Consider the following 55488-nt stretch of genomic DNA (forward strand, 5'->3'; position numbering starts at 1 on the left):
GTCGCTGAGGCGACGCTCGCCAAGGGCGATCACCCATCTGGGTGGTCGCCCTTCGGCGTTCTCCGGCGCACCCCTACGGCTGCCTTGCGTAGTCCGCCCCGACGAGTATGGTGATCTTCGTTGTGCCTCGGAACGGCCGTGACGGTGACGCTCTGAGAGCCATGTCGGGGCAGGGGGGCCTTGACGAACCGCACGCAGCGCGCAATTCTCAGGACGCGTCGTCACAACGATCCGCATCCGAGGCATGGATCGGCGGCGAAGAGGGCAGTATCGATGTGCATTGAGGGCGTGGCTTGCAGCAGGGGTTGAGAACAACGAGGGTCTCCCAAAACCCGCACTGGACATCAGTGGGCCTACTGGCTACACTGACCCTTTGCGCTGCCTGTTAGCTGCCTCCTGCCCGTCACCAGGGGCATGCCCATGCTTGAGCACTGTGGACCGAATCTTCCCTGACCTGGGAATTCTGTCCCCCTGTCCAGCCTGGGACCGGTACGCGCGTAGTGAGTCCGAGCCCTCGGAAGGACCCCCTCTTGGCCGCCTCGCGCACTGCCTCGACCGCGAATACGAACAACGGCGCCAGCACCGCCCCGCTGCGCATCTCCTTTGCAAAGATCAGGGAGCCCCTCGAGGTTCCGAACCTTCTTGCGCTGCAGACCGAGAGCTTTGACTGGCTGCTCGGGAATGAAGCCTGGAAGGGTCGTGTCGAGGCGGCTCTCGACAGCGGACAGGACGTCCCCACCAAGTCAGGTCTGGAGGAGATCTTCGAGGAGATCTCTCCGATCGAGGACTTCTCTGGGTCGATGTCCTTGACGTTCCGCGACCACCGTTTTGAGCCCCCGAAGAACTCCATCGACGAGTGCAAGGAGCGCGACTTCACGTTCGCCGCCCCGCTCTTCGTCACCGCTGAGTTCACCAACAACGAGACCGGCGAGATCAAGTCCCAGACGGTCTTCATGGGCGATTTCCCGCTCATGACGAACAAGGGCACCTTCGTCATCAACGGCACCGAGCGTGTCGTCGTGTCGCAGCTGGTCCGTTCGCCGGGCGTCTACTTCGATTCCTCGATCGACAAGACGTCCGACAAGGACATCTTCTCCGCCAAGATCATCCCGTCCCGGGGTGCCTGGCTGGAGATGGAGATCGACAAGCGCGACATGGTCGGTGTGCGCATCGACCGCAAGCGCAAGCAGTCGGTCACCGTTCTGCTCAAGGCTCTCGGTTGGACGACCGAGCAGATCCTCGAGGAGTTCGGCGAGTACGAGTCCATGCGCGCCACCCTGGAGAAGGACCACACCCAGGGACAGGACGACGCGCTGCTCGACATCTACCGCAAGCTGCGTCCTGGCGAGCCGCCGACCCGTGAGGCCGCTCAGACGCTGCTTGAGAACCTCTACTTCAACCCGAAGCGCTACGACCTCGCGAAGGTCGGCCGCTACAAGGTGAACAAGAAGCTGGGTGCGGACGCTCCGCTCGACGCGGGCATCCTCACGGTCGAGGACATCATCGCCTCGATCAAGTACCTGGTGAAGCTGCACGCCGGTGAGGTCGAGACCGTTGGTGACAGCGGCACGTCGATCGTCGTCGAGACCGACGACATCGACCACTTCGGCAACCGTCGTCTGCGCAACGTCGGCGAGCTCATCCAGAACCAGGTCCGCACGGGTCTGGCTCGTATGGAGCGCGTCGTCCGCGAGCGCATGACGACTCAGGACGTCGAGGCGATCACGCCGCAGACCCTGATCAACATCCGGCCGGTCGTCGCCTCCATCAAGGAGTTCTTCGGCACCAGCCAGCTGTCGCAGTTCATGGACCAGAACAACCCGCTGTCGGGTCTCACCCACAAGCGCCGTCTGTCGGCGCTTGGCCCGGGTGGTCTCTCCCGTGAGCGGGCCGGCTTCGAGGTCCGTGACGTTCACCCGTCCCACTACGGCCGCATGTGCCCGATCGAGACGCCTGAAGGCCCCAACATTGGTCTGATCGGCTCGCTCGCCTCGTACGGCCGCGTCAACGCGTTCGGCTTCGTCGAGACGCCGTACCGCAAGGTCGTCGAGGGCGTCGTCACCGACGACGTCGACTACCTGACGGCCGACGAAGAAGACCGCTTCGTGATCGCGCAGGCCAACGCCGTGCTCGGTGAGGACATGCGCTTCACGGAGTCGCGCGTCCTCGTCCGCCGTCGTGGCGGCGAGATCGACTACATCCCCGGCGACGACGTCGACTACATGGACGTCTCGCCGCGCCAGATGGTGTCGGTCGCGACCGCGATGATCCCGTTCCTCGAGCACGACGACGCCAACCGTGCCCTCATGGGCGCGAACATGATGCGTCAGGCCGTGCCGCTGATCACCGCCGAGGCTCCCCTCGTCGGCACCGGCATGGAGTACCGCTGTGCGGTCGACGCCGGTGACGTGATCAAGGCCGAGAAGGCGGGTGTGGTCCAGGAGGTCTCCGCGGACTACGTCACGGTCACGAACGACGACGGCACGTACACCACGTACCGCATCGCCAAGTTCTCCCGGTCGAACCAGGGCACCTCCGTCAACCAGAAGGTTGTCGTCGACGAGGGCGCCCGCGTGATCGAGGGCCAGGTTCTGGCCGACGGTCCCGCGACCGAAGAGGGCGAGATGGCCCTCGGCAAGAACCTGCTCGTGGCGTTCATGCCTTGGGAAGGTCACAACTACGAGGACGCGATCATCCTGTCGCAGCGCCTCGTACAGGACGACGTCCTCTCCTCGATTCACATCGAGGAGCACGAGGTCGACGCCCGTGACACCAAGCTGGGCCCGGAGGAGATCACCCGGGACATCCCGAACGTCTCCGAAGAGGTCCTCGCCGACCTCGACGAGCGCGGCATCATCCGTATCGGTGCCGAGGTCGTCGCCGGCGACATCCTCGTCGGCAAGGTCACGCCCAAGGGTGAGACCGAGCTGACGCCGGAGGAGCGTCTGCTCCGCGCGATCTTCGGTGAGAAGGCGCGCGAGGTGCGCGACACCTCGCTGAAGGTGCCGCACGGTGAGATCGGCAAGGTCATCGGCGTACGCGTCTTCGACCGTGAAGAGGGCGACGAGCTGCCGCCGGGCGTGAACCAGCTGGTTCGTGTCTACGTGGCGCAGAAGCGCAAGATCACGGACGGCGACAAGCTCGCAGGCCGGCACGGCAACAAGGGTGTCATCTCCAAGATCCTTCCGATCGAGGACATGCCCTTCCTTGAGGACGGCACGCCGGTCGACATCATCCTCAACCCGCTGGGTGTCCCGTCCCGAATGAACCCGGGTCAGGTCCTGGAGATCCACCTCGGCTGGCTCGCCAGCCAGGGCTGGGACGTCTCCGGTCTCAGCGAGGACTGGGCGCAGAGCCTGCAGCGCATCGGCGCCGACCAGGTCGCCCCGCGGACGAACGTCGCGACTCCGGTCTTCGACGGCGCCCGCGAGGACGAGCTGACCGGCCTCCTCGAGCACACCGTCCCGAACCGCGACGGCGACCGCATGGTCATGCCGTCCGGCAAGGCGCGGATGTTCGACGGACGCTCCGGCGAGCCGTTCCCGGACCCGATCTCGGTCGGGTACATGTACATCCTCAAGCTGCACCACCTGGTCGACGACAAGCTCCACGCTCGTTCGACCGGTCCGTACTCCATGATCACCCAGCAGCCGCTGGGTGGTAAGGCTCAGTTCGGTGGTCAGCGCTTCGGTGAGATGGAGGTGTGGGCGCTTGAGGCTTATGGCGCCGCGTACGCCCTCCAGGAGCTGCTGACGATCAAGTCCGACGACGTGACCGGCCGCGTGAAGGTCTACGAGGCCATCGTCAAGGGCGAGAACATCCCCGAGCCCGGCATTCCCGAGTCCTTCAAGGTGCTCATCAAGGAAATGCAGTCGCTCTGCCTCAACGTGGAGGTGCTGTCCTCGGACGGCATGTCCATCGAGATGCGCGACACCGACGAGGACGTCTTCCGCGCGGCGGAGGAGCTCGGTATCGACCTGTCCCGGCGCGAGCCGAGCAGCGTCGAAGAGGTCTGACGGGTTGGCCGGCCGGACCTCGTGTCCGGCCGGCTCTCCCCGGACCCGTTCAGACCATGATTGAGACTCGACCCCGAAAGAGGGATTGACGACAAAGTGCTCGACGTCAACTTCTTCGACGAGCTGCGGATCGGCCTTGCCACCGCGGACGACATCCGACAGTGGTCCCACGGCGAGGTCAAGAAGCCGGAGACCATCAACTACCGCACGCTCAAGCCCGAGAAGGACGGACTCTTCTGCGAGAAGATCTTCGGTCCGACCCGGGACTGGGAGTGCTACTGCGGTAAGTACAAGCGTGTCCGCTTCAAGGGCATCATCTGCGAGCGCTGCGGCGTCGAGGTCACTCGCGCCAAGGTGCGTCGTGAGCGGATGGGCCACATTGAGCTGGCCGCCCCTGTCACGCACATCTGGTACTTCAAGGGCGTCCCGTCGCGCCTCGGCTACCTGCTTGATCTCGCCCCGAAGGACCTCGAAAAGGTCATCTACTTCGCGGCGTACATGATCACGTTCGTGGACGAGGAGCGCCGTACGCGTGACCTGCCCTCCCTGGAGGCGCACGTCTCCGTGGAGCGTCAGCAGGTCGAGAACCGTCGCGACTCCGACCTGGAGGCCCGCGCCAAGAAGCTCGAGACCGACCTGGCCGAGCTTGAGGCCGAGGGCGCCAAGGCCGACGTGCGCCGCAAGGTGCGCGAAGGTGCCGAGCGGGAGATGAAGCAGCTGCGCGACCGTGCGCAGCGCGAGATCGACCGTCTCGACGAGGTCTGGAACCGCTTCAAGAACCTCAAGGTCCAGGACCTGGAGGGTGACGAGCTGCTCTACCGCGAGCTGCGTGACCGCTTCGGCACGTACTTCGACGGTTCGATGGGTGCCGCTGCACTGCAGAAGCGCCTTGAGTCGTTCGACCTGGATGAGGAAGCCGAGCGGCTTCGCGAGATCATCCGTACCGGCAAGGGCCAGAAGAAGACCCGTGCGCTCAAGCGCCTCAAGGTCGTCTCCGCGTTCCTGCAGACCAGCAACAGCCCCAAGGGCATGGTGCTCGACTGCGTGCCGGTCATCCCGCCGGACCTGCGTCCGATGGTGCAGCTGGACGGTGGCCGCTTCGCGACCTCCGACCTGAACGACCTGTACCGCCGCGTGATCAACCGCAACAACCGCCTGAAGCGACTCCTTGACCTCGGCGCCCCCGAGATCATCGTGAACAACGAGAAGCGCATGCTTCAGGAGGCCGTCGACGCGCTCTTCGACAACGGCCGTCGTGGTCGCCCGGTCACGGGCCCCGGCAACCGTCCGCTGAAGTCGCTGTCCGACATGCTCAAGGGCAAGCAGGGTCGTTTCCGTCAGAACCTTCTCGGTAAGCGTGTGGACTACTCCGCGCGTTCCGTGATCGTCGTCGGCCCGCAGCTGAAGCTGCACCAGTGTGGTCTGCCGAAGGCCATGGCACTGGAGCTCTTCAAGCCGTTCGTGATGAAGCGCCTGGTCGACCTGAACCACGCGCAGAACATCAAGTCGGCGAAGCGCATGGTCGAGCGCGGCCGCACGGTCGTGTACGACGTCCTGGAAGAGGTCATCGCCGAGCACCCGGTTCTCCTGAACCGTGCGCCGACGCTGCACCGCCTCGGCATCCAGGCCTTCGAGCCGCAGCTGGTCGAGGGCAAGGCCATTCAGATCCACCCGCTCGTCTGCACCGCGTTCAACGCGGACTTCGACGGTGACCAGATGGCCGTGCACCTGCCGCTCTCCGCGGAGGCGCAGGCCGAGGCCCGCATCCTGATGCTGTCCTCGAACAACATCCTGAAGCCGGCAGACGGCCGTCCCGTCACCATGCCGACCCAGGACATGGTTCTCGGTCTCTTCTTCCTCACGACGGACGAGGAAGAGCGCAAGGTCATCGGTGAGGGCCGTTCGTTCGGTTCCTCCGCCGAGGCGACCATGGCGTTCGACGCCAAGGAGCTCTCGCTCCAGGCGAAGGTCGACATCCGCTTCCCGGTGGGCACCATCCCGCCGCGCGGCTGGACCCCGCCGGCCGTCGAAGAGGGCGAGCAGGAGTACCAGCAGGGCGACAGCTTCCGGCTGCGTACGACCCTGGGCCGCGCGCTCTTCAACGAGCTGCTGCCCGAGGACTACCCGTTCGTCGACTACTCGGTGGGCAAGAAGCAGCTCTCCGAGATCGTCAACGACCTGGCCGAGCGCTACCCCAAGGTCATCGTGGCGGCGACGCTCGACAACCTGAAGGCGGCGGGCTTCTTCTGGGCGACCCGTTCCGGTGTCACCGTGGCCATCTCCGACGTCGTGGTCCCCGAGGCCAAGAAGGCGATCGTCGCTGGCTACGAGGCGCAGGACGAGAAGGTCCAGAAGCAGTACGAGCGCGGTCTGATCACCAAGGACGAGCGCACGCAGGAGCTCATCGCGATCTGGACCAAGGCGACCAACGAGGTTGCCGAGGCGATGAACGCGAACTTCCCCAAGACGAACCCCATCTTCATGATGGTTGACTCGGGTGCCCGAGGAAACATGATGCAGATGCGTCAGATCGCCGGTATGCGTGGTCTGGTGTCGAACGCCAAGAACGAGACGATCCCGCGTCCGATTAAGGCCTCCTTCCGTGAGGGTCTCTCGGTCCTGGAGTACTTCATCTCGACTCACGGTGCTCGTAAGGGTCTTGCGGACACGGCTCTCCGTACCGCTGACTCCGGTTACCTCACCCGTCGTCTGGTCGACGTCTCTCAGGACGTCATCATTCGCGAGGAGGACTGTGGCACCGAGCGCGGTCTGAAGCTGAAGATCGCGGTCAAGGGCGAGGACGGTGTGCTCCGCAAGACGGAGAACGTCGAGACCTCGGTGTACGCCCGCATGCTGGCCGAAGACGTCGTCATCGACGGCAAGGTCATCGCGCCGGCGAACGTCGACCTCGGTGACGTCCTCATCGACGCCCTGGTCGCCAACGGCGTCGAGGAGGTCAAGACCCGTTCGGTCCTGACCTGCGAGTCCGCGGTCGGCACCTGTGCCTTCTGCTACGGCCGTTCGCTCGCCACCGGCAAGCTGGTCGACATCGGTGAGGCGGTCGGCATCATCGCCGCCCAGTCCATCGGTGAGCCCGGCACGCAGCTGACGATGCGTACGTTCCACACCGGTGGTGTGGCCGGTGACGACATCACCCAGGGTCTGCCCCGTGTCGTCGAGCTCTTCGAGGCTCGTACGCCCAAGGGTGTCGCCCCGATCTCGGAGGCGGCAGGCCGCATCCGTATCGAGGAGACCGAGAAGACCAAGAAGATCGTCGTCACTCCGGACGACGGCAGCGACGAGACGCCGTTCCCGATCTCGAAGCGTGCCAAGGTCCTCGTGCGTGAGGGTGACCACGTCGAGGTGGGCCAGAAGCTCACCTTCGGTGCCACCAACCCGCACGACGTGCTGCGGATCCTCGGTCAGCGCGCGGTCCAGGTCCACCTGGTCGGCGAAGTCCAGAAGGTCTACAACAGCCAGGGCGTGTCGATCCACGACAAGCACATCGAGATCATCATCCGGCAGATGCTGCGCCGCGTGACGATCATCGAGTCCGGCGACGCGGAGCTGCTGCCGGGCGAGCTCGTCGAGCGCTCGAAGTTCGAGACCGAGAACCGTCGCACGGTCACGGAAGGCGGCCACCCGGCCTCCGGCCGTCCGCAGCTGATGGGTATCACCAAGGCCTCGCTGGCAACGGAGTCCTGGCTGTCGGCCGCCTCCTTCCAGGAGACGACCAGGGTCCTGACGGACGCGGCGATCAACGCCAAGTCCGACTCCCTGATCGGCCTCAAGGAGAACGTCATCATCGGTAAGCTCATCCCGGCCGGTACGGGTCTCTCCCGCTACCGCAACATCCGGGTGGAGCCGACCGAAGAGGCCAAGGCAGCGATGTACTCGGCCGTCGGCTACGACGACATCGACTACTCGCCCTTCGGCACGGGCTCCGGCCAGGCTGTTCCGCTGGAGGACTACGACTACGGGCCTTACAACCAGTAGGCGTTGCTTGAGTTGAACTGAAGGGCGCTCGCTCCGTTTCTTACGGGGTGGGCGCCCTTTGGCGTTCTTCAGTGGCCGGGCTGTTGGAGCTGTCGGCGGAGCCGCTGCAGCCGGGTGTGGTGATCCGGCTTCGAGGAGAGCAGGGAAGGCGCCGGGAAGAGACGGCCGTAGCGATGAACCGGGGCGGGCGCCTTCGAGGCTTCCTCGTCGGTGATGAAGCGCTGCAGCACCGCGACCAGCTGGGGACCGAAGCCGCGCAGGGCTGCGGCCTGGTCGGCGCGTAGCTCGGCACGCCTGCTCACTGCGGCGAGCAGCCATGGAGTGAGCGCCAGCAGGAACAGCCAGGGGAACAGATAGAGCAGTACCAGCCCGGCCAGGCTCGCCAGCAGGATGAGTCGGCGGTTGGCTTCCTTGGCCTGGTGGTGCCGATGGGGGAGCGTGAGCTGGTGCAGTGCCCGCAGGGCGCGCCAGAGGAGGCGCCAGGGCAGGGCGTACCAGTTGCTCAGGAGTGCGGACCAGGAGTGCCCCGCGACATGGTGGCTGAGTTCATGGGCGAGCACTGCCGCGAGTTGGCCCGGCGGGAGACGTAGCGCCGCCGAGGTGACGGTCACGATGTGTCCCGCTGCGGCCTCCGCGTTGAGTTCCTCGCTCTCGGCGATCCAGAGCTGGTACGTGGCCGCGTCCGCTCCAAAGCGGGTGGTGACGTCGTGCCAGACCGTTTCCAGCTGATCAGTCTCGACGAGGGACGGTGGCCTGTGGCCGAAGACGTGGTGGGCCAGGAACGTCTCCGTCGGGCGGTGGAAGATCAGCACACCGCTGAGCAGCCACCCGGTGACCGTGGCCCAGAGGGGAATGCCGGTCGCGCTCTCCAGTACGTACGCCAGACAGGCCACGACAAAGAGGCTGGCCGCGGCGTGCGGCAGGTGGAGCGCCAGCGAGCCGACGGCGAGGACGTCAGCGCCCCTGCGGCGGGCCGCTATGTGGACGCGACCTGCGTGGGGCACGTGGACCTCGGGGTGCTGGACGTGCTCGGCCGCGGACGCCTCCATCCCTGAGGCGCCGGATATTCGTAGCGCCTCAGGTTCCGCGTCCGTTAATGGCTTCAGTAAGGCATCGGGCGAGCGCGGCGTTGGTGCGGAGACCGGCCCGGGGTAGCGGGGGGACGCCACCGAATCCTGTTCGGGGTACTCCGGTTCGTACGGCTGGGACATAGTGCTCCTTCTTTTCGGTACGGGCTTTCTCAGCCGAGCAGTAAGGCCGCGGGCAGCAGCAGGGCCGCCGCCGTGAGAGCCAAAAGGCCGACGCGTATCCACAGGTGCTTGTGTGCGGCGATCCGACTTGTGGCCGCAAGCGCGGTCACAAGAAGGAAAGTTGGATCGCGGTCGGCCGCCGCCAGCGCTTGTGCCAGGGAGCCTGAGTCGGCGGCGCGTCGGATGTCGCCGAAATAGCCGAGTGGTAGCCCGGGCTCCCAGTCGCTCTTGCGGTAGCGAGGCACGACAGCGAGGAGCATCGAGAGCAAGGAGGCCGCGAGTGCGCAGATTCCGGCCCACCAGACGACTGCCCAGGCCAAGGCGAGCTGGGACGGGTCCCAGCCGCGGCCCGCGACGAGGCCGCCGAGCAGCCCCACCGCCATCGCGATGGCACCGACCACTACAGCCGCCTTGCTGTCGGCGCGGCTGATCTCGGCCCGCACCTCGGTGAGCAGCCTTGCGCCGGACTGCGATTCCTCGGGGGTCATACGCACCCGGCCCGGCCGTTTGGGTGCTGGGCGGCCAGATCGGATGGCTTGCGCAGCGGGTCTTCCGGCTGCGCTTCGGCCGATTCGCTCACGGCCTGAGTGAATACGGACCTGAACAGCGCGAGTACCAGCTGCTGAGGCTCCTCCAGCTGGTACTTCTCCAGGGTTTCGTCCGGCAGGACCCGGTCGATGAGCCCGAGCTGGTTCTCGATCATCCTCTTCTCGTCGGCGCGCAGGTTCTCCACGACCAGGTGCGTGTCCTGTGCGTGCTCGGCCAGGTGGAGGAGGAGGGCGTCGAGTCCACCCTTGGCCAGGTGGTGGCGGTAGAACTCGATCTTCCGTGCCTTGAGCTGTTGCTGCTGTTCCAGTCGCAGCAGCTCCACCTCGTGTTCGGACAGCGCTGCTGCCGCGTTGTACCGGGCCGCGCGCAGGCGCCCTTGCTGGGCGCGCTCGTCGGGGTCACGGCGCAGCCGTGCTGTGCCGCCGAGTCGGAGCCCTTGCTGTGCCGCGTGGTCGCCGGAAGCGTCGAGGATCTGTTGCACGGAAACCTCGGCGCGCGCACTCGAGGAGATGGGGAACTCTCGGGTCACAGGCCGCAGCAGGCGGTGGAGCACGCGGTTCAGCAGGGCTGGGATGTCGCGTTCCTGGCTGACGACGAAGCGCTCCGGATCGGTCACCTGCCAGGTGAGATCGAAGGTGGTATCGAACTCGAAGCTGTCGATGTCGCTGGGCAGAAGAGTGCACAGGCGCAGGGGATGAACGCCCAGATCGACCTCGTACACGGCGGTTCGGCCACGGAGGTTTGTGGGGCGCCGTGGAGGCAGATATGTCTCGTACGAGTCACCGGCCCCGGCGACCACGAGGGCGCAGTCGGCGCGCCCCAGATAACGGCGGCCGGGGATCTCGTAGCGCGACAGCTGGCGCACTGCGAGGACGGGATCGATCAGCCGATTGGGCCGACCGCTCTGCACTGGACGAGCGTCCAGGTAGTCCAGCTCGTTGGGGCCGCTGGGTTCGTGGTGCTTGTTCAGGCTGATCTGATCGGTCAGCTCGGCCAGGCCGTGCCAGGCGTGGTTTTTGACTGCCTCAGGTGTAGTCGGCCCCTCTTGGGATGACCTTGGTGTCTGGCTTTCAGGGTGATCCTGACCCGTCGCCACGGAGGGCTCCTCTCCGGCTCATGACTTCGCTGCGACAACTGCTCGCAGGCGGTGTGTGACGTGCAGCGGGCTGCCATCGGCGTCGTGCGCCGTGCGCAGGAGGTGGTCGATCCGTCGCCGGTCCGCGTCGGTATCGGCGAGCGCGGCCAGCAGCGACGTCAAGGACTGCTCGGTGTAGGGGTCGCGCTCCGCCACGCGGACCCACCGCTGCAAGGTCTCCCGGGCCCTGTCGGTGTGGGCGCGGTCGCGCAGCCCGGCGCGCCAGAGGCCCGCGACGAGTTCGTCCTCGTCGCTTTCGGCGGAGGAACGGGCATCGGTGAACCACTTCAGGACGAGAGGGCGGTCCGTGCCCTCTTCGGACTCACGGCAGGCGAGGCCGAAGGCACGCAGCGCGTGGTCGTGCAGTGCGTCGTCGTGCGGTGCCAGGTCGTCCTGGGCCAGCGGGGCGAGCAGCGGGAGTACCGGCCCATGGGCCGCGAGCAGCAACAGCTGGGTGGCTTCGGCGAGTTGGCTCACCTCCTCTTCCTCGTCGTTCTCCAGGCGCACGGTGTCGAGCAGAGCGTCCAGCGCCTCCACCGGCTGCATCGGGCCGAGGAGTCCGTAGACGCGGATCGCTGTCCACCGGCGACTGGGGTGTTCGCCGGTGCACCAGGCATGCAGGATGCGGGACACGCCCCGCACCTGGAGAAGGCTGGCCAGGCTGAGCGTGTTGGCGGCGTTCAGCCAGCCGTTGTAGGACCTGCCGCCGGCCCAGGGCTCGATCAGGTGCGCCATGGCGGATGGCAGGTCCGCCTGGGCGAGGAGTGCCGTGGCCGCGGCGGCCCGGGTGCGGACCAGCGGGCGTCCGTCCCTCGCGAGCTGCTGGATCCAGCGCACCAGGGCGGTGCGCGCGGAGGGGTGCACGGCCCAGACCTCGTGGAGCAGCACGCGTGCGGTCTGCGTGTCCTGGAACTCGGCCCTGTACTGGGAGACCGGGCCCCACTCGGTGACCTCGTCCTGCGTGCTACCGACGGCGTGGGCGAGTTTGAGACGCGATGCCGTGGAGCTGCCGAAGATCGGGATCAGGGGTGGCTTATGAGGGTTGGCCGTCGTCTGGAGTTCGACGAAGAGGCTGTCGCCGAGTTCCGCTGCGATCGCGTACGGGGCCTTGTCGAAGACGGCGAGCGCGATGAGGAACGCCTTGTCGCGCAGTTCGTCGCCGCCCTCCTTTTCCGGCGACGTGAGCCACCCGGAAACCCGGTCCGCCAGGGCCGACTGTGCGAAGTCGACCAGTTCTTCCTCGTCGAGTTCGCCTCGGTGGTGGGCGGCGAGTTGATCCGCGAACTTCTTGGTCTCGCCCGGCTGGTGAGTCCGGCCGAGGAATTCCTGGACTGATGGGAGCAGCCGCAGCCGCTCCCATGCCTCTCTGCCGACCAGCGCCGTGACATGAGCGGAGAGGACGGCCTCGACCGGTGGCGGTTCCCACGGGACGCAGGGGACGTCGCGAAGGACCGCCGACGTATCGACGGTGATCACGAACCGGCCGCCGTGCCGCCGCAACTTGTCCCGCATGCCCAGGACGTGTGCCTCCAGGAGCGGACGGCTGCGGCTGGTCGACAGGTCGTGCAGGAGGAAGCCGGGCGAGTTCTCGAGGGCGTCCGGCAAGGCTGTCGGGGCGGTGCCCGGGTCGAACGACTGGATGGGGCGGGCGCCGAGCCGATGCAGCAGCATGAGCGCCGCGGACCGGCGTCCTGTGCCTCGGCTCCCTCTGAGGACGACGACATGGTTGTCGCGGAGTTGCTCCAGCGCCGCGTGGAAGCTCGGGCAGGTCTGGAAGACGGCCGTCACCTCCTCGACGTCCTTGCCGGGGACCTGGCCGGACACCGAACGGGAGCCCGCGCCGAAGCCTTGGGGGCTGAGGTTGAAGTTGACGTCGCCGGCGACATGACCGCCGGTGAGCCCGAGCTGGTCGCCGAAAACCAGGCTGCCGATGAAGTCAGGCGCATGGTCGATCAGGTCGCGGCGAGCGGCCCATGCGGGCTGCCGTTCCTCCGGGTCCTGGTCCGGCTCCTGGCTTTGGCCGCCCTCGGAGGCACCGTCGTCCGGCTTGGTGTCCGGATCAGGCTTCTCACTCTTCTCGGGGCGCTCGCCCTTCGGCGGCTTCTCCGGCTTGGCCTCTTCCTGGCTCACTTCCGGTCACCCCGCTCTCCGCTCCGCAAGTCGAAGTTGACGTCGCCGGCGACATGACCGCCGGTGACTCCGTACTGCGAGCCCATGATCTGAGTGCTGGCAGGGGAGGCGTCGGTGGAGGTCGCGACGGCAGGGGAGGGGGCAGCGGGCCGGGAGTCCCCGCGGTCGGCCTGCTCGGGCGTCGACACCTGGTGCAGCCAGGCGCTGCTTGGCCCTTCCTTGGTCTGCACGGCGACCTTGTGGAACTTCTCAGGGCGTATGCCGTGGTGGCCGTGGCGCACCACGCCTTGGTAGACGGTGTCGGAGACGCAGAGGACGCTGCTGTCGGCGCCGGTCCGCAGGGCCTCGCGCAGTGGCTCGGCATCCAACAGGCGGAAGGCGTGGTTCAGGTCCCCGCCGATCCAGCCCTTCTCGTCCACAGCGACGTATCCGGCCGCCAGCACGATACGCAGCCGCATCCGGGTACTGCCCGCCATCAGCCGGTTCTTGGCGTGCAGCAGCATCGGAGTCTCGTTGAGCAGTGCTTTCAGCAGCCCGGACACCGGAACGTTCGCGTCGATCAGTTCGACGACGGAGTCGCCTCGATCGGCGCGGAGCCGAGCGGTTTCGCTGACGTCGGCCGCGACGAGGGTGCCGTCGGCGACGTCGTAGAGCATGCGTCGGAGAAAGGCCTGCTCGACATCGTCTCTGGTGCCGAACTGCTCGATGTCGAAGAGCAGGATCGTGCGGTTCAGGGGGTCGCTCATGTCTGCCTCTCGCCGGTTCGATTCCGTTGACCAGCACGATGGCGGGGCGGGGCGAGACGGCAGAGGCCCGATGACGCGGAAGAAGTGTGACCACGTGCACAGAGTTACGTTTAGTTATGCATCGCTCACTCGTCGATTCCCGCCCCGCTGCCGATTCCGGCTATGCGGCGCAGGATGTCGGGCCGGACGACGATGATGCGGCGGCGGCTCGTGACGACGACTTTCCTGTCGCGCAACTCCTTCAGGAGCCGGGCCACCGCCTCCCGGGACGCCCCGACCGAACCGGCGAACTCTTGCTGGCTGAGCGGGACGGTGAGCTCGATGCCCTCATCGGTCCGGATGCCATGGGTGCGTACGAGGTCGAGCAGCAGGACGGCGAGCCGTTCGCGCACCGCGAGTGCCGCCCACTCGAGACGGCGGCGGTCGGTGGAGCGCTGCCGGTCGGTGGCCAGGCCAAGCAGCTTGAGCGCCACCTGGGGGCTGCCGGTGAGGAATCTCGTGAAGCGGCTCTCCTCTATGGCCACCGCCTCGACCTGCTCAAGGGCGGTCACGGTCGCCGAGCGGCCACGTCCGCTGAGGGAGGCGCCCTCGCCGATGATGTCGCCGGGGCCGCGTAGAGCGAGGAGGGCCTCGTAGCCGTTGGCTGCGGTCGCCGTGACCTTGGTCCAGCCTTGGAGGAGCAGCAGTACATGGGCGGAGGGCTCGTCCTGGCGCATGATGACGCCGCGTCCGGGATAGCTCAGGGGCCGGCCGATCGCGAGCAGCGCGGTGCGGTCGTCCCTCTCGAGGCGTGCGAGAAAGGGCACCCGGTCGTCCAGGCCATCACCGTCGCGCGCGTACGCTTGCCCCCCGGCCATCCCGCTGCCCCCGTGTTCACGTGCGCCGATGCCATTGATCCAGCAACCAGTCAACGTACTTGAGGCAGCCGCTCGGGGAACGAGCGACAACCGGCCGTGCTGGCCGAGACCGAACACATCGGAGCCGAAAAGCCCGGCGTGTCGCCCCCCACCGCATTTGTTTTGACCGAAGCCGATGAGGTAGGTACGCTCAGACCTTGTGCCTGGGGTGTGCCTGGGCTCGCGCGCGTGTCTTCAGCCGCATCGTGAGTCCGAGAACGGCCACCGTAATCTGCGCCTCTTTCCGCCTTGCGGCGGGAGTCTGCAGTATTCGACACACCCGACCGCGTGGGTCGGCGACGTTCCAGGTTAGCTTTACTATTCGGCACACAGAAACCGGAGAAGTAGTGCCTACGATCCAGCAGCTGGTCCGAAAGGGCCGGCAGGACAAGGTCGAGAAGAACAAGACGCCCGCACTCGAGGGTTCGCCCCAGCGCCGCGGCGTCTGCACGCGTGTGTTCACGACCACCCCGAAGAAGCCGAACTCGGCCCTCCGTAAGGTCGCGCGTGTGCGTCTGACCTCCGGGATCGAGGTCACGGCCTACATTCCGGGTGAGGGACACAACCTGCAGGAGCACTCCATCGTGCTCGTGCGTGGTGGCCGTGTGAAGGACCTGCCGGGTGTTCGTTACAAGATCATCCGCGGCTCCCTTGACACCCAGGGCGTCAAGAACCGCAAGCAGGCCCGCAGCCGCTACGGCGCCAAGAAGGAGAAGTAGAAATGCCTCGTAAGGGCCCCGCCCCGAAGCGCCCGGTCATCATCGACCCGGTCTACGGTTCTCCTCTGGTGACTTCCCTCATCAACAAGGTGCTGCTGAACGGCAAGCGCTCCACCGCTGAGCGCATCGTGTACGGCGCCATGGAGGGCCTGCGCGAGAAGACCGGCAACGACCCGGTCATCACGCTCAAGCGCGCGCTGGAAAACATCAAGCCGACTCTCGAGGTCAAGTCCCGCCGTGTCGGTGGCGCGACCTACCAGGTCCCGATCGAGGTCAAGCCGGGCCGTGCGAACACGCTCGCCCTGCGCTGGCTGGTCGGTTACTCCCGCGCCCGTCGCGAGAAGACCATGACCGAGCGTCTGCTCAACGAGCTCCTCGACGCCTCCAACGGCCTTGGTGCCGCTGTGAAGAAGCGTGAGGACACCCACAAGATGGCCGAGTCCAACAAGGCCTTCGCGCACTACCGCTGGTAGTCGCTACCCACATCGAGACCGAGAGAAGACTGAGCCGATATGGCTACCACTTCACTTGACCTGGCCAAGGTGCGCAACATCGGCATCATGGCTCACATCGACGCGGGCAAGACGACGACCACCGAGCGGATCCTGTTCTACACCGGTGTGTCGTACAAGATCGGTGAAGTCCACGATGGCGCCGCCACCATGGACTGGATGGAGCAGGAGCAGGAGCGTGGCATCACGATCACCTCTGCTGCCACCACCTGTCACTGGCCGATGAACGACGTCGACCACACCATCAACATCATCGACACCCCGGGCCACGTCGACTTCACCGTCGAGGTGGAGCGTTCGCTCCGCGTGCTCGACGGTGCCGTGACGGTGTTCGACGGCGTCGCCGGTGTTGAGCCCCAGTCCGAGACTGTGTGGCGTCAGGCTGACCGCTACGGCGTCCCGCGTATTTGCTTCGTCAACAAGCTCGACCGTACGGGTGCCGAGTTCCACCGCTGCGTCGACATGATCATCGACCGCCTCGGTGCGACCCCCATCGTCATGCAGCTGCCCATCGGCGCAGAGGCTGACTTCAAGGGTGTCGTCGACCTCGTCACGATGAAGGCCTTCGTCTGGTCCGCAGAGACCAAGATGGGCGAGGCGTACGACATCGTCGACATCCCCGCGACGCACACCGAGGCCGCTGATGAGTGGCGCGGGAAGCTTCTCGAGGCTGTCGCCGAGAACGACGAGCAGATGATGGAGCTGTACCTCGAGGGCCAGGAGCCCACCGAGGACCAGCTGTACGACGCGATCCGTCGCATCACCATCGCCTCCGGCAAGGGCGGCGACACCACCGTCACCCCCGTGTTCTGCGGCACCGCGTTCAAGAACAAGGGCGTTCAGCCCCTGCTCGACGCGGTCGTGCGTTACCTGCCTTCGCCCCTGGACGTCGAGGCCATCGAAGGCCACGACGTCAAGGACCCCGAGGTCGTCGTCAAGCGCAAGCCTTCTGACGAGGAGCCCCTTTCGGCCCTCGCGTTCAAGATCGCGAGCGACCCGCACCTCGGCAAGCTCACCTTCGTCCGGATCTACTCCGGTCGCCTGGAGGCCGGCACCGCGGTGCTGAACTCCGTCAAGGGCAAGAAGGAGCGCATCGGCAAGATCTACCGCATGCACGCGAACAAGCGTGAGGAGATCGCGTCGGTGGGCGCCGGTGACATCGTCGCCGTCATGGGCCTGAAGCAGACCACCACCGGTGAGACGCTGTGTGACGACAAGAAGCCGGTCATCCTGGAGTCCATGGACTTCCCGGCGCCGGTCATTCAGGTCGCCATCGAGCCCAAGTCCAAGGGTGACCAGGAGAAGCTGGGTGTAGCCATCCAGCGTCTCTCGGAGGAGGACCCCTCCTTCCAGGTCCACTCGGACGAGGAGACCGGCCAGACCATCATCGGTGGTATGGGCGAGCTTCACCTCGAGGTGCTCGTCGACCGCATGAAGCGCGAATTCCGCGTCGAGGCGAACGTCGGCAAGCCCCAGGTCGCGTACCGCGAGACGATCCGCAAGGCCGTCGAGCGCGTGGACTACACCCACAAGAAGCAGACCGGTGGTACCGGTCAGTTCGCCAAGGTGCAGATCGCGATCGAGCCCATCGAGGGCGGCGAGGCGTCGTACGAGTTCGTGAACAAGGTCACCGGTGGCCGTATCCCGCGGGAGTACATCCCGTCGGTCGACGCCGGTGCGCAGGAGGCCATGCAGTTCGGCATCCTGGCGGGCTACGAGATGACTGGTGTTCGCATCACGCTTCTCGACGGCGCCTACCACGAGGTCGACTCCTCCGAGCTCGCCTTCAAGATCGCCGGATCGCAGGCCTTCAAGGAGGCCGCGCGCAAGGCCAGCCCTGTGCTGCTCGAGCCGATGATGGCCGTTGAGGTCACCACGCCCGAGGACTACATGGGCGATGTCATTGGTGACATCAACTCCCGCCGTGGCCAGATCCAGGCCATGGAGGAGCGCAGCGGCGCTCGCGTCGTGAAGGGCCTTGTGCCCCTCTCGGAGATGTTCGGCTACGTCGGAGACCTCCGCAGCAAGACGTCGGGTCGCGCAAGCTACTCAATGCAGTTCGACTCCTACGCCGAGGTTCCGCGGAACGTCGCCGAGGAGATCATCGCGAAGGCCAAGGGCGAGTAACTCAACCGAGTTGACGCTTTAGGCTTGACTCCGGAGTCTCCGGGGCATTCCGACCCTCTTCCGGGCCGGGTGCCCCGGGCCCCGGGCATCCCAGCAAAGATCACCTGGCGCCGATGAAGCAAGGCGTACAGAACCACTCCGCAGGAGGATTCAGTGGCGAAGGCAAAGTTCGAGCGGACTAAGCCGCACGTCAACATCGGCACCATCGGTCACATCGACCACGGTAAGACGACCCTCACGGCCGCCATTACCAAGGTGCTGCACGACGCGTACCCGAACCTGAACGAGGCCTCGGCCTTCGATCAGATCGACAAGGCTCCTGAGGAGCGCCAGCGCGGTATCACGATCTCGATCGCGCACGTCGAGTACCAGACGGAGACGCGTCACTACGCGCACGTCGACTGCCCCGGGCACGCGGACTACATCAAGAACATGATCACGGGTGCCGCGCAGATGGACGGCGCCATCCTCGTGGTCGCCGCCACCGACGGCCCGATGCCGCAGACCAAGGAGCACGTGCTCCTGGCCCGCCAGGTCGGCGTTCCGTACATCGTCGTCGCCCTGAACAAGGCCGACATGGTGGACGACGAGGAGATCCTGGAGCTCGTCGAGCTCGAGGTTCGTGAGCTCCTCTCCGAGTACGAGTTCCCGGGCGACGACCTTCCGGTCGTCAAGGTCTCGGCGCTCAAGGCGCTTGAGGGCGACAAGGAGTGGGGCGACTCCATCCTCAACCTGATGGCCGCCGTCGACGAGTCGATCCCGCAGCCCGAGCGTGACGTCGACAAGCCGTTCCTGATGCCGATCGAGGACGTCTTCACGATCACCGGTCGTGGCACGGTCGTCACCGGTCGTATCGAGCGTGGTGTCCTCAAGGTCAACGAGACCGTCGACATCATCGGCATCAAGACCGAGAAGACCACCACCACGGTCACCGGCATCGAGATGTTCCGCAAGCTGCTCGACGAGGGCCAGGCCGGTGAGAACGTCGGTCTGCTCCTCCGTGGCATCAAGCGCGAGGACGTCGAGCGCGGCCAGGTCATCATCAAGCCCGGTTCGGTCACGCCGCACACCGAGTTCGAGGCCCAGGCCTACATCCTGTCGAAGGACGAGGGTGGCCGTCACACCCCCTTCTTCAACAACTACCGCCCGCAGTTCTACTTCCGCACCACGGACGTGACCGGCGTCGTGACCCTCCCCGAGGGCACCGAGATGGTCATGCCGGGCGACAACACTGAGATGACCGTTGAGCTCATCCAGCCCGTCGCGATGGAAGAGGGCCTGAAGTTCGCCATCCGTGAGGGTGGCCGGACCGTCGGCGCCGGCCAGGTCACCAAGATCAACAAGTAAGCTTCCCGCTTGCTTGCGGATCGGGGTAACCCGGTTGCTCTGAACTGAGCGCACCGCAGTACACGCAGTAACGGAAGGGCCCGTATGACTTCGGTCGTACGGGCCTTTTTGCGTGGGCGGGGGCGACGACGGCGAGAGCGGCACGCAGGGCGTCCGGGGTCTGCTCGGGGCGGGGCGCGCAGCGGTGGATGGTGGGCGGCTGCGGCTGCGGCTGCGGGGCGCCGGGTCGCTCGCGAGGTGGGTTGACTGTCGCCAACCGCTGACTGGGCGGGCGGGGTGGGGTTTGGTGGGTACTTTCTTCCTCTCGGGGTTCTTGGAAGAAAGGCGTCAGCGATACCGGAGCATGAGGGGACGGGCTCCGGTGGCGTGAGAAGGCGACGACAGAAGGTGACCGGGATGTCGGAAAAGCGCGGGTCCGGGCGAGGCCGGAGTTTGACCTTCGGTGGCCACCGGGTACGATCCCCGGTCCCGATTGGCCAGCACCTGTACCCGTATGGCAGACTGTCGGGGTTGCTCGGTTGAGTGCCGATGCTGCGCGCCTCCCGCCGGGAGGACCGGAAGCGAGTCCCACAGTACTCGTCGCCCCATCTGCCGTAAGGCAGCGCTGGAGCGGACGTACGGGAATCTTCTGGGAAGCGTGGGCGGGGTACCAGCCAGGCGCCCGGTGGGTTTCTTCCCCCGGCCAGCGGTCCTTGGGCCGCGATCCCACAGCAGTGGATTTCCTTCGGGAAATTTCGTTGGTGAGATTGCGACACGCCCGACCGCGTGGGTCGGTCAGAAGATGAGTAGAACACCAGGTTCCAGAGCGTTTCGAGAGACAGGACTACCAAGTAGCCATGGCGGGACAGAAGATCCGCATCCGGCTCAAGGCCTACGACCACGAGGTCATCGACTCTTCGGCGAAGAAGATCGTCGAGACGGTGACTCGCACTGGTGCGTCGGTCGCAGGCCCGGTGCCGCTGCCCACTGAGAAGAACGTGTACTGCGTCATCAAGTCGCCGCACAAGTACAAGGACTCGCGCGAGCACTTCGAGATGCGCACGCACAAGCGCCTGATCGACATCCTCGACCCGACGCCCAAGACCGTTGACTCGTTGATGCGCCTGGACCTTCCGGCCGGCGTCGACATCGAGATCAAGCTCTGAGAGGCGCGGACAGATGACTAAGCAGATCAAGGGCGTCCTGGGCGAGAAGCTCGGCATGACCCAGGTCTGGGACGAGAACAACCGTGTCGTCCCGGTCACCGTCGTCAAGGCCGGGCCCTGCGTCGTTACCCAGGTCCGTACGAATGACTCCGACGGCTACGAGTCGGTCCAGATCGCCTTCGGCGAGATCGACCCTCGCAAGGTGAACAAGCCCCTCAAGGGTCACTTCGCCAAGGCCGACGTGACTCCCCGCCGCCACCTGGTGGAGATCCGCACCCCTGACGCCAGCGAGTACACGCTGGGCCAGGAGGTGACTGCCGAGACGTTCGAGTCCGGCGTCAAGGTTGACGTCACGGGCAAGAGCAAGGGCAAGGGCTTCGCCGGTGTCATGAAGCGTCACAACTTCAAGGGACTCGGCGCGGGTCACGGTACCCAGCGCAAGCACCGCTCTCCCGGCTCCATCGGTGGCTGTGCCACCCCGGGCCGTGTGTTCAAGGGCCTCCGCATGGCGGGCCGTATGGGCAACGAGCGGGTCACCACCCAGAACCTGACCGTTCACGCCGTTGACGCGGAGAAGGGCCTGCTCCTCATCAAGGGCGCAGTTCCCGGTCCGAACGGTGGCCTCGTCCTGGTCCGTACCGCGGCCAAGGGGGTTTGAGGAACCGATGAGTACCATTGACATCCTTTCGCCGGTTGGCGACAAGGCCGGGACGGTCGAGCTCCCCGCGGAGATCTTCGACGTAGAGAAGATCAGCATCCCGCTTCTCCACCAGGTCGTCGTCGCCCAGCTGGCCGCTGCCCGTCAGGGCACGCACAAGACCAAGCGCCGCGGTGAAGTCCGCGGTGGTGGTAAGAAGCCGTACCGCCAGAAGGGCACCGGCCGCGCGCGCCAGGGTTCGACCCGTGCGCCGCAGTTCGCAGGCGGTGGCGTCGTCCACGGCCCGCAGCCGCGTGACTACTCGCAGCGGACCCCGAAGAAGATGAAGGCCGCGGCCCTGCGCCACGCCCTCACCGACCGGGCCCGCAACGCTCGTATCCACGTTGTCACCAACGTGGTCGAGGGCGACATCTCCACGAAGGCCGCGAAGACGCTGCTCGGTAAGGTCAGCGAGCGCAAGAACGTGCTCCTGGTCATCGACCGTGCGGACGAGACTTCGCTGCTCTCCGCCCGCAACCTGCCCCAGGTGCACATCCTGGAGCCGGGCCAGCTGAACACGTACGACGTGCTCGTCTCGGACGACGTGGTCTTCACCAAGGCCGCTTTCGAGTCCTTCGTGTCTGGCCCCAAGGCCGCTGAGACCGAAGGGAGCGAAGCCTGATGGCTACGCGTCACCCGAGCATCGCGCCCAAGGCGGCCAAGGTCGCCAAGGCTGCGCGCCTCGCCAAGGCGAAGCGCCACGCCACCGAGGGCAAGAACACCGTTGAGACGCCGCTGAGCAAGAGCTTCACGGACCCCCGTGACGTCCTCGTCAAGCCGGTCGTCTCTGAGAAGAGCTACGCGCTCCTCGACGAGGGCAAGTACACCTTCGTCGTTGCGCCCGGCGCCAACAAGACCCAGATCAAGCAGGCCGTCGAGGCGGTCTTCTCGGTCAAGGTCACTGGGGTCAACACGATCAACCGCCAGGGCAAGCGCAAGCGCACCCGCACGGGGTTCGGTAAGCGCGCTGACACCAAGCGCGCGATCGTGACCCTTGCTGAGGGCGACCGTATCGACATCTTCGGCCAGGCCTCCTAACGGAGCGCCCTGGTCCGAATATCGGACGAGGACTGAGAAATGGGAATCCGCAAGTACAAGCCGACTACGCCGGGCCGTCGTGGCTCCAGCGTCGCCGACTTCGTCGAGGTAACGCGGTCCACGCCGGAGAAGTCGCTGGTCCGCCCGCTGCACAGCAAGGGCGGCCGTAACAACGCCGGTCGTGTGACCGTTCGCCACCAGGGTGGCGGACACAAGCGCGCCTACCGAGTGATCGACTTCCGTCGTCACGACAAGGACGGCGTGCCGGCGAAGGTCGCGCACATCGAGTACGACCCGAACCGCACCGCGCGCATCGCGCTCCTGCACTACGCGGACGGCGAGAAGCGCTACATCCTGGCCCCCCGCAACCTGTCGCAGGGTGACCGGGTCGAGAACGGACCGGGCGCGGACATCAAGCCGGGCAACAACCTGGCGCTCCGCAACATCCCGGTCGGTACGACCATCCACGCCATCGAGCTGCGGCCCGGCGGCGGCGCGAAGTTCGCCCGCTCCGCGGGTGCCTCCGTGCAGCTGCTGGCGAAGGAGGGCTCCATGGCCCACCTTCGTATGCCGTCCGGTGAGATCCGTCTGGTCGACGTCCGCTGCCGCGCCACGATTGGCGAGGTCGGCAACGCCGAGCAGTCGAACATCAACTGGGGCAAGGCCGGCCGTAAGCGCTGGCTTGGCGTTCGCCCGACCGTTCGCGGTGTGGCGATGAACCCGGTCGACCACCCGCACGGTGGTGGTGAAGGCAAGACTTCCGGTGGTCGTCACCCGGTCTCGCCGTGGGGTCAGAAGGAGGGTCGTACTCGTTCGCCGAAGAAGGCGAGCAACAAGTACATCGTCCGCCGCCGCAAGACGAACAAGAAGCGCTAGGAGCGGGTTTAGATGCCGCGCAGTCTCAAGAAGGGACCCTTCGTCGACGGACACCTCATCAAGAAGGTGGATGTCCAGAACGAAGCAGGTTCCAAGAACGTCATCAAGACCTGGTCCCGTCGCTCGATGATCGTCCCGGCCATGCTGGGCCACACGATCGCGGTGCACAACGGCAAGACCCACATCCCGGTGTTCGTCACCGAGGCGATGGTCGGCCACAAGCTCGGCGAGTTCTCGCCGACTCGCACCTTCCGCGGCCACGTCAAGGACGACCGGAAGTCGAAGCGCCGCTAGCGCGGGGTGGAACGACTATGACTTACACCGAAGGGACAACCATGGAAGCCAGGGCCCAGGCGCGGTACATCCGCGTCACGCCCATGAAGGCCCGCCGAGTGGTGGACCTCATCCGTGGCATGGATGCCACGGAGGCTCAGGCGGTCCTGCGTTTCGCCCCGCAGGCCGCGAGCGTGCCGGTTGGCAAGGTGCTTGACAGCGCCATTGCCAATGCTGCACACAACTACGACCACAGTGACGCCTCTTCGCTGGTAATCAGCGAGGCGTACGTGGATGAGGGCCCGACCCTGAAGCGGTTCCGTCCGCGTGCTCAGGGCCGTGCCTACCGGATCCGTAAGCGGACCAGCCACATCACCGTGGTCGTCAGCAGCAAGGAAGGAACCCGGTAATGGGCCAGAAGGTAAACCCGCACGGGTTCCGGCTCGGCATCACCACCGACTTCAAGTCGCGTTGGTACGCCGACAAGCTGTACAAGGACTACGTCAAGGAAGACGTCGCCATCCGCAGGATGATGACGTCCGGCATGGAGCGCGCCGGCATCTCGAAGGTTGAGATCGAGCGCACCCGTGACCGCGTGCGGGTGGACATCCACACCGCGCGTCCCGGCATCGTCATCGGCCGCCGTGGCGCCGAGGCCGACCGCATCCGCGGTGACCTCGAGAAGCTCACGGGCAAGCAGGTTCAGCTGAACATCCTCGAGGTCAAGAACCCCGAGGTCGACGCTCAGCTTGTCGCGCAGGCCGTTGCAGAGCAGCTGTCCTCCCGCGTCTCCTTCCGTCGCGCCATGCGTAAGAGCATGCAGTCGACGATGAAGGCCGGCGCCAAGGGCATCAAGATCCAGTGTGGCGGCCGTCTCGGCGGCGCCGAGATGTCTCGCTCGGAGTTCTACCGCGAGGGCCGCGTGCCCCTGCACACCCTCCGTGCGAACGTCGACTACGGCTTCTTCGAGGCCAAGACGACCTTCGGCCGTATCGGCGTGAAGGTCTGGATCTACAAGGGCGACGTCAAGAACATCGCCGAGGTCCGCGCCGAGAACGCCGCGGCCCGTGCGGGTAACCGCCCGGCCCGTGGCGGCGGCAACGACCGCCCGGCCCGTGGTGGCCGTGGTGGCGAGCGTGGCGGCCGCGGCCGCAAGCCGCAGCAGCAGTCCGCGCCGGCTGCCGAGGCCCCCAAGGCCGACGCTCCCGCCGCAGCTGCCGCTCCGGCTGAGAGCACCGGAACGGAGGCCTGACCGACATGCTGATCCCTCGTAGGGTCAAGCACCGCAAGCAGCACCACCCCAAGCGCAGCGGTATGTCCAAGGGTGGTACGCAGGTTGCGTTCGGCGAGTACGGGATTCAGGCCCTCACTCCGGCGTACGTGACCAACCGCCAGATCGAGGCGGCTCGTATCGCGATGACCCGCCACATCAAGCGTGGCGGCAAGGTCTGGATCAACATCTACCCGGACCGCCCGCTGACGAAGAAGCCCGCCGAGACCCGCATGGGTTCCGGTAAGGGTTCCCCCGAGTGGTGGGTCGCGAACGTCAAGCCCGGACGGGTGATGTTCGAGCTGTCCTACCCGAATGAGAAGACTGCGCGTGAGGCGCTTACCCGCGCTGCTCACAAGCTTCCGATGAAGTGCCGGATTGTTCGGCGCGAGGCAGGTGAGTCGTGATGTCGGCCGGTACCAAGGCGTCCGAGCTGCGCGAACTGGGTGACGAGGAGCTTCTCGCGAAGCTTCGCGAAGCCAAGGAAGAGCTGTTCAACCTCCGCTTCCAGGCGGCGACCGGTCAGCTCGAGAACCACGGGCGGCTCAAGGCCGTTCGTAAGGACATCGCGCGGATCTACACCCTGATGCGTGAGCGCGAGCTGGGCATCGAGACGGTGGAGAGCGCCTGATGAGCGAGAGCAACGTGACTGAGACCAAGAGCGACCGCGGATTCCGCAAGACCCGTGAGGGTCTGGTCGTCAGCGACAAGATGGACAAGACCGTCGTCGTCGCTGTCGAGGACCGCGTGAAGCACGCGCTGTACGGCAAGGTCATCCGCCGTACGAACAAGCTCAAGGCGCACGACGAGCAGAACGCTGCCGGCGTCGGCGACCGCGTCCTCCTTATGGAGACGCGTCCGCTGTCGGCGACCAAGCGCTGGCGCATCGTCGAGATCCTCGAGAAGGCCAAGTAAATCTCTGAGGGGTATCCCTCGGAGTTCGTTCCGCCAGGCTCGGTGAGCTCCGTGAAGCAATATGCGGAGCTCGCCGGGAACCGGCAGACAATCAGGAGATAGACGTGATCCAGCAGGAGTCGCGACTTCGGATCGCCGACAACACGGGTGCGAAGGAAATTCTCACCATTCGTGTTCTCGGTGGCTCGGGTCGCCGCTACGCGGGTATCGGTGACGTCATCGTCGCCACCGTCAAGGACGCGATCCCCGGTGGCAACGTGAAGAAGGGTGACGTCGTCAAGGCCGTCATCGTTCGCACCGTCAAGGAGCGCCGCCGTCCCGACGGCTCGTACATCCGTTTCGACGAGAACGCCGCCGTCATTCTGAAGAACGACGGCGACCCTCGCGGCACCCGTATCTTCGGCCCGGTGGGCCGTGAGCTGCGCGAGAAGAAGTTCATGAAGATCATCTCGCTCGCGCCGGAGGTGCTGTAAGCATGAAGATCAAGAAGGGCGACCTGGTTCAGGTCATCACCGGTAAGGACAAGGGCAAGCAGGGCAAGGTCATTGCCTCTTACCCGCGCGACGAGCGCGTCCTGGTCGAGGGTGTCAACCGGGTCAAGAAGCACACGAAGGCCGGCCCGACCGCCAGCGGTTCGCAGGCCGGCGGCATCGTGACCACCGAAGCCCCTGTCCACGTCTCCAACGTCCAGCTGGTCGTGGAGAAGGACGGCAACAAGGTCGTCACGCGTGTCGGTTTCCGCTTCGACGATGACGGCAACAAGATCCGCGTTGCCAAGCGGACGGGTGAGGACATCTGATGACGACCACCACCAGCCCGCGTCTGAAGACGAAGTACCGCGAGGAGATCGCGGGCAAGCTGCAGGAAGAGTTCTCCTACGAGAACGTCATGCAGACCCCCGGTCTCGTCAAGATCGTGGTCAACATGGGTGTCGGCGACGCCGCCCGTGACTCGAAGCTCATGGACGGTGCCGTCCGTGACCTGACCACCATCACGGGTCAGAAGCCGGCCATCACCAAGGCCCGGAAGTCCATCGCGCAGTTCAAGCTGCGCGAGGGTCAGCCGATCGGCTGCCACGTCACGCTCCGTGGCGACCGCATGTGGGAGTTCCTGGACCGCACCCTGTCGCTCGCGCTTCCGCGCATCCGCGACTTCCGTGGTCTGTCCCCCAAGCAGTTCGACGGCCGTGGCAACTACACCTTCGGTCTCACGGAGCAGGTCATGTTCCACGAGATCGACCAGGACAAGATCGACCGCGTCCGGGGTATGGACATCACCGTGGTCACCACGGCGACCAACGACGCTGAGGGCCGTGCGCTCCTTCGTCACCTCGGCTTCCCCTTCAAGGAGGCGTAACCGAGATGGCGAAGAAGGCACTTATTGCCAAGGCTGCTCGTAAGCCCAAGTTCGGTGTGCGCGGCTACACCCGCTGCCAGCGCTGCGGCCGTCCGCACTCCGTGTACCGCAAGTTCGGCCTGTGCCGCGTCTGCCTTCGTGAGATGGCTCACCGTGGCGAGCTGCCGGGCGTGACCAAGAGCTCCTGGTAATTCCCCTCTGTCCTTAGGGACTTGGGAATTACTGGAGGCTCTCGGTAAGTATCTGGTCGGTAGGTGACCCGGCCCTCTATGCCTTAGGCTAGGAGGGTTGGGCGCCTGCCGCCCTGACCGACTTACTACGCCGTAGGTCCCCGCGCCGCACCCGTCCCGCCTCTGAGTGGGGAGAGGGATGGCGCAGATAGGAAACCACGGCGAGAGAGGCCGAAGGCCAATTCATGACCATGACTGATCCGATCGCGGACATGCTGACTCGTCTGCGTAACGCGAACTCGGCGTACCACGACACCGTGGCTATGCCGCACAGCAAGATCAAGTCTCACATCGCGGAGATCCTCCAGCAGGAGGGCTTCATCACGGGCTGGAAGGTCGAGGACGCCGAGGTTGGCAAGAACCTCGTTCTCGAGCTGAAGTTCGGCCCGAACCGTGAGCGCTCCATTGCGGGCATCAAGCGGATCTCCAAGCCCGGTCTCCGGGTTTACGCGAAGTCCACCAGCCTGCCGAAGGTTCTGGGCGGCCTGGGAGTGGCGATCATCTCCACTTCCCACGGTCTCCTGACCGGCCAGCAGGCAGGCAAGAAGGGCGTAGGTGGGGAAGTCCTCGCCTACGTCTGGTAGTCGGGAACGGAGGAATAGCTAATGTCGCGTATTGGCAAGCTCCCCATCACGGTTCCCGCCGGCGTGGACGTCACCATCGACGGCCGGACGGTCTCGGTTAAGGGTCCCAAGGGCTCCCTTTCCCACACCGTCGTCGCGCCGATCGACATCGCTAAGGGTGAGGACGGCGTCCTGAGCGTCACCCGCCCCAACGACGAGCGTCAGAACAAGGCCCTGCACGGCCTGTCCCGCACGCTGGTGGCGAACATGATCACCGGTGTGACCACGGGGTATGTGAAGAAGCTCGAGATCAGCGGTGTCGGTTACCGCGTGCTCGCGAAGGGCTCCAACCTGGAGTTCTCGCTGGGCTACAGCCACCCGATCCTGGTCGAGGCCCCTGAGGGCATCACCTTCAAGGTGGAGTCCGCGACCAAGCTTTCGGTCGAGGGCATCGACAAGCAGAAGGTCGGCGAGGTTGCGGCCAACATCCGCAAGCTCCGCAAGCCCGACCCGTACAAGGCCAAGGGTGTCAAGTACGAGGGCGAAGTCATCCGACGCAAGGTCGGAAAGGCAGGTAAGTAAGCCATGGCATACGGTGTAAAGATCGCCAAGGGTGACGCTTACAAGCGTGCCGCCAAGGCTCGCCGCCATATCCGCATCCGTAAGAACGTGTCGGGTACGGCGGAGCGTCCGCGCCTCGTCGTGACGCGCTCGAACCGCAACATCGTTGCTCAGGTCATCGACGACCTCAAGGGTCACACCCTTGCGTCGGCGTCGACCCTGGACACCACGATCCGCGGTGGCGAGGCTGACAAGTCCGCGCAGGCCAAGCAGGTCGGCGCGCTTGTTGCCGAGCGTGCCAAGGCTGCGGGTGTCGAGACCGTCGTGTTCGACCGCGGTGGCAACAAGTACGCCGGGCGCATTGCCGCTCTGGCGGACGCCGCCCGCGAAGCCGGGCTGAAGTTCTAAGCCCCGGTTCCGGAGCTAGCGGACGTAACAGAGAGAGGTAATTCCAATGGCTGGACCCCAGCGCCGCGGGAGCGGTGCCGGTGGCGGCGAGCGGCGGGACCGGAAGGGTCGCGACGGCGCCGCTGCCGAGAAGACCGCATACGTTGAGCGCGTTGTCGCGATCAACCGTGTCGCCAAGGTTGTCAAGGGTGGTCGCCGCTTCAGCTTCACCGCGCTGGTCGTGGTGGGCGACGGTGACGGCACCGTAGGTGTCGGATACGGCAAGGCCAAGGAAGTTCCCGCGGCCATCGCCAAGGGCGTTGAAGAGGCCAAGAAGAGCTTCTTCAAGGTTCCGCGTATCCAGGGCACCATCCCGCACCCGATCACGGGCGAGAAGGCCGCGGGCGTCGTCCTGCTCAAGCCTGCTTCCCCCGGTACCGGCGTTATCGCCGGTGGCCCGGTGCGTGCTGTGCTCGAGTGCGCCGGCGTTCACGACATCCTGTCGAAGTCGCTCGGCTCTTCCAACGCGATCAACATCGTGCACGCGACCGTGGCGGCCCTCAAGGGCCTGCAGCGTCCCGAGGAGATCGCGGCTCGCCGTGGTCTGCCCCTCGAGGACGTCGCCCCCGCGGCTCTGCTTCGTGCACGTGCGGGAGCGGGTGCGTAATGGCCCGTCTCAAGATCACGCAGACGAAGTCGTACATCGGCAGCAAGCAGAACCACCGCGACACGCTGCGTTCGCTCGGCCTCAAGCGCCTGAACGACGTCGTCGTCAAGGAAGACCGCCCCGAGTTCCGCGGAATGGCTAACACCGTCCGCCACCTCGTGACGGTTGAGGAGGTCGACTGACATGGCGGAGCAGAACCCGCTGAAGGTCCACAACCTCCGGCCCGCCCCGGGCGCCAAGACCGCCAAGACCCGTGTGGGTCGTGGTGAGGCGTCCAAGGGTAAGACCGCTGGTCGTGGTACCAAGGGCACCAAGGCCCGTTACCAGGTTCCGGAGCGCTTCGAGGGCGGGCAGATGCCCCTCCACATGCGCCTCCCGAAGCTCAAGGGCTTCAAGAACCCGTTCAAGACCGAGTTCCAGGTCGTGAACCTCGACAAGCTGAGCGCGCTGTTCCCGGAAGGGGGCGAGGTCACCGTAGAGGGTCTCGTCGCCAAGGGTGCGGTTCGCAAGAACAGCCTCGTCAAGGTCCTCGGCCAGGGTGAGGTCACCGTGGCGCTGCAGGTGACGGTTGACGCCGTCTCCGGCTCCGCCAAGGAGAAGATCACCGCCGCTGGCGGTACCGTCACCGAGCTCGTCTGAATTCTTCAGGCCACTCGATGACTTGAGCGATTCCCAACCGGGGATGCCCCACATATGGGGCATCCCCGGTTGGTCGTTCCAAGGGGGGCACGGTCGCCGGTAAGGTGGCGTGCACTGTCTAAGCTCCGTGCGGTTCTTCCGTGCGGTTTTTCTGACTGATATGTAATCGTCGATCCTCAGACCACTACCTCTTGCGCACGCGCGCGGGGGTCGCAGGAGGCACCGTGCTCACCGCGTTCGCCCGGGCGTTCAAGACGCCCGACCTGCGCAAGAAGCTGCTCTTCACGCTCGGCATCATCGTGATCTACCGGATCGGTACGCATGTACCGATTCCCGGTGTCAGCTATAAGAACGTCCAGACCTGCATGGACCAGGCCAACTCCAACCAGGGGTTGTTCGGCCTGGTGAACATGATGAGTGGCGGGGCGCTCCTGCAGATCACGATCTTCGCGCTCGGCATCATGCCGTACATCACGGCGAGCATCATCCTGCAGCTGCTGACCGTGGTGATCCCGCGGCTCGAGGCCCTCAAGAAGGAGGGACAGGCCGGCACGGCGAAGATCACGCAGTACACGCGTTATCTGACCGTCGCGCTCGCGATCCTCCAGGGGACCGGCCTCGTGGCCACGGCTCGTACGGGCTCGCTGTTCTCCGGCTGCCCCGTCGCCACGGAGATCGTGCCGGACCAGTCCATCTTCGTGACCGTCACCATGGTCATCACGATGACCGCCGGTACGGCCTGCGTGATGTGGCTCGGTGAGCTCATCACCGACCGCGGCATCGGCAACGGCATGTCGATCCTGATGTTCATCTCGATCGCCGCGACGTTCCCGAGCGCCCTGTGGGCCATCAAGAAGCAGGGTTCGCTCGCCGGTGGCTGGATCGAGTTCGGCACCGTCATCGCGGTCGGTCTCGTCATGGTCGGTCTGGTCGTTTTCGTGGAGCAGGCTCAGCGCCGCATTCCCGTCCAGTACGCGAAGCGAATGATCGGCCGCCGTTCCTACGGCGGTACGTCGACCTACATTCCGCTGAAGGTCAATCAGGCGGGCATCATCCCTGTGATCTTCGCCTCTTCGCTGCTCTACATCCCCGCTCTCGTCGCCCAGTTCGCGGGTGGCAACTCCGGGTGGAAGACGTGGATCGAGGCGAACCTGACCAAGGGCGACCACCCGATCTATATCGCGACGTACTTCCTGTTGATCGTGTTCTTCGCCTTCTTCTACGTGGCTATCTCGTTCAACCCCGAGGAAGTCGCGGACAACATGAAGAAGTATGGTGGCTTCATCCCGGGCATCCGGGCTGGCCGTCCGACCGCTGAGTACTTGAGTTACGTACTCAACCGGATCACGTGGCCGGGCTCGCTGTATCTGGGTCTGATCGCTCTCGTACCGACGATGGCGTTGGTGGGCTTCGGCGCGAACCAGAACTTCCCGTTCGGCGGGACAAGCATCCTGATCATCGTGGGTGTGGGTCTGGAGACCGTGAAGCAGATCGAGAGCCAGCTCCAGCAGCGCAATTACGAAGGGTTCCTCCGCTGATGCGAATCGTCCTCGTCGGGCCGCCCGGGGCGGGCAAGGGAACGCAGGCCGCGTTTCTCGCCAAGAACCTGTCGATCCCGCACATCTCCACGGGCGACCTCTTCCGTGCCAACATCAGCCAGGGCACGGAGCTTGGCAAGCGGGCGAAGGCCTACATGGACGACGGCAACCTCGTCCCCGACGAGGTCACCATCGGCATGGCCCACGACCGCATGACGCAGCCGGACGCCGAGAACGGCTTCCTGCTCGACGGCTTCCCGCGGAACGTGTCGCAGGCCGAGGCCCTGGACGAGTCGCTCAAGGCGGACGGCCAGAAGCTCGACGCGGTCCTCGATCTCGAGGTCCCCGAGGACGAGGTGGTCAAGCGCATCGCCGGCCGCCGCATCTGCCGGAACGATTCCAGCCACGTCTTCCACGTGACGTACAGCAAGCCGAAGACCGAGGGCGTCTGCGACGTCTGCGGCGGCGAGCTCTACCAGCGCGGTGACGACCAGGAAGAGACCGTGCGCAAGCGTCTCGACGTGTACCACCGCGAGACCGAGCCGATCATCGACCACTACAAGGCCCAGGGCCTGGTGGTCACGATCTCCGCGCTCGGCAAGGTGGACGAGGTCACCAAGCGCGCGATGGACGCGATCAAGGGCGACAAGTAGCCCGTACGCGGTCCAGTACGCTGTTTCGGCCGCGGTGCCCCTCGGGGGACCGCGGCCGTAGTGTTGTGTACGTCGCGGTTACGTACGTAGCCGGTTGTCGGACGGATGACGGAGAGCGGAAGCCCCATGGTGCAGATCAAGACCCCCGAGCAGATCGCGAAGATGCGTGAGGCGGGCCTTGTCGTCGCCGCAGTCCACGCCGCCACGCGCGAGGCGGCGGTGCCGGGCGCCACCACGAAGGACCTGGACGACGTCGCCCGCAAGGTGATCGCCGAGCACGGCGCGAAGTCGAACTTCCTGGGGTACGGCGGTTTCCCCGCCACGATCTGCACCTCGGTCAACGAGGTCGTCGTGCACGGCATCCCGGACGACAAGACCGTCCTGAAGGACGGCGACATCATCTCCATCGACGCGGGCGCCATCATCGACGGCTGGCACGGCGACGCCGCGTACACCGCGTTCGTGGGCACCGGTCACGCTCCGGAGCTCCTTGAGCTCTCCCGGGTGACCGAGGAGTCGATGTGGGCCGGGCTCGCCGCCATGAAGCAGGGCAACCGGCTCGTGGACATCTCCCGCGCCATCGAGTCGTACATCCGCCGCCAGCCGAAGCCCGGCGGCGGCAAGTACGGGATCGTCGAGGACTACGGCGGCCACGGCATCGGCACCGAGATGCACATGGACCCCCACCTCCTGAACTACGTCGAGCGCCGCCGCGGCAAGGGCCCCAAGCTCGTCCCCGGCTTCTGCCTCGCCATCGAGCCCATGGTCTCCCTCGGCACCCCCCGCACGGAGGTCCTGGAGGACGACTGGACGGTCATCACGACCGACGGCACCTGGTCCTCCCACTGGGAGCACTCGATCGCTCTGACGGAGGAGGGGCCGATCGTGCTCACGGCTCCTGACTGCGGCAAGGCGAAGCTTGCGGAGTACGGCGTCACCACGGCGCCCGACCCGCTGGCCTGAGTCGCCGCGGAATGGCCCTTCCGCTTAAGGATCTTGGTTGTGGGGCATTCTTCCTCGATTCGTCTTTCCGGGTGGCCTGACGTAGACTGACTCGTCGGCTCTCGTGCATCCGTGTGCCTGCATGCGGCGTACGAAGTCGATCAAGGTAGTCGATTCGAAGGGCAGAGCGTGGCCAAGAAGCAAGGTGCCATCGAGATCGAGGGCACTGTCGTTGAGTCTCTTCCGAACGCCATGTTCAAGGTTGAGCTCCAGAACGGCCACCAGGTCCTGGCACACATCAGCGGCAAGATGCGTATGCACTACATCCGCATCCTCCCTGACGACCGGGTCGTGGTGGAGTTGTCTCCTTACGACCTGACCCGTGGCCGGATCGTCTACCGGTACAAGTAGATCTCGCCCGCACCTCATTCACGTGGGGTGTGGCACTGACCCGGAGAACCTCACCAATGAAGGTCAAGCCGAGCGTCAAGAAGATCTGCGACAAGTGCAGGGTGATCCGCCGTCACGGCCGGGTCATGGTTATCTGCGACAACCCGCGCCACAAGCAGCGCCAGGGCTGACGCACGACTGCAGTTCGCAGATTTTCGCGCGACGCACGTAAGCACATGTGCAGGACCCGTCCCTCTTCAGTGATGGAGGGCGACACCCCCGGTCGGAGGCCGGGGACTCAGGATGTACCTCGTACGGCACCTGGGAACGGTCCTGCTGAAGACCTCCGAAAATCAACAGGAGCCTTGAATGGCACGCCTTGAAGGTGTTGACCTCCCGCGCGAAAAGCGCGTCGAGGTTGCCCTCACGTACGTGTTCGGCATTGGCCGCACGCTGTCCCAGCAGACGCTGGACGCCACCGGTGTGGACCGCAACACCCGTGTTCGTGATCTGTCCGAAGAGGACCTGATCAAGATCCGCGAGTACGTGGACGCCAACCTCCAGACGGAGGGTGACCTCCGCCGCGAGATCCAGGCCGACATCCGCCGCAAGGTCGAGATCGGCTGCTACCAGGGTGTTCGCCACCGTCGTGGCCTGCCCGTCCGCGGTCAGCGCACCAGCACCAACGCCCGCACCCGCAAGGGCCCGCGTCGCGCCATCGCCGGTAAGAAGAAGCCGGGCAAGAAGTAGTCCTCAGCGGTCGATCGACAGCTGTCGCTGCAGGACCGACCACCTCGCGTAGGAGTTAATAGATGCCCCCCAAGGGTCGTCAGGGCGCTGCCAAGAAGGTGCGCCGCAAGGAAAAGAAGAACGTCGCTCACGGGCACGCCCACATCAAGAGCACGTTCAACAACACGATCGTCTCGATCACGGACCCCACGGGCAACGTGATCAGCTGGGCCTCCGCCGGCCACGTCGGCTTCAAGGGCTCGCGCAAGTCGACTCCGTTCGCCGCGCAGATGGCCGCCGAGTCGGCCGCGCGTCGCGCCCAGGAGCACGGCATGCGCAAGGTTGACGTCTTCGTCAAGGGTCCCGGCTCCGGCCGTGAGACCGCGATCCGCTCCCTCCAGGCCACGGGCCTCGAGGTCGGTTCGATCCAGGACGTCACCCCCACGCCGCACAACGGCTGCCGTCCCCCCAAGCGTCGCCGCGTCTGACGCACGTCGCTTGACCCAGGGATTTTCGGGCGGTGCGGCTCTCCGGAGCCGTACCGCCCGTACCCTTGTAGCTGTATCAACACTGGGCTACCGCCCAGTGGCAAGGGCATCAAATAGTGGGTGCCCCTGACTGAAGGAATCACTTCATGCTGATCGCTCAGCGTCCCTCGTTGACCGAAGAGGTCGTCGACGAATTCCGCTCCCGGTTCGTGATCGAGCCGCTGGAGCCGGGCTTCGGTTACACCCTCGGCAACTCCCTGCGTCGGACCCTTCTCTCCTCGATCCCGGGTGCGGCCGTCACGTCCATCCGTATCGACGGTGTCCTGCACGAGTTCACCACCGTGCCGGGCGTCAAGGAAGACGTCACCGACCTCATCCTCAACATCAAGCAGCTGGTCGTTTCCAGCGAGCACGATGAGCCCGTCGTGATGTACCTGCGCAAGCAGGGCCCCGGTCTCGTCACCGCCGCTGACATCGCCCCGCCCGCCGGTGTCGAGGTGCACAACCCCGACCTGGTCCTCGCCACGCTCAACGGCAAGGGCAAGCTGGAGATGGAGCTGACCGTCGAGCGCGGTCGCGGTTACGTCTCCGCCGTTCAGAACAAGCAGGTCGGTCAGGAGATCGGGCGCATCCCGGTCGACTCGATCTACTCGCCGGTCCTGAAGGTCACGTACAAGGTCGAGGCCACGCGTGTCGAGCAGCGCACCGACTTCGACAAGCTGATCGTCGACGTCGAGACCAAGCAGGCCATGCGCCCGCGTGACGCCATGGCGTCCGCCGGTAAGACCCTGGTCGAGCTGTTCGGTCTGGCCCGCGAGCTCAACATCGACGCCGAGGGCATCGACATGGGCCCCTCGCCGACGGACGCGGCCCTGGCCGCTGATCTCGCCCTGCCGATCGAGGAGCTCGAGCTCACCGTTCGGTCGTACAACTGCCTCAAGCGCGAGGGCATCCACTCCGTGGGTGAGCTCGTGGCCCGCTCCGAGGCGGACCTGCTCGACATTCGCAACTTCGGTGCGAAGTCGATCGACGAGGTCAAGATGAAGCTCAACGGCATGGGCCTTGCGCTCAAGGACTCGCCTCCCGGCTTCGACCCGACCGCCGCCGCTGACGCCTTCGGCGCCGACGACGACGTGGACGCCGGTTTCGTCGAGACCGAGCAGTACTAAGAGCTCGGGACTGACGGTTTGATTTTGGCTGCGCGTGCGTCTTGGTTGCTCGCGCAGTTCCCCGCGCCCCTTACGGGGCGCGGGTGCCACTGACCCCGGTACCTGATACGGCCGGGGCAGACAACAAGGAGAAACACCATGCCGAAGCCCACCAAGGGTGCCCGTATGGGCGGCAGCGCCGCGCACGAGAAGCTTCTTCTGGCGAACCTCGCCAAGCAGCTCTTCGAGTACGGCCGCATCACCACCACCGAGGCGAAGGCCCGTCGGCTGCGTCCCTACGCGGAGCGTCTGGTCACCAAGGCGAAGAAGGGTGACCTTCACAACCGCCGCCAGGTGCTCCAGGTGATCACGGACAAGAGCATCGTCCACACGCTCTTCACCGAGATCGGCCCGCGTTACGAGAACCGCCCGGGTGGCTACACCCGTATCACCAAGATCGGTAACCGTCGTGGCGACAACGCGCCCATGGCGATCATCGAGCTTGTCGAGGCCCTGACCGTGGCGCAGGCTGCCACCGGTGAGGCCGAGGCGGCCACCAAGCGTGCCGTCAAGGAAGACGCCCTCAAGAAGGACGACGCGCCCGTCGAGGACGCGAAGCCGGTTGAGGCCGCTGAGGAGTCCAAGGACGAGTCCAAGGACGCCTGAGGCTCTGCCTTGCTGTGAGCGGGTCCGCCCTTCGGGGCGGGCCCGCTTTCGCATGTCCCCGGTGCTGAGAGGATTGCTGGTGTGAGTGATGAAGTAGAGCCTGGGTTCGTGCGGGTGCGTCTCGACCTTTCGTACGACGGCAAGGATTTCTCCGGCTGGGCCAAGCAGCGCCAGGGGCAGCGGACCGTTCAGCAGGAGATCGAGGACGCGCTGCGGACCGTGACGCGGTCGCAGGAGACGTACGAGCTGACCGTCGCCGGACGGACCGACAGCGGGGTGCATGCCCGGGGGCAGGTCGCCCACGTCGATCTGCCTCAGAGCGTGTGGGCCGAGCACAGTGACAAGCTGCTGCGCAGGCTCGCGGGGCGGCTTCCGCACGATGTGCGGGTGTGGAAGGTGGCGGAGGCCCCCGCAGGGTTCAACGCGCGGTTCGCGGCCGTGTGGCGGCGCTACGCCTATCGCGTGACCGATCACCCGGGCGGTGTCGATCCGCTGTTGCGCAGTCATGTGCTGTGGCACGACTGGGAGTTGGACCTCGACGCCATGAACGCCGCCGCTGAGAAGCTGCTCGGCGAGCATGACTTCGCCGCCTACTGCAAGAAGCGCGAGGGCGCCACGACCATTCGTACGCTCCAGGAACTGCGCTGGGAGCGGCGGCCGGACGGGATCCTCGAAGCGACCGTGCGGGCCGATGCCTTCTGCCACAACATGGTGCGCTCGCTGGTGGGCGCCATGTTGTTCGTGGGCGACGGGCACCGGCCCGTGGAGTGGCCCGCCAAGGTGCTCGCGGCCGGGGTGCGGGACTCCGCCGTGCATGTCGTACGGCCGCACGGGCTGACCCTGGAGGAAGTCGGCTACCCCGCCGACGAGTTGCTCGCCGCGCGCAGCAAAGAAGCGCGCAACAAGCGGACGTTGCCCGGCGCCGGGTGCTGCTGAGCCCCCCCCGGCTTCCGGACTACTCGGGGGCGTCGGCCGCGGCGGAAGCCTGGGCCTCGCCCCGCCGGTTGATCTGGCCGAAGGTGAAGCGGGCCAGGTCGTCGCCGACCGTGTAGACCTTGCGCTCCTTCTCCGTGACGTCCTTGTCGCTGGTGAAGCCGGACGTCGTGAAGTAGGCGTAGCGGCCGTAGGCGTTGTACGTGCCACGGCAGACCGCCGTACGGCAGAAGCTGGGCACGCCCTTGCCGGGCAGCGAGATGACGAGGCCTTTCTTGGCCTGCTCGTTCACCTTCTTGGCCTGGGCCGCCGTGTCGAAGACGGCGACGCCGACCGTCACGGCGATGTTGTCCTTCACGTAGCTCGCGCGGAAGAGCTCGGTGCAGTCGTTCTTGGTGAGGATCGTGCCGAGCTCGTCCTGGGTGACGCTCGCGCACTTCTTCGTACTGTCCGTGGCGCCCTTCTTGTAGACGCGGTCGCCCGAGGTCAGCGACTTGCCCGGGAAGAGCGTGTCGGGGCCGAGCGGCGCCTTGTCCTTCTTGGCGCTGGAGATGAACTCCTTGGGGTCCGGCGGGGGCGGCGGCGTCGTGTTCTCGAACGACGGTCCCGGGTTCTCGCTCGCGCCGGGGATGTCCGCCGTCGAGGGCAGCTCGCTCGCCGGTTTGTTCGAGGCGGAGGTGTTGTCGCTGTTCGCGGAGACGACCGCCACGGCGACCGCGGCCGCGACCACGACGGTGGCGAGCGCGCCGCCACCGATCATCAGCCATTTGCGGCGCCGGGTGCGCGATTCGGACGCCTCGGCGAGCGCCGCCCAGTCAGGGGTCTGCCCTGAATCCCCTGGACCCCACTGAGGTCCCCCTTGCCCAAAGCTCATGCGCCGCATCTTAGACGGGGAGTTGGGGATGTTGAGCGGGGGCCGGGGGAAGGGACCGACCTAGCCTGATGCATATGAATACGGGCAAAGTGGCTGTTAGCGGGTGGTTGTCGCGGCCGGCGACCTGGCCTGCCTGGGTGGTGCTCGGGGGCGTGCTGCTCGCCGTGGCCGTCCGGGTGGGGCTGCGGCTGCCTGACGGCGGGATGGACAACGCCATCGTGGTGCGGGCGGCCGACGCCTGGCTCGACGGGCGTTCGCCCTATGCCGACCGGCACTTCCTCTATCTGCCGGGCGCCGTGCTCGCCGCGGTTCCGCAGACGCTGCTTCCGCAGTCCGTCGTGCGGTTCCTCGTTCCGGCGGGGGTGACGGCCTCGCTCGTCGTCGGGTGGGTGTGTGCGCTGCGGATCCATGGGGTGGCCTGGCGGAGCCGGTTCGCGGTGCTCGGTCTGCTGGCGCTCGCGGCGGGGTTCGCGCCGTTCGGGCACCTCGTCGACCTCGGCAACTGGACCGTGGCTTCGGCGGCCGCCCTTCCGCTCGCGCTGCTCCTCGTGTGCCGGGGGAAGTGGGTGGCGGCGGGTCTGGTGATCGGGGCGGCCGTCGCCGTGAAGCCGCTGCTCGCGCCGGTGGTGCTGCTCTTCGTCTTCGCGCGCCGGTGGCGGGGGCTCGGGTGCGCGGTGCTCGTGCCCGCGGTGGTGTCCGTGGGGGCGGCGCTCGCCATGCCGGGCCCCGCGGGGTTCTTCACACGGACGCTGCCGTTCCTGCTGCGGGGCGACGACTCTTTCGTACGGCTCTACGAGGCGTCGCCGGCCGCTGTCCTGCCGCGGCTCGGGGTGCCGCAGGGGGCGGCGACCCTGCTCGCCCTCGTGGGCGCGGGGGCGGGGCTGTGGTGCGCGTGGCGGCGCTGGCGGGGCGGTCAGGGGCCGGAGGAGCTGCGGGTGGTCGAGACGGCCGTGATGCTGATGCTGGCGGCGTTTCTGGTGTCCAGGCCGTCCTACGACCACTACCTGCTCGTCGTCGTGCCGCTGCTGCTCGCGGGGGCGCTCGTGCCGGGGGCGGTGGCCGGGCGGAAGTGGTTCTGGCTGGCGCTCGTCCCGCAGATTCCGGGGTTCTCCTGGCCTTGGCTCGAACCAGGCACCCGGCGGGCATTCCGAGACTGCGTCACCCTGTGTGTGCTGGCCTTCACCGTCGCCCGGTCCTGTGTGCGGCCGAGGGTGGTCAGCCTGGATGGCGCAGAACCGCCTGAGGTGGTGGAGCCGGCGGTGCCGGTCTCCACGTCCGCGTTTTGACCCGTACGGGGCGCTGCGGGTAGTCTCAGCGGTTGTTATACGTATTGGCTTCGTCGTTCTCACGCGAAGGGCCTTACGTAGGTTCCCTGGAGCAGTTACCAGTGGCTCGCATACGGGCAGCGTCCCCGGCATTGTGAGCCCCAGCTGCATGATCGCTTCGATCGCTTCTGGGGTGCCGTGTGTCTGGACCCCATCCACTGAAGAAGCGAAGGCTACGAAGTGCGTACGTACAGCCCCAAGCCCGGAGATGTGACCCGCAAGTGGCACGTCATCGACGCTCAGGACATCGTCCTGGGCCGTCTGGCGACCACTGCCGCCAACCTCCTGCGTGGTAAGCACAAGGCGATTTACGCGCCCCACATGGACATGGGCGACTTCGTCATCATCATCAACGCCGAGAAGGTTCACCTCTCCGGCAACAAGAAGACCCAGAAGATGGCGTACCGCCACTCCGGGTACCCGGGCGGTCTGCGTTCCGTCCGCTACGACGAGCTTCTTGCGAAGAACCCCGAGAAGGCCGTCGAGAAGGCCATCAAGGGCATGATCCCCAAGAACACCCTGGGCCGTCAGATGCTCTCGAAGCTGAAGATCTACGCAGGTGACCAGCACCCGCACAGCGCTCAGCAGCCGGTCCCGTTCGAGATCACCCAGGTCGCGCAGTAGTTCCGGCCACACCCCCCCAAAGACGTAAAGAATTCTGAGGAGAACCGTGGCCGAGACCACCGTTGAGCAGCCGGTCGAAGAGACCGAGGTTGTTGACGTCGAGCAGTACACCACCGAGTCCGAGGTGCCCGTCGAGGGCGAGTACACCTCTGAGTCGAACGCCGCGCGCTTCGGCGACCCCCAGCCGGCCGCCGGCCTGGGCCGTCGCAAGAACGCCATCGCCCGCGTCCGGATCGTCCCGGGCACCGGCAAGTGGAAGGTCAACGGGCGCACGCTCGAGGACTACTTCCCGAACAAGGTTCACCAGCAGGAAGTCAACGAGCCCTTCAAGGTGCTCGAGCTCGACAACCGCTACGACGTCATCGCCCGCATCTCGGGTGGCGGCGTCTCCGGTCAGGCCGGTGCGCTCCGTCTCGGTGTCGCCCGTGCGCTGAACGAGGCCGACGTCGACAACAACCGCGCCGCCCTCAAGAAGGCCGGTTACCTCAAGCGTGACGACCGTGCGGTCGAGCGCAAGAAGGCCGGTCTCAAGAAGGCCCGCAAGGCTCCGCAGTACAGCAAGCGTTAATCTGCCTGCTTGTACTGTTCGTTCGCCCCGGCGGCACGTTGTGTGCTGCCGGGGCGTTCGTTTATCGGAAACCCTGGTGATCCTTCCTGGTGATCCGGGTCGGGACCCCGGTGATCCCGGGGTAGAAGTCCGGAGGAGGACAGCAGTGGGACGACTCTTCGGCACGGACGGCGTGCGCGGTGTCGCCAACGCGGATCTGACGGCCGAGCTCGCGCTCGGACTCTCCGTGGCGGCGGCTCATGTGCTCGGCGAAGTGGGCACGTTCGAGGGCCATCGCCCGGTCGCGGTGGTCGGACGAGACCCCCGCGCGTCAGGGGAGTTCCTGGAGGCCGCGGTGGTCGCCGGTCTCGCGAGCGCGGGCGTGGACGTCCAGCTCGTCGGTGTGCTGCCCACCCCCGCGGTGGCGCATCTCACCGGTGCGCTGGGCGCCGACCTCGGCGTGATGCTCTCCGCGAGCCACAACGCCATGCCGGACAACGGCATCAAGTTCTTCGCGCGCGGCGGCCAGAAACTGGCCGACGAGCTGGAGGACCGCATCGAGTCCGTGTACGAGGAGCACCGCACCGGCGCTCCCTGGGCGCGTCCCACGGGCGCGGGCGTCGGCCGCGTGCGGACGTACGACCAGGGCCTCGACCAGTACGTCGCCCATCTCCTGGGTGTCCTGCCCAACCGCCTCGACGGGCTGAAGATCGTCCTCGACGAGGCGCACGGCGCCGCCGCCCGTGTCTCGCCCGAGGCGTTCGCGCGCGCCGGTGCCGAGATCATCACGATCGGCGCCAAGCCCGACGGCCTGAACATCAACGACGGCTGCGGATCCACGCACCTGGGCCTCCTGAAGGCCGCCGTCGTCGAGCACGGCGCCGACTTCGGTGTCGCGCACGACGGCGACGCCGACCGCTGCCTCGCCGTAGACCACACGGGCGCCGAGGTCGACGGCGACCAGATCCTCGCCGTCCTGGCGCTCGCCATGCGGGAGCACGGCACGCTGCGCGAGAACACCGTCGTCGCCACGGTCATGTCGAACCTGGGCTTCAAGCTCGCCATGGAGCGCGAGGGCCTCTCCCTCGTGCAGACCAACGTCGGTGACCGGTACGTCCTCGAATCGATGAAGCAGCACGGCTTCGCCCTCGGCGGCGAGCAGTCCGGGCACGTGATCATCCTCGACCACGCGACCACGGGCGACGGCACCCTGACGGGGCTTCTGCTCGCGGCGCGCGTCGCCGAGACCGGGCGCAGCCTCGCCGACCTCACCGGGGTCATGGAGCGGCTTCCGCAGATCTTGATCAACGTGCCCGACGTAGACAAGTCGCGGGTCACCACCTCCGCCGAGCTGACGTCCGCCGTCGCCGACGCCGAGCGTGAACTGGGTGCCACGGGACGGGTGTTGCTGCGCTCGTCCGGTACGGAGCCGTTGGTGCGCGTCATGGTCGAGGCCGCCGACATCGACCAGGCCCGGTCCGTGGCCGGGCGGCTCGCCGATGTGGTGAAGTCGGCTCTGGGCTAGAGCAGTTGCCCGGCCGGGCCGGTCGCCCGGCTAGGCCGGTCGTGACCTGGCGGTGCGCTCGCGTTGCTTGGCCCAGAAGAACTTCTGGGCGAGCAGCGTGAGCGTACCGGCGAGGACGATGCCCAGCAGGTTGAGCAGGAGCTGTTCCGTGGAGCCCCACGCCTGCTTGTACTCGGCGTAGCTGAAGGCGACGGCGGCGTTGGCCGCCGCGGGGACCGTCGTCACCGAGATCGCCACGCCCACCAGCGCGCCCGACTTGGCCGAGGTGAGCGAGAGCGTGCCCGCCGCGCCCGCCAGGACGGCCACGACGAACGAGAACCAGTCGGGGCGGTAGATGAAGTTCGTGTTCGGACGCTCCGACTTCAGGGCCTCGTCGCTGAACAGGTTCATCGCGTCCATGAAGTAGCTGAAGCCGACGGTGACCACCATCGCCCCCGCGAAGCCCACGAGCAGCGCGATCAGCGAGCGCAGGGCGAGGCGCGGGGCGCGCTGGACGAGCGCGGTGCAGAAGCCGGCCAGCGGGCCGAACTCGGGGCCCACCGCCATCGCGCCCACGACCAGGATCGCGTTGTCGAGGACCACGCCGCAGGCCGCGATCATCGTGGCGAGCGTGATGAAGGCGACGTAGGTGACGGAGAGCGTCGACTCCTCGTGGGTCGCGTCGGAGAGCTGCTCCCACAGGACCGCGTCGGCGCCCTCGCCCGGGGCGTCGTCCTCCGCCTTGTCCGCGCGCAGGGAGAGCGACAGGTCGATGTTCTCCAGCGCGATCGAGCCCGTCTTGTCGATGCCGAGGGCGCGCAGGCCGCCGATCAGCGCGTCGCCCGCCTCACGGGCCACGTCGCACGTCACCACGTCACCGGCGGGGCTGCGGGCCGCGCCCGGCATGACGGCCAGGTGCGTGGCGCCGACCGTCCTCTCGATCAGGCGCACCACGTCGTCCGTCGTGTCGGCCGGGGTGATCAGGCGCAGATGCAGCATGCGCGCAGGTTAGCTGGCGGCCCGGGGTGAGTTGAGGATCCGGGGTCAGAGCTTGCGCAGGCTCAGCTTGCGCACCTTGTGGTCGGGGCCCTTGCGGATGACCAGGGCGGCCCGGCCGCGCGTGGGGGCCACGTTCTCCAGGAGGTTGGGCTTGTTGATCGTGCGCCAGGTCGTGCGGGCGTAGTCCAGGGCCTCTTCCTCCGAGACCTGGGTGTACTTGCGGAAGTACGAGGAGGGGTCCTTGAACGCCGTGTCGCGGAGCTTCTTGAAGCGGTTCAGGTACCAGCGCTCGATGTCTTCCTCGCGCGCGTCCACGTACACGCTGAAGTCGAAGTAGTCGGCAAGACCCACGCGGGTGCGGCCGTCCTTGCCGGGGAGCGCCGGCTGGAGGACGTTGATGCCCTCGACGATGAGGATGTCGGGGCGGCGGACCGTGAGGCGCTGGTCCGGGACGATGTCGTAGATCAGGTGGGAGTAGACGGGCGCCGTCACCTCGTCCTTGCCCGCCTTGATGTCCGCCACGAAGCGGGTCAGGGCCCTTCTGTCGTACGACTCAGGGAAGCCCTTGCGGGACATCAGGCCGCGGGCCTCAAGCTCCTTGGTGGGCAGCAGGAAGCCGTCCGTCGTCACGCGCTCGACGCGGGGGTGCTCGGGCCAGCGGGAGAGCAGGGCCTGGAGGAGGCGGGCGACGGTGGACTTGCCGACGGCCACCGAGCCCGCGACTCCTATGACGAAGGGCGTGCCCGACTGGGAGCCCTTCTCGCCGAGGAAGGTGTTCAGCGCGCCGCGCAGGCCGTCCGTGGCGCCTACGTAGAGGTTCAGCAGCCGGGAGAGCGGGAGATAGATGTCCCGCACCTCGTCCAGGTCGATGACATCGCCCAGGCCGCGCAGCTTCTCCAGCTCCGCGGCGGTCAGGGGAAGCGGCGTCTTGTCACGCAGGGCGCTCCACTCGGTGCGGGTGAGGTCGACGTAGGGAGTCGCCTCCGGCTTGTGCCGGTGGGCGCTCCGCGGGTTCGTCGGGGGTACGGAGACCGATGAGATCACAGTCCATTGTTACGGCTGTTTGAACAGGACGGGGGGTGGGGTGCGTCACCCCCCGCGGGGCTTGAACCATTAGGGTGCGCGGGCTCGTAGGCTGCTGCCCGTGATTATTGGGGTCGGAATCGACGTGGCCGAGATCGAGCGGTTCGAGGCGGCGCTGGAGCGTACGGCCGGGATGGCGGGGCGTCTCTTCGTGGAGCGGGAGCTGCTGCTTCCGAGCGGGGAGCGGCGGGGGATCGCCTCGCTGGCGGCGCGGTTCGCCGCCAAGGAGGCGCTGGCCAAGGCGCTGGGCGCGCCGGCGGGGCTGCGGTGGACGGACGCGGAGGTGTACGTCGAGGGGAGCGGGCAGCCCCGGCTGCGGGTGAAGGGGACGGTCGCCGCGCGGGCCGCCGAGTTGGGGGTGCGGTCGTGGCACGTCTCGCTCAGCCATGACGCGGGGGTGGCTTCCGCCGTGGTGATTGCTGAGGGGTAGTGATTGCTTGGGGCAGTGACTGCTGGGGGTAGGCGCGGTTCGCTGCGCTGGGCGACACTCGGGGTATGCGTACTGCGTACCCGGTGGAGACGGTCAGGGCCGCTGAGCGGGAGTTGATGGCTCGGGTGCCGGAAGGTGCCCTGATGCAGAGGGCCGCGGCGGGGCTCGCGGTGGTCTGCTCCGAGATGCTCGGCAAGGTGTACGGGTCCCGGGTCGTGCTGCTCGTGGGCAGCGGGGACAACGGGGGCGACGCGCTGTACGCGGGGGCTCGGCTCGCCCGGCGCGGGGCGGGTGTTTCCGCGGTGCTGCTCTCACCTGAACGGGTGCATGCGGGGGGGCTCGGCGCTTTTCGTGCGGCTGGGGGGCGGGTCGCTGGTTCTGGTTCTGGTTCTGGTTCTGGTTCTGGTTTTGAGGGTGTTGTGCGGGGGGCCGATCTTGTTGTTGACGGGATCGTCGGTATTGGGGGGAAGGGTGGGTTGCGGGCCGGCGCGGCTCAAGTGGTGGGGCTTGTGCGGGAGTTGGGGGTACCTGTTGTCGCTGTGGATCTGCCGAGTGGGGTGGACGCCGACAGTGGGGTGGTGAGCGGGGATGCCGTTCGGGCCGATGTGACGGTGACCTTCGGGGCGTACAAGCCGGGGCTTCTGATCGATCCCGGGCGGGAGTACGCGGGGGTGGTGCGGCTCGTCGACATCGGGCTCGGGGCTGTGCTGGGCGGGGGAGAGGGAGGGGGCGCTGTCGAGGCGTTTCAGTACGCCGATGTGGCCTCGCTCCTGCCGATGCCGACCGGGGAGAGCGACAAGTACCGGCGGGGTGTCGTGGGGATCGTCGCCGGGTCCGCCCGGTATCCCGGAGCGGCTGTGCTCGCCGTCGCCGGTGCGCTGCGGGGCGGGGCGGGGGCCGTGCGTTACGTGGGGCACGCCGCGGACGCGGTCATCGCGCGCTATCCGGAGACCCTCGTCTTCGAGGGTCCGCCGTCCAAGGCGGGGCGGGTGCAGGCCTGGGTGGTCGGTCCCGGGCTCGGGGACGACGCCGAGCGGCTCGCGGACGTGGTCGGCGCCGATGTGCCTGTGCTGATCGACGCGGACGGGTTGCGGCTTGCCGACGAGGCGGCGGTACGGGGGCGGAGCGCGCCTACTTTGCTGACGCCGCACGCGGGGGAGGCGGCTGCCCTGTTGGGGGTCGCGCGGGAGGAGGTCGAGCGGGGGCGGCTTGCGGCTGTGCGGGAGTTGGCGGGGCGGTACGGGGCGACGGTGTTGCTGAAGGGGTCCACGACGCTTGTCGCGGGCGGCGGCGGTCGTGGGGGTGCGGTGCGGGTCAATCCGACGGGGACGCCGTGGCTGGCCACTGCGGGCAGCGGGGACGTGCTCTCGGGGCTCGCCGGGGCGTTGCTCGCGGCGGGGCTCAGTGCGGGGGACGCGGGGGCTGTGGGGGCGTATCTGCATGGGCTTGCCGGGCGGCTTGCGGCGGATGGGGCGCCGGTGGGGGCGCACGATGTGGCTGGGGCGATTCCGGGGGCTTGGCGGGATGTACGGGGGGACTAGCGTCCGGCTTTGGGGGCGGTGTGCGGTGTCTGTTCGTCTGTGGGGGCGGGGCCGCGCCGGTATGTCCGTCCTCGCCATCCGCTTGTGGGCGTCTTTTCGCTTCGGCGGGGGAGTGCTGCTTACCGTGCTCCGGGCGGAAATACCGACACGTCCCCTCGCGTCTCGATGCCGACTGCGGGTGAGTGGGGCTCATCGCCCTCTGCTTGTTCGCCCACGGGTGGACGCGGGGTGATCGGGCAGGTGGGTTGTAGAGCTGGTTCGGGCATGGGGGATGCGGGGTGGACGCCCTTTGGGTGACCCCGCGCGCGCGGCGCACCCCCACGGACGTGGAGACGCGGTTCGCTCATCGCATGATCAGTAAGACAGCTCAGCGCAGCCTGCCCGTGCTGCTCGCGCTGGCCGCCGCCTTCCCCGCGGCGCCCGCGCTCGCCGGCCCCACTCCACCGACCCCCGCGTCCCCCGGCGCCCGCCTGGTCCCGGGCATCCCGCTGCCGCCCCGGCACCCGTGGCAGCTGGACACCCCGGACCAGGACATGCCGCCGGACGTCTACACCCCGAGCGCCGAAGAGAACGCCATCGAGCCGGACGACGCCGTCGGTGAGCAGCTCATCGAGTATGTGCCGCGGGGTGAGGTGGTCAGGAAGTCGGTTGCCGCCCGGTGCAGCAGCAGTACCGGGCCCCATCAGCGGCAGGCCGAGCGCTGGCTGAAACTCACCGTGGACGGCAAGCAGTCCCCGAAGGACTGCCGGGCGATCCGCGCCTTCCAGCGGAAGGAGGGGATCCGGCCCGCCATCGGGTTCGCGGGCCCCACCACGTGGGCGCGGATGCGGCTCATCTCCTCGCGAAAGGCGCCGAACGCCGCGAAGAAGTGCCCCACGCGTGCGTACCGCGTCGCCTGCGTCGATCTGCGCAGGCAGCTGATGTGGGTGCAGAAGAGCAAGAAGGTGTTGCTCGGGCCTGTGCCGATCCGTAGTGGGCGGGCCGGGTACACGACCCGTACTGGCTGGAACAAGATCTACTGGAAGCACAAGAACCACTGGTCGTCGATCTACGAGACCCCCATGCCGTACAGCCAGTTCTTCAACGGAGGGCAGGCCTTCCACGGGATCTACGGCAACATCTACAGCCCCCCTGGTTCGCGCGGCTGCGTGAACATGCGGGTCGACGATGCGCGTGCCCTGTGGAAGACCCTGCGCAAGGGCGACCGGGTCTACGCGTGGGGCAGCAAGCCCGGGACCTGAGGCGCGCGGCTGCCAGGGTGTCAGCGGCCTCTGAGACACTGGTCGGCGATATGACTGAGACCGCACCCTTGCGTGCCCGCGCCGAGATCGACCTGGCCGCCCTCCGGGCCAACGTGCGGACTCTGCGCGCCCATGCGCCGGGCGCCGCCTTCATGGCCGTCGTGAAGGCCGACGCGTACGGCCACGGGATGGTGCCCTGCGCCAAGGCCGCCATCGAGGCGGGAGCCACCTGGGTGGGCACCGCGACCCCCGAGGAAGCGCTCGCGCTGCGGGCCGCCGGGATCGGGGGGAGGGTCATGTGCTGGCTGTGGACTCCGGGCGGGCCCTGGCGCGAGGGCATCGAAGCCGGTCTCGACATGTCGGTGAGCGCGCTGTGGGCGCTGCGCGAAGTGGCGTCCGCCGCGCGGACCGTGGGGCGGACCGCGCGTATTCAGTTGAAGGCCGACACCGGGCTCGGCCGTGGCGGCTGCATGCCCGCCGACTGGCCCGAGCTCGTCTCGCAGGCGCTCCAGGCCGAGGCCGAGGGCTTGGTGCGCGTCACCGGGATCTGGTCGCACTTCGCGTGTGCCGACGAGCCGGGACACCCCTCCATCGCCCCTCAACTGGCGCTCTTCCGCGAGATGGTCGCCGCCGCGGAGGAGCGCGGGATCCGGCCCGAGGTGCGGCACATCGCCAACTCGCCGGGCACGCTCACGCTTCCGGAGACCCACTTCGATCTCGTACGCCCCGGGATCGCGATGTACGGGATCTCGCCGAGCCCCGAGGTCGGCACGTCCGAGGAGTTCGGCCTTCGCCCCGTCATGACGCTCAGCGCCTCGCTCGCCCTCGTGAAGCACGTTCCGGGGGGTCACGGCGTGAGTTACGGGCATCACTACGTCACACCCGGTGAGACGACCCTCGGGCTCGTCCCTGTCGGGTACGGGGACGGGATCCCGCGCCACGCCTCCGGCACCGGGCCCGTGCTCGTCGGCGGCAAGCTGCGGACGATCGCCGGAAGGGTGGCGATGGACCAGTTCGTGGTCGACCTCGGCGGCGACGAGCCGCCGGTGGGCTCCGAAGCCGTCCTGTTCGGTCCCGGTGACCGGGGTGAGCCGACCGCCGAGGACTGGGCGCAGGCGGCGGGCACCATCGCGTACGAGATCGTCACCCGCATCGGATCGCGTGTTCCGCGCGTCCATGTGAAGAGCGACCCGACGACTGAGTAGGAGCGGCACGTGAGCGAGACCAGCACGGGGGCGGCCGCACAAGCGGCGACGGAAGTCGCGGCGGCGGCCGGTAACTGGCGCAGGGCGGGCATCGCCGGTGCCGCGATAGGCGTCGTCGCCGCGGGCGCGGCGGCCGGTGTCGCCATAGAGCGGCTGACCGTCGGGCGCGGCATGCGCAAGAAGGCGCGGCTCGCACTCGACGCGTCGGGGCCGTACGGATCGCTGCGCGGCATGCCGGGCCAGGCGTACGCGGACGACGGCACAGAGCTCTCGTACGAGGTCGACGAGATCGACACGGCTTCGGCGGACAGTGCGCAGGCGCCGCGCCGGCGCAGGCTCTTCGGACGCAGGGCACCCGCTCCCGTCACCGTCGTCTTCAGCCACGGCTACTGTCTGAGCCAGGACTCCTGGCACTTCCAGCGGGCGGCCCTGCGCGGTGTCGTGCGCTGCGTGTACTGGGACCAGCGCAGCCACGGCCGGTCGGGGCGCGGCGCGGCGCAGCTCGCGGACAAGGCGCCGGTCTCCATCGACCAGCTGGGGCGGGACCTGAAGGCCGTCATCGACGCGGCGGCGCCCGAGGGGCCGCTGGTCCTCGTCGGGCACTCCATGGGCGGCATGACGACGATGGCCCTTGCCGACCACTTCCCGGAGCTGATCCGCGAGCGCGTCGTCGGCGTCGCCCTCGTCGGTACGTCGTCCGGGCGGCTCGGCGAGGTCAACTTCGGTCTGCCGGTCGCCGGGATGAACGCCGTGCGGCGCGTGCTCCCCGGCGTGCTCAAGGCCCTTGGCTCACAGGCCGATCTCGTGGAGAAGGGGCGGCGGGCCACCGCGGACCTCTTCGCGGGCATCATCAAGCGCTACTCGTTCTCGTCGAAGGACGTGGACCCGGCGATCTCGCGGTTCGCGGAGCGGATGATCGAGTCGACGCCCATCGACGTGGTCGCTGAGTTCTATCCGGCGTTCGCCGAGCACGACAAGACGGAGGCGCTCAAGTACTTCGCCGAGCTTCCGGTGCTCGTCCTTGCCGGTGACAAGGACCTGGTGACGCCCAGCGAGCACAGCGAGGTCATCGCCGATCTGCTCCCGGACGCCGAGCTCGTCCTCGTCCCTGACGCCGGGCACCTGGTCATGATGGAGCACCCCGAGGTGGTCACGGACCGCATCGCGGACCTCCTCGCGCGCGCGGGCGCGGTTCCCGCGGCGGCCGATGCGCGGTCGTCGAGCGGCTAACGTGGGTGGGCATGGAAGCACCGCACAACACGGCCCCGGCCTCCGTGAACTCCCTCGGCATCACCGTCACCTCGCCTGAGCAGATGGGCGACCTGGGTCGCCGCCTCGCCAAGCTCCTTCGCCCCGGCGACCTCGTGATGCTCACCGGCGAGCTCGGCGCGGGCAAGACGACACTGACCCGCGGTCTTGGCGAGGGCCTCGGCGTCCGGGGCGCCGTCACATCGCCGACCTTCGTCATCGCCCGCGTCCATCCGTCCCTGTCCGACGGTCCGCCCTTGGTGCACGTGGACGCGTACCGTCTGGGCGGCGGGCTCGACGAGATGGAGGACCTCGACCTCGACGTCTCGCTGCCCGAATCGGTGATCGTCGTGGAGTGGGGCGACGGCAAGGTCGAGGAGCTCTCCGACGATCGGCTGCGCGTCGTCATCGACAGGACCGTCGGCGACACGACGGACGAGGTACGCGAAGTGACGCTGACCGGGCTCGGCGCGCGGTGGGCGGAGGCCGACCTCACGCTGCTCTCGGCCTGACTCCCGACTCCCGACTCTCGCCTTTCGGCCTGATCTTTGTCTTTTCGCCCGAACATTCCGACAGAGCGTCGGCAAGATGTTGCGCGGCGCGCATCAGGCATGGTCACATGGATACCGGAACTGGTTAGGTCTACCTAACCACGTCTGCCCCCGGAGCCCAGGAGGCATCCATGTCGGCTTCAGAACGTGACGTAGAGACCCGGCCGCACGGACTGTCGGGGCCGTCGGGGGCATCGGGGATTTCCATGAGCGATCTGCTGGCGTCCTGCGCGGCCGCCAGCGCGGTCTCGACCCCGCCGCGCGCTCAGGCGCCGACGTCATCGGGCGACGTTCCTACGGAACGACGACGACCTTCTTGCTGATCGTCGCGAACTCCCACATCGCGTTGCCGTCCTTGCGGGACTCGCGGATGCCGCCTGTCTTCTTCGACGGGTCGGGCTTCGGCGTCGAGCCGTCCGTCGCCGCGCTGAAGCCGATGGCGATCCCGTCCACACTCGCGAAACGCACGACGTGCTCGATCGACACGCCGTCCGTTCCGGTGACGGTGCCCGAGCGCGAGGTGACGGCGTACGTGCCGGGTACCGGGTCCACCGTGCTCGGCGTGACCTTGAACGTGCGCTGCGCCTTGCCTGCGGTGCCGACCAGCCATACGCGGTCCTCGCCCACCGAGTAGACGACCCGCTCGCCCGCACCGGACTGTGCCGGAATCGTCGCCGGGTCGGCCTTGTCCTTGGGGGAGCGCGAGGCCGAGGCGGAAGGGGACGTCTCCGGCTTCTTGCCCAGACTGTCCGGCGCGCTGGCCGAGGCCTGGTAAGCGAGGAAGCCGACGGCGGCGACCGCGGCGGCGGTGAGCCCGGCCACGATTCCCGAGCTGCTCCTGGACACCTGCGCCACCCTCTTCGTACTCCGTACGGCTATGGGGTGACGGTAGCAGCAGGTGTGCGGCTTGTTCGGTCGGCCGTGCTGCGGGCGCCGGAGCCGTAGGCTATTCGCGTGCTCTTGCTCGCTCTGGATACCGCCACCCCCGCCGTCACCGTCGCGCTGCACGACGGCTCGTCCGTCGTCGCAGCCTCCAGCCAGGTGGACGCCCGCCGCCACGGTGAGCTGCTGCTTCCCGCCGTCGACCGGGTGCTCGCCGAAGCTGGACTGAAACTCGACGCCGTGACCGACATCGTCGTAGGCGTGGGCCCCGGCCCCTACACGGGTCTTCGCGTCGGCCTGATGACCGCCGAGACCTTCGGCCTCGCGCTCGGCGTGCCGGTGCACGGCGTGTGCACGCTCGACGGCCTCGCGCACGAGTCCGGCATCGAGAGCGGGCCCTTCGTCGTCGCCACGGACGCGCGGCGCAAGGAGGTCTACTGGGCGCGGTACGCGGACCCGCGCACCCGCCTCACCGAGGCCGCCGTGGACCGCCCCGCCGACATCGCGGACGAGGTGGCGGGCCTGCCCGCCGTCGGTGCCGGCGCGGTGCTCTACCCCGATACGTTCCCCGACGCCCGCGCCCCCGAGAACGTATCGGCGGCCTCGCTCGCCTCGCTCGCCGCCCGGAAGCTCGCCGCGGGCGAGGAGCTGCTGGCCCCCAGGCCGCTGTACCTGCGCCGTCCCGACGCGCAGGTCCCCAAAAACTACAAGGTGGTCACCCACAAGTGACATCCGTGACGACAGCTGTCCTGCGCGAGATGCGCTGGTGGGACATCGAACCCGTCTACGCCCTGGAGAAGGAACTCTTCCCGGACGACACCTGGTCGCGCGGCATGTTCTGGTCCGAGCTCTCCCACGCGCGCGGGCCGCTCGCCAGCCGCCGTTATGTGGTGGCGACGGACGAGGGGCGGATCGTCGGGTACGCGGGACTCGCCTCATCCGGCGACCAGGCCGACGTACAGACCATCGCGGTGGCCCCGAGCCACCGGCGCACCGGGCTCGGCTCCCGGCTCCTGACCGATCTGCTGCGCGCGGCGACCGCCTTCGAGTGCGCCGAGGTCCTCCTTGAGGTGCGGGTCGACAACACGCGGGCGCAGAAGCTGTACGAGCGCTTCGGCTTCGAACCCATCGGCTTCAGACGTGGCTACTACCAGCCGGGCAACGTGGACGCCCTGGTGATGCGCCTGACCGACCCTTCGACATCCGTACAAGGAACCGACACCCATGGCTGACTCGCGCGACCAACCTCTCGTTCTCGGCATCGAGACCTCCTGTGACGAGACCGGCGTCGGCATCGTCCGCGGCACCACCCTGCTCGCCGACGCCATCGCCTCCAGCGTCGACGAGCACGCACGGTACGGCGGTGTCGTGCCCGAGGTCGCCTCTCGCGCGCACCTGGAAGCGATGGTGCCGACCATCGACCGTGCCCTGAAGGAAGCGGGGGTGTCGGCGAAGGACCTGGACGGCATCGCGGTGACCGCGGGGCCCGGTCTCGCGGGCGCGCTGCTCGTGGGCGTATCGGCGGCCAAGGCGTACGCGTACGCGCTCGGCAAGCCGCTCTACGGCGTCAACCACCTGGCGTCGCACATCTGCGTCGACCAGTTGGAGCACGGCGCGCTGCCCGAGCCGACGATGGCGCTTCTCGTCTCCGGCGGCCACTCCTCGCTGCTGCTCTCCACCGACATCACGTCGGACGTACGTCCCCTGGGCGCGACCATCGACGACGCGGCGGGCGAGGCCTTCGACAAGATCGCGCGGGTGCTCAACCTGGGCTTCCCCGGCGGTCCCGTCATCGACCGGTACGCGAAGGAGGGCGACCCGAACGCGATCACCTTCCCGCGCGGCCTCACCGGGCCGCGCGACGCCGCGTACGACTTCTCCTTCTCAGGACTGAAGACGTCCGTCGCGCGCTGGATCGAGGCCAAGCGGGCCGCGGGCGAGGAGGTTCCCGTCCGTGACGTGTCGGCGTCCTTCCAGGAGGCGGTCGTCGACGTGCTGACCCGCAAGGCCGTAAGGGCCTGCAAGGACGAGGGCGTGGACCACCTGATGATCGGCGGCGGAGTGGCGGCCAACACGCGGCTGCGCGCCCTCGCCCAGGAGCGGTGCGAGGCGGCCGGGATCCGGCTGCGGGTGCCGCGGCCGAAGCTGTGCACGGACAACGGCGCGATGGTGGCCGCGCTCGGCGCGGAGATGGTGGCGCGTAACCGCTCGGCGTCCGACTGGGACCTGTCGGCGGACTCCTCCCTGCCGGTGACGGAGCCGCACGTCCCGGGCCACTCGCACACGCACGCGCACGACCACGTGCACGAGGTCAGCAAGGAGAACCTGTACTCGTGACCGTCGCGCTGATGTGGGAGGCCCGCGCCGTCGACGGGCGGGGCGAGGAACTGCTCGCGTGGGCGCGGGCGCAGGTCCTCGACGGTGAGCCGGTGCGGCGGGAGAGCTTCCGCGCCCCGCAGGACCGGGTCCTCGTCCTGACCTGGTGGGATGAGCCGTACGACGCCGACCTTCCCGAAATCCCGGAGCCCGCGCCGGAGTTGGTGACGCGGGCGGTGCACCGGTGGCGCTTCGAGTCGGTCGGGCTCGGCTGAACACGGCGTACGTCAGGGGCGGCGCGCCTGCCCCAGGAGTCCGTCGATGACCGCTCCCAGCTGCGTGGACACGTCGTACTCCGCCGTCAGCTCCAGCCAGCGGTCGGCGAGCGCGGTCAAGTGGGGCAGCTCGTCGGCGTCCTCGGCCGTGAGCATGCCGGGGAAGTAGCGCCCCCGGTCCGGCTCGTCGGCGCGGCGGGCCATCGCCTGGCGGAATACCAGATCGCCGTATACGCAGTGCCAGATCGTGCGGTAGGCGGCGATGGCCTGGGACTGGTCCAGTCCGCAGGCGAGGGAACAGTCGACGATCTCCTCGACCATCCACAGGGCGCCCTTGTCGGTGAGGTCACCGAGGCTCAGTACCTCGACCACCCAGGGCAGCCGCGCCAGCGTGCCGTGCATGTGCACGGAGACCGCGAGCAGCCTCTCGCGCGGATCGTCGGGGAGCTCGGGGCGCGGGACCAGGTCGGCCGTCCCGGACAGGGTGAGCATCAGGAGCTCGTCCTTGTCGCGCACGTGGTGGTAGAGCGCCATCGGGGTCGTGCCGACCTCCTTGGCGACCTTGCGCATGCTCAGGGCCGCCACGCCCTCCTCCTGGAGGATGCGGCGCGCGACGCCGACGATCGTGTCGAGGTCGATGCGGCTCGGACGGCCGCGCTTCTTCTTTTCCACGTGGCTCATTGTCGCGCCCCGAGGGGTGGGCAGGGGGGTGGGCTGGTGGCGGGTGGGCGACGCATGCCGTTTTATTTTCTATACGCGTATAGTAATGTCCGTCGGCATGGTGAATCCCGCTGACTCCAAGTCCCCAGGGACCCGTTGGCTGCTGCCGGTGCTGCTCACCGTGCAGTTCCTGGTCTCCCTCGACATGTCCGTCGTGAACATCGCGCTGCCCGACATCGGCGACGACCTCGGCTTCGGGGCCGATTCGCTGCTCTGGGTCGTCAACGCCTACGCCCTCGCCTTCGGCGGCCTGCTCATGCTGGGCGGGCGCATCGCCGACCTGGTGGGGCGGCGGCGCACCCTCATCGCCGGGTTCGCGGTCTTCGGCCTCGCGAGCCTGGTGGGCGGGCTCGCGCAGACGCCGGGGCAGCTCGTCGCGGCGCGGGCCGTGCAGGGCGCGGGTGCGGCGGCGCTCGCACCTGTCGCGCTCGCACTGATCACCGTCAACTATGCGGCGGGGCCCGCGCGTTCACGGGCGCTCGGGCTCTGGGGCGCGGCGGGCGCGCTCGGCGGCGCGGTCGGGGTGATGGCGGGCGGGCTGCTCACTGACTTGGCGGGCTGGCGCTCCGTGATGCTGATCAACGTTCCGGTGGTGC

63 protein-coding genes (1 of these 63 only partly in view) are annotated in these 55488 nt (G+C 67.3%); 52 read left to right on the forward strand and 11 right to left on the reverse strand.

The features are described 5' to 3' along the window. Positions 1–530: 530 nt before the first annotated feature. Together rpoB and ACWFRJ_RS27435 are read left to right on the forward strand one after the other, a co-directional pair. Positions 531–4016, forward strand: a complete 3486-nt coding sequence (rpoB, locus tag ACWFRJ_RS27430; RefSeq protein ID WP_453536291.1) for a DNA-directed RNA polymerase subunit beta — start codon at positions 531–533, stop codon at positions 4014–4016. A 96-nt stretch (positions 4017–4112) separates the two neighbouring features. Beyond that, positions 4113–8012 (forward strand): DNA-directed RNA polymerase subunit beta', encoded by a 3900-nt coding sequence (locus ACWFRJ_RS27435; protein WP_383275883.1) that lies wholly within the window; start codon positions 4113–4115, stop codon positions 8010–8012. A 68-nt stretch (positions 8013–8080) separates the two neighbouring features. Here ACWFRJ_RS27435 and ACWFRJ_RS27440 read toward each other — a convergent pair whose 3' ends face one another. From ACWFRJ_RS27440 to ACWFRJ_RS27465, 6 genes are all read right to left on the reverse strand, one after another. Continuing rightward, positions 8081–9061: a M48 family metalloprotease gene (locus tag ACWFRJ_RS27440; RefSeq protein WP_453536294.1), complete on the reverse strand. Its 981-nt coding sequence runs from the start codon at positions 9059–9061 to the stop codon at positions 8081–8083. A 191-nt stretch (positions 9062–9252) separates the two neighbouring features. Further along, the gene (locus ACWFRJ_RS27445) at positions 9253–9750 is read right to left on the reverse strand and encodes a Pycsar system effector family protein (protein WP_453536297.1); all 498 of its coding nucleotides are present in this window, start codon (positions 9748–9750) and stop codon (positions 9253–9255) included. Beyond that, on the reverse strand, positions 9747–10676 hold the full coding sequence (locus ACWFRJ_RS27450) for a hypothetical protein (RefSeq protein WP_453536300.1): 930 nt from the start codon (positions 10674–10676) through the stop codon (positions 9747–9749). The genes ACWFRJ_RS27445 and ACWFRJ_RS27450 overlap by 4 nt, the downstream gene beginning before the upstream one ends. 249 nt (positions 10677–10925) lie before the next feature. Next, entirely contained in the window at positions 10926–13076 is a 2151-nt protein-coding gene (locus ACWFRJ_RS27455; protein ID WP_453536302.1) for a hypothetical protein, read from the reverse strand. Continuing rightward, on the reverse strand, positions 13073–13822 hold the full coding sequence (locus ACWFRJ_RS27460) for a hypothetical protein (protein WP_453536305.1): 750 nt from the start codon (positions 13820–13822) through the stop codon (positions 13073–13075). Before ACWFRJ_RS27460 ends, ACWFRJ_RS27455 begins: the two co-directional genes overlap by 4 nt. 125 nt (positions 13823–13947) lie before the next feature. Then, entirely contained in the window at positions 13948–14679 is a 732-nt protein-coding gene (locus tag ACWFRJ_RS27465; RefSeq protein ID WP_453536308.1) for a Crp/Fnr family transcriptional regulator, read from the reverse strand. A 386-nt stretch (positions 14680–15065) separates the two neighbouring features. On the opposite strand from ACWFRJ_RS27465, the gene rpsL reads away from it, so the two are divergent. From rpsL to truA, 35 genes are all read left to right on the forward strand, one after another. After that, entirely contained in the window at positions 15066–15437 is a 372-nt protein-coding gene (gene rpsL, locus ACWFRJ_RS27470; protein ID WP_003948652.1) for a 30S ribosomal protein S12, read from the forward strand. 2 nt (positions 15438–15439) lie between these two features. Beyond that, positions 15440–15910 carry a 30S ribosomal protein S7 gene (rpsG, locus tag ACWFRJ_RS27475; protein WP_003974303.1) on the forward strand — a complete coding sequence of 157 codons (471 nt, stop codon included), beginning with the start codon at positions 15440–15442 and terminating at the stop codon, positions 15908–15910. Between the two features lie 39 nt (positions 15911–15949). After that, positions 15950–18076, forward strand: a complete 2127-nt coding sequence (gene fusA, locus ACWFRJ_RS27480) for an elongation factor G (protein ID WP_383275886.1) — start codon at positions 15950–15952, stop codon at positions 18074–18076. Between the two features lie 153 nt (positions 18077–18229). After that, on the forward strand, positions 18230–19423 hold the full coding sequence (gene tuf, locus ACWFRJ_RS27485; protein WP_393399569.1) for an elongation factor Tu: 1194 nt from the start codon (positions 18230–18232) through the stop codon (positions 19421–19423). An 836-nt stretch (positions 19424–20259) separates the two neighbouring features. Beyond that, positions 20260–20568 carry a 30S ribosomal protein S10 gene (gene rpsJ, locus ACWFRJ_RS27490; RefSeq protein WP_003948644.1) on the forward strand — a complete coding sequence of 103 codons (309 nt, stop codon included), beginning with the start codon at positions 20260–20262 and terminating at the stop codon, positions 20566–20568. Between the two features lie 13 nt (positions 20569–20581). Next, positions 20582–21226, forward strand: coding sequence for a 50S ribosomal protein L3 (rplC, locus tag ACWFRJ_RS27495; protein WP_453536314.1), 645 nt, complete (start codon positions 20582–20584; stop codon positions 21224–21226). 7 nt (positions 21227–21233) lie between these two features. Continuing rightward, positions 21234–21887, forward strand: coding sequence for a 50S ribosomal protein L4 (rplD, locus tag ACWFRJ_RS27500; RefSeq protein WP_453536317.1), 654 nt, complete (start codon positions 21234–21236; stop codon positions 21885–21887). Further along, on the forward strand, positions 21887–22303 hold the full coding sequence (gene rplW, locus ACWFRJ_RS27505; RefSeq protein WP_453536320.1) for a 50S ribosomal protein L23: 417 nt from the start codon (positions 21887–21889) through the stop codon (positions 22301–22303). The genes rplD and rplW overlap by 1 nt, the downstream gene beginning before the upstream one ends. 39 nt (positions 22304–22342) lie before the next feature. Then, the gene (gene rplB / locus ACWFRJ_RS27510) at positions 22343–23179 is read left to right on the forward strand and encodes a 50S ribosomal protein L2 (protein ID WP_160506661.1); all 837 of its coding nucleotides are present in this window, start codon (positions 22343–22345) and stop codon (positions 23177–23179) included. 12 nt (positions 23180–23191) lie between these two features. After that, positions 23192–23473: a 30S ribosomal protein S19 gene (gene rpsS, locus ACWFRJ_RS27515; protein WP_160506662.1), complete on the forward strand. Its 282-nt coding sequence runs from the start codon at positions 23192–23194 to the stop codon at positions 23471–23473. Between the two features lie 41 nt (positions 23474–23514). Beyond that, complete coding sequence (gene rplV / locus ACWFRJ_RS27520) at positions 23515–23862, forward strand: 50S ribosomal protein L22 (protein ID WP_016645177.1); 348 nt, start codon at positions 23515–23517, stop codon at positions 23860–23862. Next, positions 23862–24704, forward strand: coding sequence for a 30S ribosomal protein S3 (gene rpsC, locus ACWFRJ_RS27525; RefSeq protein ID WP_160506663.1), 843 nt, complete (start codon positions 23862–23864; stop codon positions 24702–24704). Before rplV ends, rpsC begins: the two co-directional genes overlap by 1 nt. A gap of 5 nt (positions 24705–24709) precedes the next feature. Further along, positions 24710–25129, forward strand: a complete 420-nt coding sequence (gene rplP / locus ACWFRJ_RS27530) for a 50S ribosomal protein L16 (RefSeq protein WP_135332557.1) — start codon at positions 24710–24712, stop codon at positions 25127–25129. Beyond that, on the forward strand, positions 25129–25353 hold the full coding sequence (gene rpmC, locus ACWFRJ_RS27535) for a 50S ribosomal protein L29 (protein WP_003998824.1): 225 nt from the start codon (positions 25129–25131) through the stop codon (positions 25351–25353). The genes rplP and rpmC overlap by 1 nt, the downstream gene beginning before the upstream one ends. Next, positions 25353–25637 carry a 30S ribosomal protein S17 gene (gene rpsQ / locus ACWFRJ_RS27540; protein ID WP_361837218.1) on the forward strand — a complete coding sequence of 95 codons (285 nt, stop codon included), beginning with the start codon at positions 25353–25355 and terminating at the stop codon, positions 25635–25637. The genes rpmC and rpsQ overlap by 1 nt, the downstream gene beginning before the upstream one ends. A gap of 104 nt (positions 25638–25741) precedes the next feature. After that, a complete protein-coding gene (rplN, locus tag ACWFRJ_RS27545; protein ID WP_073768975.1) occupies positions 25742–26110 on the forward strand; it encodes a 50S ribosomal protein L14 in 369 nt (122 codons plus the stop codon). Positions 26111–26112: 2 nt separating this feature from the next. After that, positions 26113–26436: a 50S ribosomal protein L24 gene (gene rplX / locus ACWFRJ_RS27550; protein WP_453536327.1), complete on the forward strand. Its 324-nt coding sequence runs from the start codon at positions 26113–26115 to the stop codon at positions 26434–26436. Further along, entirely contained in the window at positions 26436–26993 is a 558-nt protein-coding gene (rplE, locus tag ACWFRJ_RS27555; protein ID WP_344522014.1) for a 50S ribosomal protein L5, read from the forward strand. The genes rplX and rplE overlap by 1 nt, the downstream gene beginning before the upstream one ends. Positions 26994–26998: 5 nt before the next feature. Further along, on the forward strand, positions 26999–27184 hold the full coding sequence (locus ACWFRJ_RS27560; RefSeq protein ID WP_003948630.1) for a type Z 30S ribosomal protein S14: 186 nt from the start codon (positions 26999–27001) through the stop codon (positions 27182–27184). Positions 27185–27408: 224 nt separating this feature from the next. Beyond that, positions 27409–27807: a 30S ribosomal protein S8 gene (gene rpsH, locus ACWFRJ_RS27565; protein WP_453536331.1), complete on the forward strand. Its 399-nt coding sequence runs from the start codon at positions 27409–27411 to the stop codon at positions 27805–27807. A 21-nt stretch (positions 27808–27828) separates the two neighbouring features. Then, positions 27829–28368 (forward strand): 50S ribosomal protein L6, encoded by a 540-nt coding sequence (gene rplF, locus ACWFRJ_RS27570; RefSeq protein WP_249588331.1) that lies wholly within the window; start codon positions 27829–27831, stop codon positions 28366–28368. A 3-nt stretch (positions 28369–28371) separates the two neighbouring features. Continuing rightward, positions 28372–28755: a 50S ribosomal protein L18 gene (gene rplR / locus ACWFRJ_RS27575; RefSeq protein ID WP_344522013.1), complete on the forward strand. Its 384-nt coding sequence runs from the start codon at positions 28372–28374 to the stop codon at positions 28753–28755. A 46-nt stretch (positions 28756–28801) separates the two neighbouring features. Further along, complete coding sequence (rpsE, locus tag ACWFRJ_RS27580; RefSeq protein WP_453536336.1) at positions 28802–29401, forward strand: 30S ribosomal protein S5; 600 nt, start codon at positions 28802–28804, stop codon at positions 29399–29401. Next, a complete protein-coding gene (rpmD, locus tag ACWFRJ_RS27585) occupies positions 29401–29583 on the forward strand; it encodes a 50S ribosomal protein L30 (RefSeq protein WP_041985698.1) in 183 nt (60 codons plus the stop codon). The genes rpsE and rpmD overlap by 1 nt, the downstream gene beginning before the upstream one ends. Position 29584: 1 nt before the next feature. Continuing rightward, the gene (gene rplO / locus ACWFRJ_RS27590) at positions 29585–30040 is read left to right on the forward strand and encodes a 50S ribosomal protein L15 (protein WP_249588330.1); all 456 of its coding nucleotides are present in this window, start codon (positions 29585–29587) and stop codon (positions 30038–30040) included. A 224-nt stretch (positions 30041–30264) separates the two neighbouring features. After that, positions 30265–31578 (forward strand): preprotein translocase subunit SecY, encoded by a 1314-nt coding sequence (gene secY, locus ACWFRJ_RS27595; protein ID WP_453536339.1) that lies wholly within the window; start codon positions 30265–30267, stop codon positions 31576–31578. Further along, positions 31578–32231, forward strand: coding sequence for an adenylate kinase (locus tag ACWFRJ_RS27600; protein WP_453536342.1), 654 nt, complete (start codon positions 31578–31580; stop codon positions 32229–32231). Before secY ends, ACWFRJ_RS27600 begins: the two co-directional genes overlap by 1 nt. Before the next feature lie 126 nt (positions 32232–32357). Beyond that, positions 32358–33194: a type I methionyl aminopeptidase gene (map, locus tag ACWFRJ_RS27605; protein ID WP_453536345.1), complete on the forward strand. Its 837-nt coding sequence runs from the start codon at positions 32358–32360 to the stop codon at positions 33192–33194. Between the two features lie 168 nt (positions 33195–33362). Next, complete coding sequence (infA, locus tag ACWFRJ_RS27610; RefSeq protein ID WP_003948620.1) at positions 33363–33584, forward strand: translation initiation factor IF-1; 222 nt, start codon at positions 33363–33365, stop codon at positions 33582–33584. A 56-nt stretch (positions 33585–33640) separates the two neighbouring features. Further along, entirely contained in the window at positions 33641–33754 is a 114-nt protein-coding gene (gene rpmJ, locus ACWFRJ_RS27615; RefSeq protein ID WP_003974245.1) for a 50S ribosomal protein L36, read from the forward strand. A 178-nt stretch (positions 33755–33932) separates the two neighbouring features. Beyond that, positions 33933–34313 carry a 30S ribosomal protein S13 gene (gene rpsM / locus ACWFRJ_RS27620; RefSeq protein WP_383275917.1) on the forward strand — a complete coding sequence of 127 codons (381 nt, stop codon included), beginning with the start codon at positions 33933–33935 and terminating at the stop codon, positions 34311–34313. Between the two features lie 62 nt (positions 34314–34375). Beyond that, positions 34376–34780: a 30S ribosomal protein S11 gene (rpsK, locus tag ACWFRJ_RS27625; RefSeq protein ID WP_003948617.1), complete on the forward strand. Its 405-nt coding sequence runs from the start codon at positions 34376–34378 to the stop codon at positions 34778–34780. 146 nt (positions 34781–34926) lie between these two features. After that, positions 34927–35949, forward strand: a complete 1023-nt coding sequence (locus tag ACWFRJ_RS27630; RefSeq protein ID WP_453536350.1) for a DNA-directed RNA polymerase subunit alpha — start codon at positions 34927–34929, stop codon at positions 35947–35949. A 138-nt stretch (positions 35950–36087) separates the two neighbouring features. Next, positions 36088–36594: a 50S ribosomal protein L17 gene (gene rplQ, locus ACWFRJ_RS27635; RefSeq protein ID WP_453536353.1), complete on the forward strand. Its 507-nt coding sequence runs from the start codon at positions 36088–36090 to the stop codon at positions 36592–36594. Positions 36595–36675: 81 nt separating this feature from the next. Continuing rightward, on the forward strand, positions 36676–37530 hold the full coding sequence (gene truA, locus ACWFRJ_RS27640; protein WP_453536359.1) for a tRNA pseudouridine(38-40) synthase TruA: 855 nt from the start codon (positions 36676–36678) through the stop codon (positions 37528–37530). Between the two features lie 19 nt (positions 37531–37549). Here the strand turns inward: truA and ACWFRJ_RS27645 are convergent, their stop codons facing one another. After that, entirely contained in the window at positions 37550–38401 is an 852-nt protein-coding gene (locus ACWFRJ_RS27645; protein WP_453536362.1) for a hypothetical protein, read from the reverse strand. A 74-nt stretch (positions 38402–38475) separates the two neighbouring features. On the opposite strand from ACWFRJ_RS27645, the gene ACWFRJ_RS27650 reads away from it, so the two are divergent. From ACWFRJ_RS27650 to glmM, 4 genes are all read left to right on the forward strand, one after another. Further along, complete coding sequence (locus ACWFRJ_RS27650; RefSeq protein ID WP_453536365.1) at positions 38476–39687, forward strand: glycosyltransferase family 87 protein; 1212 nt, start codon at positions 38476–38478, stop codon at positions 39685–39687. A gap of 219 nt (positions 39688–39906) precedes the next feature. Further along, positions 39907–40350 (forward strand): 50S ribosomal protein L13, encoded by a 444-nt coding sequence (gene rplM / locus ACWFRJ_RS27655; RefSeq protein WP_453536368.1) that lies wholly within the window; start codon positions 39907–39909, stop codon positions 40348–40350. A gap of 46 nt (positions 40351–40396) precedes the next feature. Further along, a complete protein-coding gene (gene rpsI, locus ACWFRJ_RS27660) occupies positions 40397–40918 on the forward strand; it encodes a 30S ribosomal protein S9 (RefSeq protein WP_361716623.1) in 522 nt (173 codons plus the stop codon). 145 nt (positions 40919–41063) lie between these two features. Continuing rightward, positions 41064–42422: a phosphoglucosamine mutase gene (glmM, locus tag ACWFRJ_RS27665; RefSeq protein WP_453536372.1), complete on the forward strand. Its 1359-nt coding sequence runs from the start codon at positions 41064–41066 to the stop codon at positions 42420–42422. Between the two features lie 30 nt (positions 42423–42452). Here glmM and ACWFRJ_RS27670 read toward each other — a convergent pair whose 3' ends face one another. Both ACWFRJ_RS27670 and coaA read right to left on the reverse strand, forming a co-directional pair. After that, positions 42453–43400, reverse strand: a complete 948-nt coding sequence (locus ACWFRJ_RS27670) for a DUF389 domain-containing protein (protein ID WP_453536375.1) — start codon at positions 43398–43400, stop codon at positions 42453–42455. A 45-nt stretch (positions 43401–43445) separates the two neighbouring features. Then, on the reverse strand, positions 43446–44444 hold the full coding sequence (gene coaA / locus ACWFRJ_RS27675; protein WP_453536378.1) for a type I pantothenate kinase: 999 nt from the start codon (positions 44442–44444) through the stop codon (positions 43446–43448). Between the two features lie 100 nt (positions 44445–44544). On the opposite strand from coaA, the gene ACWFRJ_RS27680 reads away from it, so the two are divergent. From ACWFRJ_RS27680 to tsaE, 6 genes are all read left to right on the forward strand, one after another. After that, the gene (locus ACWFRJ_RS27680) at positions 44545–44913 is read left to right on the forward strand and encodes a holo-ACP synthase (protein WP_361837256.1); all 369 of its coding nucleotides are present in this window, start codon (positions 44545–44547) and stop codon (positions 44911–44913) included. 65 nt (positions 44914–44978) lie between these two features. Further along, a complete protein-coding gene (locus tag ACWFRJ_RS27685) occupies positions 44979–46454 on the forward strand; it encodes an NAD(P)H-hydrate dehydratase (protein WP_453536381.1) in 1476 nt (491 codons plus the stop codon). Positions 46455–46804: 350 nt separating this feature from the next. After that, a complete protein-coding gene (locus tag ACWFRJ_RS27690) occupies positions 46805–47695 on the forward strand; it encodes a L,D-transpeptidase family protein (protein ID WP_453536384.1) in 891 nt (296 codons plus the stop codon). 50 nt (positions 47696–47745) lie between these two features. After that, on the forward strand, positions 47746–48900 hold the full coding sequence (alr, locus tag ACWFRJ_RS27695) for an alanine racemase (RefSeq protein ID WP_453536387.1): 1155 nt from the start codon (positions 47746–47748) through the stop codon (positions 48898–48900). A gap of 9 nt (positions 48901–48909) precedes the next feature. After that, positions 48910–50130, forward strand: a complete 1221-nt coding sequence (locus tag ACWFRJ_RS27700) for an alpha/beta fold hydrolase (protein ID WP_453536390.1) — start codon at positions 48910–48912, stop codon at positions 50128–50130. Between the two features lie 11 nt (positions 50131–50141). Continuing rightward, positions 50142–50660, forward strand: coding sequence for a tRNA (adenosine(37)-N6)-threonylcarbamoyltransferase complex ATPase subunit type 1 TsaE (gene tsaE / locus ACWFRJ_RS27705; RefSeq protein ID WP_453536394.1), 519 nt, complete (start codon positions 50142–50144; stop codon positions 50658–50660). Between the two features lie 333 nt (positions 50661–50993). Here tsaE and ACWFRJ_RS27710 read toward each other — a convergent pair whose 3' ends face one another. Beyond that, positions 50994–51545, reverse strand: a complete 552-nt coding sequence (locus ACWFRJ_RS27710; protein ID WP_453536396.1) for a hypothetical protein — start codon at positions 51543–51545, stop codon at positions 50994–50996. Positions 51546–51653: 108 nt separating this feature from the next. On the opposite strand from ACWFRJ_RS27710, the gene tsaB reads away from it, so the two are divergent. The 4 genes from tsaB to ACWFRJ_RS27730 are packed head-to-tail and all read left to right on the forward strand — an operon-like array spanning position 51654 to position 54172. Further along, positions 51654–52310: a tRNA (adenosine(37)-N6)-threonylcarbamoyltransferase complex dimerization subunit type 1 TsaB gene (tsaB, locus tag ACWFRJ_RS27715; protein ID WP_453536399.1), complete on the forward strand. Its 657-nt coding sequence runs from the start codon at positions 51654–51656 to the stop codon at positions 52308–52310. A gap of 29 nt (positions 52311–52339) precedes the next feature. Beyond that, positions 52340–52813: a ribosomal protein S18-alanine N-acetyltransferase gene (gene rimI / locus ACWFRJ_RS27720; protein ID WP_453536710.1), complete on the forward strand. Its 474-nt coding sequence runs from the start codon at positions 52340–52342 to the stop codon at positions 52811–52813. Further along, the gene (gene tsaD, locus ACWFRJ_RS27725; protein ID WP_453536402.1) at positions 52806–53918 is read left to right on the forward strand and encodes a tRNA (adenosine(37)-N6)-threonylcarbamoyltransferase complex transferase subunit TsaD; all 1113 of its coding nucleotides are present in this window, start codon (positions 52806–52808) and stop codon (positions 53916–53918) included. Before rimI ends, tsaD begins: the two co-directional genes overlap by 8 nt. Then, a complete protein-coding gene (locus tag ACWFRJ_RS27730; RefSeq protein ID WP_453536405.1) occupies positions 53915–54172 on the forward strand; it encodes a hypothetical protein in 258 nt (85 codons plus the stop codon). The genes tsaD and ACWFRJ_RS27730 overlap by 4 nt, the downstream gene beginning before the upstream one ends. Before the next feature lie 12 nt (positions 54173–54184). Here ACWFRJ_RS27730 and ACWFRJ_RS27735 read toward each other — a convergent pair whose 3' ends face one another. Beyond that, a complete protein-coding gene (locus ACWFRJ_RS27735) occupies positions 54185–54853 on the reverse strand; it encodes a TetR/AcrR family transcriptional regulator (protein WP_453536408.1) in 669 nt (222 codons plus the stop codon). A gap of 97 nt (positions 54854–54950) precedes the next feature. Here ACWFRJ_RS27735 and ACWFRJ_RS27740 point away from each other — a divergent pair, with 97 nt between their 5' ends. Next, positions 54951–55488, forward strand: the 5' end (the start) of a protein-coding gene (locus ACWFRJ_RS27740; RefSeq protein WP_453536411.1) for an MFS transporter. It continues 974 nt past the right edge of the window; only the first 538 of its 1512 coding nucleotides appear in the window; its start codon is at positions 54951–54953; its stop codon lies beyond the right edge, outside the window.

The sequence above is a fragment of the Streptomyces sp. NPDC055239 genome (assembly GCF_053606205.1).

Coding starts and splice junctions, on each gene's coding strand:
- ACWFRJ_RS27440 (WP_453536294.1), bottom strand. CDS start 9,061: ATGGAGGCGTCCGCGGCCGAGCACGTCCAGCACCCCGAGGTCCACGTG.
- ACWFRJ_RS27445 (WP_453536297.1), bottom strand. CDS start 9,750: ATGACCCCCGAGGAATCGCAGTCCGGCGCAAGGCTGCTCACCGAGGTG.
- ACWFRJ_RS27460 (WP_453536305.1), bottom strand. CDS start 13,822: ATGAGCGACCCCCTGAACCGCACGATCCTGCTCTTCGACATCGAGCAG.
- ACWFRJ_RS27465 (WP_453536308.1), bottom strand. CDS start 14,679: ATGGCCGGGGGGCAAGCGTACGCGCGCGACGGTGATGGCCTGGACGAC.
- rpsG (WP_003974303.1), top strand. CDS start 15,440: ATGCCTCGTAAGGGCCCCGCCCCGAAGCGCCCGGTCATCATCGACCCG.
- fusA (WP_383275886.1), top strand. CDS start 15,950: ATGGCTACCACTTCACTTGACCTGGCCAAGGTGCGCAACATCGGCATC.
- rpsJ (WP_003948644.1), top strand. CDS start 20,260: ATGGCGGGACAGAAGATCCGCATCCGGCTCAAGGCCTACGACCACGAG.
- rplC (WP_453536314.1), top strand. CDS start 20,582: ATGACTAAGCAGATCAAGGGCGTCCTGGGCGAGAAGCTCGGCATGACC.
- rplD (WP_453536317.1), top strand. CDS start 21,234: ATGAGTACCATTGACATCCTTTCGCCGGTTGGCGACAAGGCCGGGACG.
- rplW (WP_453536320.1), top strand. CDS start 21,887: ATGGCTACGCGTCACCCGAGCATCGCGCCCAAGGCGGCCAAGGTCGCC.
- rplB (WP_160506661.1), top strand. CDS start 22,343: ATGGGAATCCGCAAGTACAAGCCGACTACGCCGGGCCGTCGTGGCTCC.
- rpsS (WP_160506662.1), top strand. CDS start 23,192: ATGCCGCGCAGTCTCAAGAAGGGACCCTTCGTCGACGGACACCTCATC.
- rplV (WP_016645177.1), top strand. CDS start 23,515: ATGGAAGCCAGGGCCCAGGCGCGGTACATCCGCGTCACGCCCATGAAG.
- rpsC (WP_160506663.1), top strand. CDS start 23,862: ATGGGCCAGAAGGTAAACCCGCACGGGTTCCGGCTCGGCATCACCACC.
- rplP (WP_135332557.1), top strand. CDS start 24,710: ATGCTGATCCCTCGTAGGGTCAAGCACCGCAAGCAGCACCACCCCAAG.
- rpmC (WP_003998824.1), top strand. CDS start 25,129: ATGTCGGCCGGTACCAAGGCGTCCGAGCTGCGCGAACTGGGTGACGAG.
- rpsQ (WP_361837218.1), top strand. CDS start 25,353: ATGAGCGAGAGCAACGTGACTGAGACCAAGAGCGACCGCGGATTCCGC.
- rplX (WP_453536327.1), top strand. CDS start 26,113: ATGAAGATCAAGAAGGGCGACCTGGTTCAGGTCATCACCGGTAAGGAC.
- rplE (WP_344522014.1), top strand. CDS start 26,436: ATGACGACCACCACCAGCCCGCGTCTGAAGACGAAGTACCGCGAGGAG.
- ACWFRJ_RS27560 (WP_003948630.1), top strand. CDS start 26,999: ATGGCGAAGAAGGCACTTATTGCCAAGGCTGCTCGTAAGCCCAAGTTC.
- rpsH (WP_453536331.1), top strand. CDS start 27,409: ATGACCATGACTGATCCGATCGCGGACATGCTGACTCGTCTGCGTAAC.
- rplF (WP_249588331.1), top strand. CDS start 27,829: ATGTCGCGTATTGGCAAGCTCCCCATCACGGTTCCCGCCGGCGTGGAC.
- rplR (WP_344522013.1), top strand. CDS start 28,372: ATGGCATACGGTGTAAAGATCGCCAAGGGTGACGCTTACAAGCGTGCC.
- rpsE (WP_453536336.1), top strand. CDS start 28,802: ATGGCTGGACCCCAGCGCCGCGGGAGCGGTGCCGGTGGCGGCGAGCGG.
- rpmD (WP_041985698.1), top strand. CDS start 29,401: ATGGCCCGTCTCAAGATCACGCAGACGAAGTCGTACATCGGCAGCAAG.
- rplO (WP_249588330.1), top strand. CDS start 29,585: ATGGCGGAGCAGAACCCGCTGAAGGTCCACAACCTCCGGCCCGCCCCG.
- ACWFRJ_RS27600 (WP_453536342.1), top strand. CDS start 31,578: ATGCGAATCGTCCTCGTCGGGCCGCCCGGGGCGGGCAAGGGAACGCAG.
- map (WP_453536345.1), top strand. CDS start 32,358: ATGGTGCAGATCAAGACCCCCGAGCAGATCGCGAAGATGCGTGAGGCG.
- rpmJ (WP_003974245.1), top strand. CDS start 33,641: ATGAAGGTCAAGCCGAGCGTCAAGAAGATCTGCGACAAGTGCAGGGTG.
- rpsM (WP_383275917.1), top strand. CDS start 33,933: ATGGCACGCCTTGAAGGTGTTGACCTCCCGCGCGAAAAGCGCGTCGAG.
- rpsK (WP_003948617.1), top strand. CDS start 34,376: ATGCCCCCCAAGGGTCGTCAGGGCGCTGCCAAGAAGGTGCGCCGCAAG.
- ACWFRJ_RS27630 (WP_453536350.1), top strand. CDS start 34,927: ATGCTGATCGCTCAGCGTCCCTCGTTGACCGAAGAGGTCGTCGACGAA.
- rplQ (WP_453536353.1), top strand. CDS start 36,088: ATGCCGAAGCCCACCAAGGGTGCCCGTATGGGCGGCAGCGCCGCGCAC.
- ACWFRJ_RS27645 (WP_453536362.1), bottom strand. CDS start 38,401: ATGAGCTTTGGGCAAGGGGGACCTCAGTGGGGTCCAGGGGATTCAGGG.
- ACWFRJ_RS27650 (WP_453536365.1), top strand. CDS start 38,476: ATGAATACGGGCAAAGTGGCTGTTAGCGGGTGGTTGTCGCGGCCGGCG.
- ACWFRJ_RS27670 (WP_453536375.1), bottom strand. CDS start 43,400: ATGCTGCATCTGCGCCTGATCACCCCGGCCGACACGACGGACGACGTG.
- ACWFRJ_RS27685 (WP_453536381.1), top strand. CDS start 44,979: ATGCGTACTGCGTACCCGGTGGAGACGGTCAGGGCCGCTGAGCGGGAG.
- ACWFRJ_RS27690 (WP_453536384.1), top strand. CDS start 46,805: ATGATCAGTAAGACAGCTCAGCGCAGCCTGCCCGTGCTGCTCGCGCTG.
- alr (WP_453536387.1), top strand. CDS start 47,746: ATGACTGAGACCGCACCCTTGCGTGCCCGCGCCGAGATCGACCTGGCC.
- tsaE (WP_453536394.1), top strand. CDS start 50,142: ATGGAAGCACCGCACAACACGGCCCCGGCCTCCGTGAACTCCCTCGGC.
- rimI (WP_453536710.1), top strand. CDS start 52,340: ATGCGCTGGTGGGACATCGAACCCGTCTACGCCCTGGAGAAGGAACTC.
- tsaD (WP_453536402.1), top strand. CDS start 52,806: ATGGCTGACTCGCGCGACCAACCTCTCGTTCTCGGCATCGAGACCTCC.
- ACWFRJ_RS27735 (WP_453536408.1), bottom strand. CDS start 54,853: ATGAGCCACGTGGAAAAGAAGAAGCGCGGCCGTCCGAGCCGCATCGAC.